The sequence below is a fragment of the Caulobacter segnis genome, from assembly GCF_029543125.1.
Taxonomy (GTDB): Bacteria; Pseudomonadota; Alphaproteobacteria; order Caulobacterales; family Caulobacteraceae; genus Caulobacter; species Caulobacter segnis_D.
Genome location: NZ_JARQWW010000006.1, coordinates 169,313 through 226,983, shown reverse-complemented (window position 1 = coordinate 226,983; position 57,671 = coordinate 169,313). Strand labels below are relative to the sequence as shown.

General features: G+C 67.2%; 45 protein-coding genes (2 of these 45 running past the window's edge). 27 read left to right on the top strand and 18 right to left on the bottom strand.

Annotated elements, in window-relative coordinates; all coding sequences use genetic code 11:
• The 5 genes from P7B02_RS18110 to P7B02_RS18090 all read left to right on the top strand — a co-directional run.
• Positions 1-1,724 carry the 3' portion of a 3-hydroxyacyl-CoA dehydrogenase NAD-binding domain-containing protein gene (locus P7B02_RS18110; RefSeq protein ID WP_277787757.1) on the top strand. It extends 352 nt beyond the left edge of the window, so the window shows 1,724 of its 2,076 coding nt (coding positions 353-2,076); the start codon falls outside the window, past its left edge; the stop codon is at positions 1,722-1,724.
• A 74-nt stretch (positions 1,725-1,798) separates the two neighbouring features.
• Positions 1,799-3,331: a class I adenylate-forming enzyme family protein gene (locus P7B02_RS18105; protein WP_277787771.1), complete on the top strand. Its 1,533-nt coding sequence runs from the start codon at positions 1,799-1,801 to the stop codon at positions 3,329-3,331.
• 209 nt (positions 3,332-3,540) lie between these two features.
• A complete protein-coding gene (locus P7B02_RS18100) occupies positions 3,541-6,336 on the top strand; it encodes a TonB-dependent receptor (protein WP_277787756.1) in 2,796 nt (931 codons plus the stop codon).
• Positions 6,337-6,544: 208 nt separating this feature from the next.
• Entirely contained in the window at positions 6,545-9,490 is a 2,946-nt protein-coding gene (locus tag P7B02_RS18095) for a TonB-dependent receptor (protein ID WP_277787755.1), read from the top strand.
• Between the two features lie 57 nt (positions 9,491-9,547).
• Entirely contained in the window at positions 9,548-10,639 is a 1,092-nt protein-coding gene (locus P7B02_RS18090) for a pectinesterase family protein (RefSeq protein ID WP_277787754.1), read from the top strand.
• On the opposite strand, the gene P7B02_RS18085 is transcribed toward P7B02_RS18090, so the two are convergent.
• Entirely contained in the window at positions 10,636-11,658 is a 1,023-nt protein-coding gene (locus P7B02_RS18085) for an adenosine deaminase (protein WP_277787753.1), read from the bottom strand. The two genes, P7B02_RS18090 and P7B02_RS18085, sit on opposite strands and share 4 nt — an antisense overlap.
• A gap of 121 nt (positions 11,659-11,779) precedes the next feature.
• Here P7B02_RS18085 and P7B02_RS18080 point away from each other — a divergent pair, with 121 nt between their 5' ends.
• From P7B02_RS18080 to P7B02_RS18065, 4 genes are all read left to right on the top strand, one after another.
• Positions 11,780-12,235, top strand: a complete 456-nt coding sequence (locus tag P7B02_RS18080) for a (2Fe-2S)-binding protein (protein ID WP_277787752.1) — start codon at positions 11,780-11,782, stop codon at positions 12,233-12,235.
• Positions 12,236-12,237: 2 nt separating this feature from the next.
• On the top strand, positions 12,238-14,451 hold the full coding sequence (locus tag P7B02_RS18075) for a xanthine dehydrogenase family protein molybdopterin-binding subunit (RefSeq protein WP_277787751.1): 2,214 nt from the start codon (positions 12,238-12,240) through the stop codon (positions 14,449-14,451).
• A gap of 4 nt (positions 14,452-14,455) precedes the next feature.
• Entirely contained in the window at positions 14,456-14,824 is a 369-nt protein-coding gene (locus P7B02_RS18070) for a c-type cytochrome (protein ID WP_277787750.1), read from the top strand.
• Positions 14,825-15,051: 227 nt separating this feature from the next.
• Complete coding sequence (locus P7B02_RS18065; RefSeq protein WP_277787749.1) at positions 15,052-17,808, top strand: TonB-dependent receptor; 2,757 nt, start codon at positions 15,052-15,054, stop codon at positions 17,806-17,808.
• Positions 17,809-17,981: 173 nt separating this feature from the next.
• Here the strand turns inward: P7B02_RS18065 and hutH are convergent, their stop codons facing one another.
• Genes hutH through P7B02_RS18050 form a run of 3 tightly spaced genes read right to left on the bottom strand, consistent with a single transcriptional unit; the run spans position 17,982 to position 22,576 of the window.
• Positions 17,982-19,520 (bottom strand): histidine ammonia-lyase, encoded by a 1,539-nt coding sequence (hutH, locus tag P7B02_RS18060; RefSeq protein ID WP_277787748.1) that lies wholly within the window; start codon positions 19,518-19,520, stop codon positions 17,982-17,984.
• Positions 19,517-21,193, bottom strand: a complete 1,677-nt coding sequence (hutU, locus tag P7B02_RS18055; protein ID WP_277787747.1) for a urocanate hydratase — start codon at positions 21,191-21,193, stop codon at positions 19,517-19,519. Before hutU ends, hutH begins: the two co-directional genes overlap by 4 nt.
• Before the next feature lie 51 nt (positions 21,194-21,244).
• Complete coding sequence (locus P7B02_RS18050; RefSeq protein WP_277787746.1) at positions 21,245-22,576, bottom strand: formimidoylglutamate deiminase; 1,332 nt, start codon at positions 22,574-22,576, stop codon at positions 21,245-21,247.
• Between the two features lie 63 nt (positions 22,577-22,639).
• Between P7B02_RS18050 and hutI the strand changes: the two genes are divergently transcribed.
• Together hutI and P7B02_RS18040 are read left to right on the top strand one after the other, a co-directional pair.
• Complete coding sequence (gene hutI, locus P7B02_RS18045) at positions 22,640-23,851, top strand: imidazolonepropionase (protein ID WP_277787745.1); 1,212 nt, start codon at positions 22,640-22,642, stop codon at positions 23,849-23,851.
• Entirely contained in the window at positions 23,848-24,573 is a 726-nt protein-coding gene (locus P7B02_RS18040; RefSeq protein WP_277787744.1) for a UTRA domain-containing protein, read from the top strand. Before hutI ends, P7B02_RS18040 begins: the two co-directional genes overlap by 4 nt.
• A gap of 3 nt (positions 24,574-24,576) precedes the next feature.
• Here P7B02_RS18040 and P7B02_RS18035 read toward each other — a convergent pair whose 3' ends face one another.
• Genes P7B02_RS18035 through P7B02_RS18020 form a run of 4 tightly spaced genes read right to left on the bottom strand, consistent with a single transcriptional unit; the run spans position 24,577 to position 26,390 of the window.
• On the bottom strand, positions 24,577-25,179 hold the full coding sequence (locus P7B02_RS18035; RefSeq protein WP_277787743.1) for a hypothetical protein: 603 nt from the start codon (positions 25,177-25,179) through the stop codon (positions 24,577-24,579).
• Complete coding sequence (locus P7B02_RS18030) at positions 25,176-25,688, bottom strand: sigma-70 family RNA polymerase sigma factor (protein ID WP_277787742.1); 513 nt, start codon at positions 25,686-25,688, stop codon at positions 25,176-25,178. The genes P7B02_RS18035 and P7B02_RS18030 overlap by 4 nt, the downstream gene beginning before the upstream one ends.
• A 7-nt stretch (positions 25,689-25,695) precedes the next feature.
• A complete protein-coding gene (locus tag P7B02_RS18025; protein ID WP_277787741.1) occupies positions 25,696-25,938 on the bottom strand; it encodes a hypothetical protein in 243 nt (80 codons plus the stop codon).
• Between the two features lie 56 nt (positions 25,939-25,994).
• Positions 25,995-26,390 carry a helix-turn-helix domain-containing protein gene (locus P7B02_RS18020; RefSeq protein WP_277787740.1) on the bottom strand — a complete coding sequence of 132 codons (396 nt, stop codon included), beginning with the start codon at positions 26,388-26,390 and terminating at the stop codon, positions 25,995-25,997.
• A gap of 162 nt (positions 26,391-26,552) precedes the next feature.
• Here P7B02_RS18020 and glpK point away from each other — a divergent pair, with 162 nt between their 5' ends.
• Positions 26,553-28,034, top strand: a complete 1,482-nt coding sequence (gene glpK, locus P7B02_RS18015) for a glycerol kinase GlpK (protein ID WP_277787739.1) — start codon at positions 26,553-26,555, stop codon at positions 28,032-28,034.
• Here the strand turns inward: glpK and glpD are convergent.
• Entirely contained in the window at positions 28,031-29,491 is a 1,461-nt protein-coding gene (gene glpD, locus P7B02_RS18010) for a glycerol-3-phosphate dehydrogenase (RefSeq protein ID WP_277787738.1), read from the bottom strand. The two genes, glpK and glpD, sit on opposite strands and share 4 nt — an antisense overlap.
• 107 nt (positions 29,492-29,598) lie before the next feature.
• Here glpD and P7B02_RS18005 point away from each other — a divergent pair, with 107 nt between their 5' ends.
• The 7 genes from P7B02_RS18005 (at position 29,599) to P7B02_RS17975 (ending at position 37,905) form a co-directional block, all read left to right on the top strand.
• The gene (locus P7B02_RS18005; protein ID WP_277787737.1) at positions 29,599-30,318 is read left to right on the top strand and encodes a LuxR family transcriptional regulator; all 720 of its coding nucleotides are present in this window, start codon (positions 29,599-29,601) and stop codon (positions 30,316-30,318) included.
• Between the two features lie 101 nt (positions 30,319-30,419).
• Positions 30,420-31,106: an acyl-homoserine-lactone synthase gene (locus P7B02_RS18000; RefSeq protein ID WP_277787736.1), complete on the top strand. Its 687-nt coding sequence runs from the start codon at positions 30,420-30,422 to the stop codon at positions 31,104-31,106.
• Positions 31,106-31,363 carry a hypothetical protein gene (locus P7B02_RS17995; RefSeq protein WP_277787735.1) on the top strand — a complete coding sequence of 86 codons (258 nt, stop codon included), beginning with the start codon at positions 31,106-31,108 and terminating at the stop codon, positions 31,361-31,363. The genes P7B02_RS18000 and P7B02_RS17995 overlap by 1 nt, the downstream gene beginning before the upstream one ends.
• Before the next feature lie 439 nt (positions 31,364-31,802).
• On the top strand, positions 31,803-32,810 hold the full coding sequence (glk, locus tag P7B02_RS17990) for a glucokinase (protein WP_277787734.1): 1,008 nt from the start codon (positions 31,803-31,805) through the stop codon (positions 32,808-32,810).
• Positions 32,811-32,887: 77 nt separating this feature from the next.
• Positions 32,888-33,907: a LacI family DNA-binding transcriptional regulator gene (locus tag P7B02_RS17985; protein ID WP_277787733.1), complete on the top strand. Its 1,020-nt coding sequence runs from the start codon at positions 32,888-32,890 to the stop codon at positions 33,905-33,907.
• A gap of 116 nt (positions 33,908-34,023) precedes the next feature.
• Positions 34,024-36,552 carry a glycoside hydrolase family 3 protein gene (locus tag P7B02_RS17980; RefSeq protein ID WP_277787732.1) on the top strand — a complete coding sequence of 843 codons (2,529 nt, stop codon included), beginning with the start codon at positions 34,024-34,026 and terminating at the stop codon, positions 36,550-36,552.
• Positions 36,553-36,660: 108 nt separating this feature from the next.
• A complete protein-coding gene (locus P7B02_RS17975; protein WP_277787731.1) occupies positions 36,661-37,905 on the top strand; it encodes a dicarboxylate/amino acid:cation symporter in 1,245 nt (414 codons plus the stop codon).
• 28 nt (positions 37,906-37,933) lie between these two features.
• Here the strand turns inward: P7B02_RS17975 and P7B02_RS17970 are convergent, their stop codons facing one another.
• The 3 genes from P7B02_RS17970 to P7B02_RS17960 all read right to left on the bottom strand — a co-directional run bounded on the left by P7B02_RS17970 (position 37,934) and on the right by P7B02_RS17960 (position 41,628).
• Positions 37,934-38,116, bottom strand: coding sequence for a CsbD family protein (locus P7B02_RS17970; protein WP_277787730.1), 183 nt, complete (start codon positions 38,114-38,116; stop codon positions 37,934-37,936).
• Positions 38,117-38,182: 66 nt separating this feature from the next.
• The gene (locus P7B02_RS17965) at positions 38,183-39,286 is read right to left on the bottom strand and encodes an alkaline phosphatase D family protein (protein ID WP_277787729.1); all 1,104 of its coding nucleotides are present in this window, start codon (positions 39,284-39,286) and stop codon (positions 38,183-38,185) included.
• A 65-nt stretch (positions 39,287-39,351) separates the two neighbouring features.
• The gene (locus P7B02_RS17960) at positions 39,352-41,628 is read right to left on the bottom strand and encodes a TonB-dependent receptor (RefSeq protein ID WP_277787728.1); all 2,277 of its coding nucleotides are present in this window, start codon (positions 41,626-41,628) and stop codon (positions 39,352-39,354) included.
• Positions 41,629-41,849: 221 nt separating this feature from the next.
• On the opposite strand from P7B02_RS17960, the gene ettA reads away from it, so the two are divergent.
• Both ettA and P7B02_RS17950 read left to right on the top strand, forming a co-directional pair.
• Complete coding sequence (gene ettA / locus P7B02_RS17955; protein ID WP_277787727.1) at positions 41,850-43,517, top strand: energy-dependent translational throttle protein EttA; 1,668 nt, start codon at positions 41,850-41,852, stop codon at positions 43,515-43,517.
• 158 nt (positions 43,518-43,675) lie between these two features.
• Positions 43,676-45,721 (top strand): hypothetical protein, encoded by a 2,046-nt coding sequence (locus P7B02_RS17950; protein WP_277787726.1) that lies wholly within the window; start codon positions 43,676-43,678, stop codon positions 45,719-45,721.
• Here P7B02_RS17950 and P7B02_RS17945 read toward each other — a convergent pair.
• On the bottom strand, positions 45,718-46,794 hold the full coding sequence (locus P7B02_RS17945; RefSeq protein WP_277787725.1) for a mechanosensitive ion channel family protein: 1,077 nt from the start codon (positions 46,792-46,794) through the stop codon (positions 45,718-45,720). The genes P7B02_RS17950 and P7B02_RS17945 overlap by 4 nt on opposite strands.
• Before the next feature lie 149 nt (positions 46,795-46,943).
• Between P7B02_RS17945 and P7B02_RS17940 the strand changes: the two genes are divergently transcribed.
• On the top strand, positions 46,944-48,638 hold the full coding sequence (locus P7B02_RS17940) for a M20/M25/M40 family metallo-hydrolase (RefSeq protein ID WP_277787724.1): 1,695 nt from the start codon (positions 46,944-46,946) through the stop codon (positions 48,636-48,638).
• 131 nt (positions 48,639-48,769) lie between these two features.
• On the opposite strand, the gene P7B02_RS17935 is transcribed toward P7B02_RS17940, so the two are convergent.
• Positions 48,770-48,994: a flagellar basal body rod C-terminal domain-containing protein gene (locus P7B02_RS17935; protein ID WP_277787723.1), complete on the bottom strand. Its 225-nt coding sequence runs from the start codon at positions 48,992-48,994 to the stop codon at positions 48,770-48,772.
• A gap of 202 nt (positions 48,995-49,196) precedes the next feature.
• On the opposite strand from P7B02_RS17935, the gene P7B02_RS17930 reads away from it, so the two are divergent.
• Positions 49,197-49,805, top strand: coding sequence for a DUF998 domain-containing protein (locus P7B02_RS17930; protein ID WP_277787770.1), 609 nt, complete (start codon positions 49,197-49,199; stop codon positions 49,803-49,805).
• Here P7B02_RS17930 and P7B02_RS17925 read toward each other — a convergent pair.
• Positions 49,786-50,406, bottom strand: a complete 621-nt coding sequence (locus P7B02_RS17925) for a TIGR02466 family protein (protein ID WP_277787722.1) — start codon at positions 50,404-50,406, stop codon at positions 49,786-49,788. The genes P7B02_RS17930 and P7B02_RS17925 overlap by 20 nt on opposite strands.
• A gap of 243 nt (positions 50,407-50,649) precedes the next feature.
• Here P7B02_RS17925 and uvrC point away from each other — a divergent pair, with 243 nt between their 5' ends.
• A complete protein-coding gene (gene uvrC, locus P7B02_RS17920) occupies positions 50,650-52,527 on the top strand; it encodes an excinuclease ABC subunit UvrC (protein ID WP_431355831.1) in 1,878 nt (625 codons plus the stop codon).
• Between the two features lie 176 nt (positions 52,528-52,703).
• On the opposite strand, the gene P7B02_RS17915 is transcribed toward uvrC, so the two are convergent.
• Together P7B02_RS17915 and P7B02_RS17910 are read right to left on the bottom strand one after the other, a co-directional pair.
• Positions 52,704-54,131: a S41 family peptidase gene (locus P7B02_RS17915; protein WP_277787721.1), complete on the bottom strand. Its 1,428-nt coding sequence runs from the start codon at positions 54,129-54,131 to the stop codon at positions 52,704-52,706.
• Positions 54,132-54,270: 139 nt separating this feature from the next.
• A complete protein-coding gene (locus P7B02_RS17910; protein ID WP_277787720.1) occupies positions 54,271-55,170 on the bottom strand; it encodes a hypothetical protein in 900 nt (299 codons plus the stop codon).
• 131 nt (positions 55,171-55,301) lie between these two features.
• Between P7B02_RS17910 and P7B02_RS17905 the strand changes: the two genes are divergently transcribed.
• Genes P7B02_RS17905 through P7B02_RS17895 form a run of 3 tightly spaced genes read left to right on the top strand, consistent with a single transcriptional unit; the run spans position 55,302 to position 57,413 of the window.
• Positions 55,302-56,267, top strand: a complete 966-nt coding sequence (locus tag P7B02_RS17905) for a glycosyltransferase family 2 protein (protein ID WP_277787719.1) — start codon at positions 55,302-55,304, stop codon at positions 56,265-56,267.
• A gap of 1 nt (position 56,268) precedes the next feature.
• Positions 56,269-57,003, top strand: a complete 735-nt coding sequence (locus P7B02_RS17900; protein ID WP_277787718.1) for a class I SAM-dependent methyltransferase — start codon at positions 56,269-56,271, stop codon at positions 57,001-57,003.
• Positions 57,000-57,413, top strand: a complete 414-nt coding sequence (locus P7B02_RS17895; RefSeq protein WP_277787717.1) for a GtrA family protein — start codon at positions 57,000-57,002, stop codon at positions 57,411-57,413. The genes P7B02_RS17900 and P7B02_RS17895 overlap by 4 nt, the downstream gene beginning before the upstream one ends.
• Before the next feature lie 4 nt (positions 57,414-57,417).
• Here P7B02_RS17895 and P7B02_RS17890 read toward each other — a convergent pair whose 3' ends face one another.
• Positions 57,418-57,671: the end of a DUF6311 domain-containing protein gene (locus tag P7B02_RS17890; protein ID WP_277787716.1), read on the bottom strand. Its footprint extends 1,933 nt past the window's final position; 254 of the gene's 2,187 nt are visible here — the last part of the coding sequence; its start codon lies beyond the right edge, outside the window; it ends in the stop codon at positions 57,418-57,420.

The following is a 57,671-nucleotide window of genomic DNA, read 5'->3' as shown; positions in this document are numbered from 1 at the left end:
CGGTTCCGACCGCGAAGGCGGGCTTGCCGGAGGTGAACATCGGCCTGCTGCCGGGGGCCGGCGGCACCCAGCGCCTGCCGCGCATCGTCGGGGTCGAAAAGGCGCTGGAGATGGTCACCAGCGGCCAGCATGTGCCCGCCAAGGCCGCCCACGCCATGGGCCTGTTCGATGAGCTGATCGACGGCGACCTGCGCGCCGGCGCCATCGCCTTCGCCCGCAAGGTGGTCGCCGAGGGCAAGCCCCTGCGCAAGATCCGCGACCAGAACGAGAAGGTCGAGGCGGCCCGCGGCAAGCCCGAAATCTTCGCCGAGTTCCGCAAGGCTAACGCCCGCAAGTTCCGCGGCTTCTTGGCGCCGGAATACAACATCCGCACCATCGAGGCGGCGGTGAACGAGCCCTTCGACCAGGGCCTGAAGACCGAGCGCGGCCTGTTCATGGAGCTGATGACCGGCCCGCAGTCGGCCGCCCAGCGCTATGTCTTCTTCGCCGAGCGCCAGGCCGCCAAGATTCCCGATGTGCCGGAGGACACCGAGGTCCTGCCGATCAAGAAGGTCGGGGTGATCGGGGCCGGCACCATGGGCGGCGGCATCTCGATGAACTTCCTCAACGCCGGCATTCCGGTGACGATCATCGAGGCCAAGCCGGAGAACTTGGAGCGCGGCGTCGGGATCATCCGCAAGAACTACGAGAACACCGCCAAGAAGGGCCGCCTGAAACCCGAGGACGTGGAGACCCGCATGGGCCTCCTGACCCCGTCCATGAACCTTGAGGATCTGGCTGACTGCGACCTGATCATCGAGGCAGTGTTCGAGCTGATGGAGATCAAGAAGGAGGTCTTCGCCAAGCTGGACAAGATCGCCAAGCCGGGCGCGATCCTGGCGTCGAACACCTCGTATCTGAACCTGGACGAGATCGCCTCGGCCACCAGCCGGCCGGAAAGCGTCATCGGCCTACACTTCTTCTCGCCGGCTAATGTCATGCGCCTGCTGGAGATCGTGCGCGGCGAGAAGACCGCCAAGCCGGTGATCGCCACGGCGATGAAGCTGTCCAAGACCATCGGCAAGGTCGGCGTGCTGGTCGGCAACTGCTTCGGCTTCGTGGGCAACCGCATGCTGGCCCAGCGCCAGCGCGAGGCGCAGAAGCTGATCCTCGAAGGGGCCATGCCCTGGGACGTGGACCGCGTGCTGTATGACTTCGGCCTGCCCATGGGGCCGTTCGCCATGAGCGATCTGGCGGGTCTGGACATCGGCTGGGACCCGGCCAAGACCAGCTCGTCCACGGTGCGCGAGGTGCTGTGCGAGATGGACCGTCGGGGCCAGAAGACCGGCGCCGGCTTCTACGACTACGACGAGAGCCGCACCGCCAAACCGTCCCCGGTGACCGAGCAGGTGATCCGCGACTTCGCCGCCAAGAAGGGCGTCAACCAGCGCGACGTCAGCGACCAGGAAATCCTGGAGCGCACCCTCTATCCGATGGTCAACGAGGGGGCGAAAATCCTGGAGGAGGGCAAGGCCATCCGCGCCTCCGACATCGATATCGTCTGGATCAACGGCTATGGCTGGCCGGTCTATCGCGGCGGCCCGATGCACTGGGCCGACAGCGTGGGCCTGGACAAGATCCTGGCCCGCATGAAGCAGTTCCACGACGAGATGGGCGACGACTTCAAACCGTCGGCCCTGCTTGAGAAGCTCGTGGCCGAAGGCAAGGGCTTCAAGGACCTGTAAGGTCCGCCATGGGCGAGTCTGAGCTGTAAAGACCGAGTTCGGAGAGACGACGCGTGACCCAGACCCTCGACGCCATGATCGCGGCGGACTTCGGGACCATCGGCGACATCCTGCGCCAACGGGCTCTGGAGACGCCGAGCCGGCCGGCGGTGGTGATGGAGAGCGGGGAGGCGGTCGACTACGCCGGCCTCGACCTGCTCATGGATCGCATCGCCGCCGCCTTGCAGCGCGGCGAGATCGCAAGGGGCGAGGCGGTGGCCGTCTGCGGCACCGCCTCGATCCCCTATGCGGCGCTGTTCCTGGGCGCGTTGCGGGCTGGGGTGGCGGTGGCGCCGATCGCGCCGTCCTCCTCGCCGGAGCAGATCGCGGTCATGGTCGCCGACTGCGGCGCCAAGCTGTTCTTCCTGGACGAGGGCGTGGCGTCGGCCTTGGGCGCCGTGCTGGACGGCCTGGACGTTCCGCGCGTGGCTCTGGACGGCTCCGGCGCGGGGGAGGCCTTCGACGGCTGGCTGGCGGATGAAGGCGCCCGCCCGGCCGAGGTGGAGATCGCCAGCGGTGATCCCTTCAACATCATCTACTCGTCAGGGACCACCGGCGCGCCCAAGGGCATCGTGCAGTCGCACGGCATGCGCTGGCGGCACATCGCCCTGCAGGGCGGCGTGGGCTTCAGCCCGGCGCCGATTAGCCTGCTGTCGACGCCGCTCTATTCGAACACCACCCTGGTCTGCTTCTTCCCGACCCTGGCGGGCGGCGGCACGGTGGTGCTGATGAAGAAGTTCGACGCCGGCAAGTTCCTGGCCCTGTCGGAGCAACACCGCGTCACCCACGCCATGCTGGTGCCGGTGCAGTATCGCCGCATCCTGGAGCATGCGGACTTCGACAAGACCGACCTGAGCAGCTTCCAGATCAAGTTCTGCACCAGCGCGCCGTTCTCGGCGGAGCTGAAGCGGCAGGTGCTGGACCGCTGGCCCGGCGGGCTGGTGGAGTACTTCGGCATGACCGAGGGCGGCGGCACCTGCATCCTCATGTGCCACGCCTTCCCGGACAAGCTGCATACCGTGGGCGTGCCGGCGCCGGGTTGCGACATCCGCCTGATCGACGAGGAGGGGAATGAGGTTCCTGCCGGCGAGATCGGCGAGATCGTCGGCCGCTCCGCCGCGACCATGAACGGCTATCACGGCCGTCAGGACAAGACGGACGAGGCCACCTGGATCAGCCCGGACGGCGAGCGCTTCATCCGTACCGGCGACGTCGGCCGCTTCGACGCCGAGGGTTTCCTGACGCTCATGGACCGCAAGAAGGACATGATCATCTCGGGCGGCTTCAACATCTATCCCAGCGACCTGGAGGCGGTGATCGTCGAACACCCAGCCGTGGCCGAGGTCGCCGTCATCGCGGCCCCCTCCGATCAATGGGGCGAGACACCGGTGGCCTTCGTGGCCCTGAAGTCCGGCGCCTCGGCGAAAGCCGAGGATTTGAAGGCCTTCGCCAATGACCGCCTGGGCAAGATGCAGCGCGTGGCGGACGTGCGCATCGTTGACGCCCTGCCGCGTAGCCACATCGGCAAGGTGCTCAAGCGCGAGCTGCGCGACGCCTACGTCAGCTGAAAGTTTTAGGCGCTTCTAAGCGCCGCGTTGGACGATCGTAACCGATCCGCTCTTGGTCGCGGGCGATTGTTGCCTGCCGTGCATCAATCAATGCCGCCTTAGGATTGGTCGTCGGAAGGCTTCCGCCGATAGGCTCACCCAAAATCACGGTTCTTCTTCGAGCCGATCAAAAGCGCCTGCCGCAAGCGGGCACACCAGGGGTGAAACGAATGTCTTCCAGGAATCTCCACAGCCGCATTCTGTCCGGCGTCTCCGTCGCAGCGATGGCTTTCGCCCTGGCTGGCGTGGCCCATGCCCAGGAGCCGGCCGCGCCGGCGGCCGAACCGGCGGCTGAAGCTGAAGTGGACGAGATCGTCGTCACCGGCTTCCGCGCCTCGCTGCAGAACGCCCTGAACATCAAGCGCAACGAGAACGGCGTGGTCGACGCCATCTCGGCTGAAGACATCGCTGACTTCCCTGACCTGAACCTCGCTGAATCCCTGCAGCGCATCCCCGGCGTGGCGATCTCCCGCCGCTCGGGTGAAGGCCGCCAGATCTCGGTCCGCGGTCTCGGCTCCGACTACACCCGCGTCCGTGTCAACGGCATGGAAGCCATCGCCACCTCGTCGGGCACGTCCAACTCTGGCGGGACCAACCGCGGCCGTGGTTTCGACTTCAACATCTTCTCGTCGGACCTGTTCTCGAACCTGATCGTCCGCAAGACGGCCTCCGCCGAGGTGGATGAAGGCTCGCTGGGCGCCACCGTCGACCTGAACGCCTCCAAGCCGTTCGACTCCTCGGGCCGCCGCCTCGTCCTGTCGGCCCAGGGCAGCTACAACGACCTGGCCAAGAAGGTGACGCCGGGCTTCTCGGTGCTCGCTTCGGACCGTTTCTTCGACGACAAGCTGGGCGTGCTGGTTTCGGCCTCGTATGACGAGCGCCACCTGATCGAAGAAGGCGCCAACATCACGCGCTGGACCTTCGGCGGCTCGAACGGCGGCTGGAACCCGGCCTCGACGGTCGCGGGCAAGACGATCGGTCAGATCAACCAGAACGTCACCGGCTACGACAACGCCGAAGCCGGCCTCTTCCACCCGCGCATCCCGGCCTATGCCAGCTACGACACCTCGTCCAAGCGCCTGGGCCTGTCGAGCGCGATCCAGTTCCGCCCCGTGGAATCGACCCTGTTCACGGTCGAGGGGCTCTATTCGAAGTTCGAAGGCCTGCGCGTTGAATCGCAGCTACAGGCCCTTGGCCTGAGCCGTCCGGGCACGGGCAAGCCGCAGTCGATCATCCGGTCGGGCATCGTCGAGGGCAACAATCTCGTCCAGGCCAATATCGATCGGGTCGACCTGCGCACCCAGTCCAGCCGCAACGAGCTGAACACCGAGTTCAAGCAGATCACCGCCTCGGTCGAGCACGACTTCAACGACCGCTTCAGCATCAAGGCCATGGTCGGCCGCTCGGAGTCCGAATACAGCGACCCGGTGGCGACGACGGTGACCTTCGAGCGCCTCGACTCCAACAACTTCAGCTACGATTTCCGCCCGCGGATGATGGCCATGAACCTGGGCTTCGACGCCCGGGATCCGAACGCCTGGGCCATGGTGCCGGGCACCTCGGAAGTGCGTCTGACGCCGGAGTGGGTGGACAACAGCTTCACCACCTACAAGCTCAACGGCCAGTACATCCTGAACGGCCACATGACCCTGAAGGCTGGCGTCGACTACAAGAAGTTCGAGTACGCCTCTTTCGCCCAGCAGCGCGCCAACACGGCCGACGTGCCGACCATCGCCGGCGGCGCGGCGCTCGCGGCCCTTTCGCGCAACTTCGACTTCGACGAAGGCCTGGGCCTGTCGGAAGGTTCGCTGAAGACCTGGCTGGCGCCGGATCTGGCGAAGTTCGCCAGCCAGTACGGCATCTACAGCGGCACGGGTCAGTGGGCCCTGCGTGAGAACACCGGCTCCGCCGCGAAGATCACCGAAGAGACCACTGGCGCCTACCTGCAGCTCGACTACCAGTTCGACGCCTTCGGTTTGCCGGTCCGCGGCGACGTCGGCTACCGCTACTTCCAGACCGAGCTGGCCTCGGGCGGTTACGCCAACGCCACCTCCGGCACCCGCTTCGTCACGGTCGACCACAAGTACGACATGTGGCTGCCGTCGGCGAACCTGTCGGTGGACATCACCCCGCAGCTGATCGGCCGCATCAGCGCTGCCGAGACCATCGCCCGTCCGGGCATCGGCAGCCTGTCGCCGGGCGGCTCGGTGACCGTGCAGGGCGCCAACCGCAACTACTCCTCGGGCAACCCCTTCCTGGAGCCGACCCGCTCCAAGAACCTGGACCTGTCGCTGGAATGGTATCCGGCCAGCGGCTCGATCGTGGCGCTGGGCCTGTTCTACAAGGACATCGACACCTTCGTTCAAAGCCTGCGCCGCGAGGCGGTCTACAGCACCCTGGGCCTGCCCAACTCGCTGCTGGACGGCACCGTCGCCACGCCGGACATGGTCTTTGCGGTGACCCAGCCGGTGAACTCGCCGGGGGGCAAGCTGAAGGGTCTGGAAGTCAACCTGCAGCAGCCGTTCACCTTCCTGCCGGGCTTCTGGTCGGACTTCGGCCTGCTGGCCAACTACACCTACGTCAATTCCGAGATCGACTACCTGACCTCGACGGCGCCGGGCGCCCCGCTGGTCAACGCCACCCTGATCGGCCTGTCCAAGAATGCCTGGAACGTCACGCTGTACTACGAGAACAGCAAGTTCTCGGCCCGCGTTTCGGCCGCCTACCGCGACAAGTATCTGACCGGTGTCCCGGGCAGCGACTTCAACGACGTGATGGGCACGAACTCGACGACCAATATCGACGCCCAGGTCTCCTACAACATCAAGGATAACCTGCGCGTCAGCCTCGAGGGCCTGAACCTGACCGACGAGTACAACGATCTCTACGTCGACAGCGACAACCGCCTGAACGCCTACACCCACACGGGCCGGCAGTTTGTGATGGGCCTGCGCTACACTTTCTAGACTTCCCTGACGGCTTTTCTTCCCCGCCGTTTCAACTCGAGCGCCGGACTCCCCTGGGTCCGGCGCTTCTTTCATTTGGGGCTTTGAAGCCACTCCGCGCATGCAACTTCTGCGTGCCGCGCGAAAACATTTGCCAAGAACGGCAAAATCCCGAACTCTCGATGATACCGGTGTCACCCAAAGAACGCCGGATGAGGGAGGGACCAAGATGCAATCAACCAACACTCGGACTCTGCGCACCCGTTTGGCGACGGGCACGGCTCTGATCGCCTTGTCAGCAGCCGGCGGCGCATATGCCCAGACCGCCTCCGATCCTGCCGACGTGGCGGTGGAGGAGGTCATTGTCACCGGCTTCCGCAACAGCCTTGAGAAGGCGCTGAACATCAAGCGTGAGTCGGCGGCCGCGGTGGACGCGATCTACGCCGAGGACATGGCCAAGTTCCCGGACCTCAACCTGTCTGAATCCATCCAGCGGATTCCAGGCGTGGCCATCACCCGCGACGCCGGCGAAGGCCGTCAGATCTCGGTACGCGGTCTCGGCGCCCAGTTCACCCGCGTCCGCATCAACGGCATGGAGGCGCTGACGACCTCGGGCGGCACCGACGCCTCGGGCGGCACCAACCGCAGCCGCTCGTTCGACTTCAACGTCTTCGCCTCCGACCTCTTCAACCGGATCACGGTGCAGAAGACCGCCTCGGCCGAGACGGAAGAAGGCTCGCTGGGCGCCACCGTTGATCTGCAGACCGCCCATCCGTTCGACAAGCCGGGCTTCAATTTCGCCGTCTCGGGCAAGTACGGCTACAACGACATCAGCGAGAAGGCCCGTCCGCGTGTGGCGGCCCTGATCTCCAACACCTGGCGCGACGACACCTTCGGCGCGCTGCTGTCGGTGGCCTATTCGGAACGCTACCTGCTCGACCAGGGCGCCAGCACCGTGCGCTGGCAGACCGGCACGGCCACCTCGCCGGGCTTCCGCAGCGTGCGGGGCGCGACCTGCGCCACCAACGCCGCCGCCTGCGCCGAGGCCAACGCCGCCGTCCACCCGCGCATCCCGCGCTTTGACTGGTACAAGACCCAGCAGGAGCGCCTGGGCGCCACCGGCGCGCTGCAATGGCAGCCGAACGACCGGACCCTGGTGACCTTCGACGCCCTCTACGCCAACTTCCAGGGCGAGCGGAACGAGTCCTTCCTGGAGACCTTCACGCCCCAGACCGCTGGCGCCTGCACGCCGACCTCGCCGGTCACCTGCGGCATCAACCAGGTGGACGTCCTCGACTACACCATCGCCACGCCGCGCGCGGGCTTCCCGGTGATGACCACGGGCCGGTTCAACAACATCGATCTGAAGAGCGAGCAGCGCTACGACAAGCTGAAGACCGAGTTCCGCCAGTTCACCCTGGTGGGCGAGCACGAGGTCACCGACCGCCTCAAGGTGAAGGGTGTTCTGGGTCTGTCGAAATCGACCTTCGCCAACCCGATCCAGAACACGGTCCAGTGGGACCAGTACAACGTCCAGGGCTACACCTGGGACTATACCGGCTCGAACTATCCGGTGATCACGTACGGCACCGGCAACGTCACGGCGCCGGACTCCTGGACCCTGGCGGAGATCCGCATGGTCCAGGGCTTCGTGGACAACAACTACAAGACCGCCCAGTTCGACGCCGTCTATGACTGGAGCGACAACCTGAAGATCAAGGCGGGCCTGGTCTACAAGGCCTATGGCACCGAAAGCGCCGCCTTCGCCCGCTCCAACGGCACGACCGCCAACGTCAATCCGGTGGCGGCCACCAACCCGCTGACCGCCGTGCCGCGCTCCAGCTACGGCCAGCTCGTCACCCTGCAGGGGCTCAGCCTGCCGTCGGGCAATGTCTCGTCCTGGATCACGCCGGACATCAAGCGGGCGATGACCGCCCTCAACATGACCGATCCCAACTTCGGCAAGGTCATCACCACGACCCCGGGGACGGTCTGGTCCAGCCCGTTCGGCAATGAGTGCTTCACCACCGGCTGCGGCATCTATCGCCTGGGTCGCGAGCCCAGCCTGGGCAGCAACTATGAGGTCGATGAGTGGGGGCAGACCGCCTACCTGCAAGGCGACTTCAACTTCGAGGCGCTCGGCATGCCGGTGCGGGGCGATGTGGGCGTCCGCTATGTGAAGACGCGCCAGAAGTCGCTCGGCTACGGCGTGGTGCCGTCCACCGTGAACGGTGTGAACCTTCAAACCATCTCGGTCACCACAGCGACCCGCAGTTATGACGATGTCCTGCCGGCCCTGAACCTGGTGATCGAGCCGCGCGAGGACTTCCTGATCCGCTTCGGCGCGGCCAAGGTCATGGCCCGCCCGAACCTGGGCAACCTGACGCCGGGCGTGAACATCGGCACGGGCAGCAACAAGACCGTCACCTCGGGCAACCCGTTCCTGGAGCCGTTCCGCGCCAAGACCGTGGATCTGTCGCTGGAATGGTACTTCCAGCAGGGCGCGCTGGTTTCGGCGGCGTTCTTCTACAAGGACATCTCCACCTTCGTGCAGAGCTTCACCTCGCCGCTGTCGACCTTCGACCAGAACCCGTTCGGCCTGCCGGACAGCGCGGCGGTGGCGGCTTGCGGCACCACGCCGGGCTGCTCGCCCAGCCTGCCGGTCTGGCAGTTCAGCACCTCGATCAACACGCCCGGCGGTCCGCTCAAGGGCTTCGAGCTGAACTACCAGCAGCCCTTCACCTTCCTGCCGGGGCCGTTCGACGACTTCGGCTTCCTGGGCAACTTCACCTATGTGGATTCCGAGGTGACCTATCTCAGCTCGACCGGGGCGGTCACCGCCATCGGCCAGCTGACCAACCTGTCCAAGACCTCGTACAACGCGACCCTGTACTACGAGAATTCGAAGTTCAGCAGCCGCGTCTCGGCGGCCTACCGCAGCAAGTACCTGACGCAGATTCCGGGCCGCAATGGTTCGGACGTGGAAGGCACGGCCTCGACCCTGAACATCGACGCCTCGGCCACCTGGAACTTCAACGACCAGCTCGCCTTCACCTTCGAAGCGGTCAACCTGACCAACGAGGTGCAGGACCAGTACTACGACAGCAGCCGCCTGCTGTCGTTCTACCACGAGACCGGCCGCGAGTTCTTCGTGGGCTTCCGCTACACCTTCTAGACCGAAGAGACGGCGTCGCCCTTCCGGCGGCGCCGTCGTCCGCTCGGAGGCGGCTCAATGACTCTCGCTCCTCATCGCCGCGCGGTGCTCCTGGCGGGCGCCGCCGGCGTGGCTTCGGCGGCTTTTCCGGCCTTGGCGGCGGAGCGATTCGACGCGGTGGTCACGACCGCCGCGACCGATGCGCGAGGACCGGCCTATCGCAGCCTTGCGGCCGCCGCCGCCGCCGCGCCGGCCTCGGGTGGAAGGCCGTTCCGCATCCTGGTCACGGCCGGGACCTGGCGCGGGCAGGCGGTCATCGACAGGCCCGACGTCCATCTGATCGGCGAGGGGCGTGATCGCAGCATCATCGTCTTCAACCAGCATGCCGCCGCCCGGAAGGAAGGCGAGCTCGCCACCGTCACCGTCTATGCGCCCGGCTTCCGCGCCGAGCATCTGACCCTGGCCAACGACTTCGACTATCCCGGCAACATGCCGGCCGAGGTGGCCTGGGACCGCACCGGCGCCAGCGGCGCCCAGGCCCTGGCCCTGCGGCTGGCGCCGGGTTCGGACCGGGCCTTCTTCAACGATGTGGCTCTGACCGGCTGGCAGGACACCCTCTACGCCGAGGCCGGGCGCAGCCTGTTCCGCGGCTGCTACATCAGCGGTTGCGTGGACTTCATCTACGGCGCCGGGACGGCGGTGTTCGAGCGTTGCGAGATCCGCTCGCGCACCCGGCCGGGCAAGGACTTCCACGGCTTCATCGCCGCGCCCAATACGGATCGCGCCGAGCCATATGGCTTGATCTTCCTGGATTGCCGCCTGACCCGTGACCGGGACATGCCGGACCACACCATGGCGCTGGGCCGCCCTTGGCGCGCGACCAAGAGTTTTCCCGACGGCCGCTATGGCAATCCTGACGCGGTGGGGCACGCGGCCTTCATCCGCTGCTGGATGGACAGCCATATCGTGCCCGAGGGCTGGTACCCCATGCACTACAATCTTAAGAGCGGCCGGCGGACGATGTACCAGCCGGAGGACGCGCGGCTGTTCGAATACGCCAGCCGTGGGCCGGGCGCCGCGCGAGCATCAAAGGTGCGGCGGATGCTGACCGCGAAGGAGGCGGCGCTCTATACGCCCCGCCGCCTGCTGTCCGGCTGGTCGCCGAGCTAGGCCGGGTTCGCGGCCACGTAGGCGTCGATCTCCGCCAGGCGCTTGTCCACTTCGCTCTCGGCCAGGAAAGAGCCGGTGAAGCTGTTCTTCGCCAAGGTGATCAGGTCTTCGCGGGTCAGGCGCGTGGCCGCGGCAACCGCCGTCCAGTTGTCGTTCAGATAGCCGCCGAAATAGGCCGGGTCATCGGAGTTCACCGTCGCCTTCAGGCCCAGGTCGAGCATCCGCTTCATGGGGTGATCGACCAGATCATCCACCACGCACAGCTTCAGGTTCGACAGCGGGCAGACGGTCAGGGTCTTGCCTTCCGCCACCAGTCGCCGGGTCAGCGCCTCGTCCTCCAGGGCGCGGTTGCCATGATCGATGCGGTCGACGGCCAGCAGGTCCAGCGCCTCCCAGACATACTCCGGCGGGCCTTCCTCGCCGGCGTGGGCGACGATCTTCAGGCCCTTGCCGGCGGCGGCCTTGAACACCCGCGCGAACTTGGACGGCGGGTGCCCGACCTCGGAAGAATCCAGGCCCACCCCGGCGATGCGGTCCAGATAGGGTTCGGCCTGGGCCAGGGTCTCGAACGCGGCTTCCTCCGACAGATGGCGCAGGAAGCAGAGGATCAGCTTGGAGGTGATCCCGAGCGTCTTCTCCGCCTCGTCCATGGCGGACAGCAGGCCGTCGGCGACCACGCTGAACGGCACGCCTCGGTCGGTGTGGGTCTGGGGGTCGAAGAAGATCTCGGCGTGCTTGCCGCCGTCCGCCGCCAGCCGCCGGAAATAGGCCATGGCCAGGTCGTGGAAGTCGGCCTTCTTCAGCAGGACGCTGGCTCCGGCGTAGTAGATGTCGAGGAAGTCCTGCAGGTTCGAAAAGGCGTAGGCCGCCTTCACCGCCTCGATCGAATCAAAAGGCAGGGTGACGCCGTTGCGCTTGGCGAACTCGAACATCTGCTCGGGCTCCAGGCTGCCCTCGATGTGCAGATGCAGTTCAGCCTTGGGCAGGCCGGCGATGAAGGTGTTCAGGTCCTGGGTCATGACCGTACGTTTTCTGTGGCTATGGCGCGCGGTCAAGCACGACTGGCGTTGCGGGCCGCATATTCGCCACTAAGCTTGGGATGCTGTCAGCAAGCTCGGCCAGGCTTGCGAGGGGGAAACAATGCCGATCAATCTGACGATCAATGGAAGCCGCAAGACGGTGGACGTGGACGGCGACACGCCGCTGCTGTGGGTGCTGCGCGACAAGCTCGACATGGTCGGCACCAAGTTCGGTTGCGGGATCGGCCAGTGCGGCGCATGCACGGTCCACATCGACGGCCAGCCGGTACGCGCCTGCCTGACCCCGGTGGAGAGCGTGGGCGACTCCAAGGTCACCACCATCGAGGCCATCGGCGCCGTCGAGATCGGCAAGAAGCTGCAGCAGGCCTGGATCGAGCACGACGTGCCCCAGTGCGGCTACTGCCAGGCCGGCCAGATCATGAGCGCCGCCGCCCTGCTGGAGGCGACGCCCAAACCCACGGACGACGACATCGACGCGGCCATGAACGGCAACCTGTGCCGCTGCGCCACCTACATCCGCATCAAGGCGGCCATCAAGCAAGCGGCGGGGGTCTGATCATGGCCGACGGAAACATGCCAGCGCCCTCGCGCCGCGCCTTCCTAATCGCTGGTCTGGCGGCCGGCGGCGGCCTGCTGCTGAACCTGAAGCTGCCGGCCTCGGCCGTGGCGGCCGGCGGCGTGCTCAACGTCTTTGTCGAGATCATGCCCGACGAGACAGTGGTGATCCGCGCCAAGAACCCTGAGGTGGGGCAGGGCGTGAAGACCTCCCTGCCGCAGATCATCGCGGAGGAGCTGGACGCCGACTGGTCCAAGGTCCGGATCGAGATGGCGCGCGTGGACACCGCCGCCTTCGGCCGGCAATCGGCGGGGGGCAGCACCTCCACCCCCATGAACTGGGACCCGCATCGCCGCATGGGCGCGGCGGCCCGGTCCATGCTGGTCGCCGCGGCGGCCAAGGACTGGGGCGTCTCGCCGACCGACTGCGTCACCGAGCCCGGTGTGGTGGTCCACAAGGCTAGCGGGCGCAAGGCGACCTACGGCTCGCTGGCCGCCAAGGCCGCCGCGATCACCGTGCCGGACCTGTCGACCCTGCCGCTGAAGGACGCCAAGACCTATCGCATCGTCGGCCAACCCATCGGCGGTGTCGACAACCCGAAGATTGTCACCGGCCAGCCCCTGTTCGGCATCGACACCCGTCTGCCGGGGATGCTGTACGCGACCTTCGAGAAGTGCCCGGTGTTCGGCGGCACGGTGAAAAGCGCCGACCTGGACGCCGCCAAGGCGGTGAAGGGCGTGAAGCACGCCTTCATCGTTGAGCCCAACAGCGCGCCGGACGGCTTGGCCGGCGGCGTCGCCGTTGTGGCCGACAGCTGGTGGGCCGCCCGCAAGGGGCGCGAGCAGTTGAACATCGTCTGGGACGAGGGCAAGTGGGCGGACCAGAGCACTGACGGCTTCGCGGCCAAGGCCAAGGAATTCTGGACGCAGGCCCCGCACAAGACCGAGCGTTCGGACGGCGATTTCGACACCGCCATCAAGGGCGCGGCCAAGGTGGTGGAGGCGGAGTACAGCTACCCCTTCCTGGCCCATACCCCGCTGGAGCCGCAGAACTGCACGGCTCACTTCAAGGACGGCAAGGTCGAGATATGGGCGCCGACCCAATTGCCTGACCCCGGCCGTCAACTGACCGCCCGCGTGCTGGGCCTGCCGCCCGAAGCGGTGACCGTCCACATGATCCGCGGCGGCGGCGGTTTCGGCCGACGCCTGATGAACGACTACATGGTCGAGGCCGCCTGGATCGCGAAGGTGGTCGGCGTGCCGGTCCAGCTGATCTGGACCCGCGAGGATGACGTCCGCCACGACTTCTACCGTCCCGGCGGCTTCCACAAGTTCACCGGCGGCGTGGACAAGGCGGGCAAGCTGATCGCCTGGCGCGACCACTTCGTCACCTTCGGGGAAGGCGAGGGCTACTCGCGCAGCGCCGCCATGGAGCCGGCGCAGTTCCCGGCCGACTGTGCGCCGAACTACAAGATCGACGTGTCGAAGGTGCCGCTCGGCATGCCCACCGGCTGGCTGCGGGCGCCGAGCAGCAACGCCCTGGGCTTCGTGATCCAGGGCTTCATGGACGAGATGGCGCAGGCCGCGGGCAAGGACCCGCTGCAGTTCCGACTCGATGTCCTGGCGTCGCGCGTTCCCCCGCCGCCGCCTCCCGCGCCGGCCAATCCGCCGCCGCCCGGCGCCTTCCAGCCGCCCGCCTACAACAACGCGCGCACCATCGCCGTGCTGAAGCGCGTGGCGGAGCGCGCGAAGTGGGGCCGCAAGACGCCCAAGGGCACGGGTCTGGGCATCGCCTTCTACTTCAGCCACATGGGTTACTTCGCGCACGTGGTGGAGGCGTCCGTCGCCGACGACGGCGCGGTGAAGGTCCACAAGGTCTGGGCAGTCGGCGATGTCGGCCGCCAGATCGTCAACCCCAGCGGCGCCCGCAACCAGGTCGAAGGCTCGATCCTCGATGGCCTGGCCCAGGCGCTCTACCAGAAGATCACGCTGGAGAACGGCCGCGTGGTGCAGGGCAATTTCGACGAGTTCCCCCTGATGCGCATGGCCGACATCCCAGAGATCGATGTCGAGTTCCTGATCACCGACAATCACCCCACGGGTCTTGGGGAGCCCGCATTGCCGCCGGTCATCCCGGCCCTGTGCGGGGCGATCTTCGCCGCCACGGGCAAGCGCGTGCGCAGCCTGCCCATCGACACCGAACTGCTGAAGGCCTGATCCGATGATCCATCCGCGCATCACCGCCGCCCTCGTGGCGGCGGCCCTTTCGGCTGTCGCCGTTCCGGCTCTGGCCGCCGGCGACGCCGCCCGGGGCAAGACGCTCTTCAGCCGCTGTGTGACCTGTCACAAGCCGGCGTCCGGGCCGATGGGGCCGTCGCTCAACGGCGTCCTCGGGCGCAAGGCGGGGACGGCGACGGGCTTCCGCTATTCCAAGGCGCTGACCGCCTCAGGCAAGACCTGGTCGGAGACGGAGTTGGACGCCTTCCTCGCCGCGCCGGGCAAGGCCGTGCCGGGGACCTCGATGTTCATCAATGTGGCCAATCCGAAGGATCGGGCGGACGTCATCGCCTACCTGGCCACGGTGAAGTAGGGCATTTCACCAAGCAGAGATTTTTGACTTAAAAGTACAAAACAAGCATCGATTCATACGGGATGTAGATCAAAGCTTGCGAAAATCGAAAAACCTGCCAATAACGCCCCTGTTTGCCGGATAAAAAAATGACACCGGTATCATTAGGAAGCGCCTACCTGCTGAAAGCCGCGATCTAAGACGGCTGCGACCTTTCTTTGGGTCGGCGCAGAACCTTGGAGGGGAAGATGAACAAAGCTGCTCGCAGCTTGCGCTTTGGCGCGTCCGTTGCGGCTCTGACCATGGCGATGATCGCCGGCCAGGCCCAAGCTCAAGACACCACCACCGACGGCGAAGAAGTCGAGGCTGTCGTTGTCACCGGCTTCCGCAGCAGCCTGGACAAGGCGCTGAACGTGAAGCGGTCCGAAGCCGCCGCCGTGGACTCGATCCTGGCGGAAGACATCGGCAAGTTCCCGGACCTGAACCTGTCGGAATCCATCCAGCGCATCCCGGGTGTGGCGATTACGCGCGATGGCGGTGAAGGTCGTCAGATCTCGGTGCGCGGTCTTGGCCCGCAGTTCACCCGCGTCCGCATCAACGGCATGGAAGCCCTGACCACGGGCGGCTCGGCCGACAGCTCGGGCGGCACCAACCGCGGCCGTTCGTTCGACTTCAATGTCTTCGCGTCCGACCTCTTCAACTCGATCACCGTCCGCAAGACGGCCGAGGCCTCGACCGAAGAAGGCTCGTTGGGCGCCACCGTCGATCTGCGCACGGCTCGCCCGTTCGACTACAACGGCTTCGCCATGGCCGCCTCGGCCCTGGCCGGCTACAACGACCTGTCCGAGAAGGTCAGCCCGCGCGGCGCCTTCATGATCTCCAACACCTGGGCGGACGACACCTTCGGCGCCCTTCTGTCGGTGGCCTACAACAAGCGTCAGGTGGTCGAAGAGGGCGCCAGCACCGTCCGCTGGATGAACGGCCTGGCCGCCAACACCGGCTTCCAGTCGTCGACCGCGCCGGGCATCAGTCTGGCCCAGGCCAACGGGGCGTTCCGCCCGCGCTTCCCGCGTTTCGACCGCTTCTACAGCGAGAACGAACGCCTGGGCGTCACCGGATCGCTGCAATGGCGCCCGACCGAGCGCACCGTGATCAGCCTGGACGGCCTCTATGCCGACCTCGATCAGACGCGTGAGGAACAATACCTGGAAGCTCCGGTGTTCAGCACGAACGGTGCTCAGGGCATCGGCGACGTGGACCTGATCGGCGGCGTCATCAACGGTCAGAACACCCTGGTTTCTGGCACGTTCAACGACGTCGATCTGCGGACCGAAAACCGCTACGACGTCCTGAAGACCAAGTTCAGCCAGTTCACCCTGTCGGGCGAACACGAGCTGACCGACAAGATCAAGCTGACCGGCGTGCTCGGCCACTCTGTCTCGGATCACAAGAACCCGATCCAGACCACGGTCATCTTCGACCAGCTGAACGTCGACGGTTTCTCGTACGACTTCACCAAGCGCATGCCGACCCTCGGCTTCGGCACCGCCAATCTGACATCGCCGGACGCCTGGACCCTGACCCAGCTGCGCCTGCGCCCGCAGACGTCCAAGAATACCTACGACACCGCACAGTTCGAAGTGGGCTACGCCCTGAGCGACACGCTCAAGTTCAGCGCCGGCTTCAACTGGAAGAAGTACGAGTTCGAGACCACCGAGAAGCGCCGCTCCAACGGCACGGCCAACAACCTCGAAGCCTCGATCCCGGCTTCGCTGGCGGCCCTGTCGCGCTCGGGCTTCAGCAAGACGGTCAACCTCGGCGGCGTGAACACCATCATCCCCGACTACTTCGCCGCCGTGACGGCTCTGTCGCTGAACGATCCGGCGCTGTTCCGTCTCGGCTCCGAGCCGTCGCTGGGCAACAACCGCGCCGTGGCCGAAGAGTCCATGGGCGGCTTCGTCCAGGCCGACTTCGAGACCCTGGTCGCCAACATGCCGCTGCGCGGCAACTTCGGCGTCCGCTATGTGGAGACCCAGCAGGAGTCGCAGGGCTATTCGTTCCTCAGCGGCGCCCCCGTCCTGGTCCGCTCCGAGCAGAAGTACGACGACACCCTGCCGTCGATGAACGTGGTGCTGGAGCCGCGTGAGAACTTCCTGATCCGCTTCGGCGCCGCCAAGGTCATGGCCCGCTCGGATCTGGGCAGCCTGACGCCGGGCGCCACGGTCAGCGTCTCGGGCGCCAACCGCTCGGTCAACGCCGGCAACCCGGCCCTGCAGCCGTTCCGCGCCAAGGCCTACGACCTGTCCTTCGAATACTACTTCCAGCGCGGCGCCCTGCTGTCGCTGGCGCTGTTCAAGAAAGACATCGACACGCTGGTCCAGACCCAGCAGCAACTGGTGCCGTTCACCGGCAATCCGTTCGGCATCCCCGACAGCGTCGCCACGGCGGCCTGCGGCGCCCTGCCGGTTTCGGAATGCAATCCGTCTCTGAACTGGGTGTTCACCACCCCGGTCAACACCGACGGCGCAAGCCTGAAGGGCCTGGAGATCAATTACCAGCAGCCCTTCACCTTCCTGCCGGGACCGTTCAACAAGATGGGTGCGCTTCTGAACTACACCTATGTGAAGTCGGAAGTGGACTATGTGAACGCCTCCGGCGTGGTGGTGGCGACCAACGACCTGACCGGTCTGTCGCGCAACAGCTACAACGCGACGCTGTACTATGAAGACAGCAAGATCAGCGCCCGCGTTTCGGCTGCCTATCGTGATCGCTATCTGACCCGCGTTCCGGGCCAAGAAGCCGGCACCTCGTTCGACGGCACCAACGAGACCCTGAACGTCGACGCCTCGATCCAGTACACCCTGAACGACCGCGTGAAGTTCAGCCTGGAGGGCGTGAACCTGACCGACGAGTATGCCGATCAGTTCAACGACTCGACCAACCGGATGTCGGTCTATCACCACACCGGCCGCGAGATCCTGTTCGGGGTGCGCTACACCTACTGACCAGGCCGCGAGGTTTGAAAAACGAAGGGCGCCGGAGTGATCCGGCGCCCTTTTTCATTTGTGCTGTGCGTGCTTCGACTGGTCGCTGCGCTCCCGCTCAGCATGACGAAGTTTGTTGCACTGAATACGTCATCCTGAGCCGCTTGAAGTGCGAGGCGAAGGACGCAAGGCCTTCACTTCAAGCAATCCAGCGGGGCCGGCCAGTCGATGTCCGGCAGCAGGGCGCCGGAGCGGACCAGGTTGGCGCCTCGCTCCAGATCGTCGGCCCAGTAGCGGTCCTGGTCGTAGTGCGCGACCTTCTCGCGGACGGCGGCGTGAGCCATCTCCAGCGGCGCCGACGACTTCAGCGGGCGGTGGAAGTCGAGCCCCTGGGCGGCGGCCAGCACCTCGATCCCGACGATGTTGGCGGTGTTCCAGGCCATGTCCGACAGGCGGCGCGCGCCGTGGGCGGCCATGCTGACATGGTCTTCCTGGTTGGCGCTGGTGGGGATGGTGTCGACGCTGGCGGGATGGGCCAGGCCCTTGTTCTCTGAGGCGAGGGCGGCGGCCGTCACCTGCGGGATCATGAAGCCGCTGTTCAGGCCGCCGTCCTTGACCAGGAAGGCGGGCAGGCCGCCGCTCATCTTCGGGTCCACCAGGATCGACAGACGGCGTTCGGACAGGTTGCCGATCTCGCACAGGACCATGGCCAGCAGGTCGGCGGCGAAGGCCACCGGCTCGGCGTGGAAGTTGCCGCCGGACAGAGCCTCGGCTGGATCACTGAACACCAGCGGGTTGTCGGTGACGGCGTTGGCCTCGGTGGTCAGGGTCTGGGCGGCGAAGCGGATGGCGTCCAGCGCCGCGCCCATCACCTGCGGCTGGCAGCGCAGGGAGTAGGGGTCCTGCACCCGGCTGCAGTCCACGTGGCTGTTGCGAATGTCGCTGCCGGCGGTCAACTGGCGCAGCACGCCGGCCACGTCCTTCTGGCCCGCATGACCGCGCACGGCATGGATGCGGGGATCGAACGGCGTGTCGCTGCCCTTCAGCGCATCGACACTCATGCCGCCGGCCACCAGGGCCGCGCCGAACACGCGCAGGGTCTTGAACAGGCCCGACAGCGCCATGGCGGTGGACGCCTGGGTGCCGTTGATCAGGGCTAGCCCTTCCTTGGGCGCCAGCTCCACCGGCGGCAGGCCGGCCAGACTGAGACCCTCGGCGGCGGTCATGATGTGGCCGCCGCGACGAACCTCGCCCACGCCCATCAGGACGGCGCTCATATGCGCCAGCGGCGCCAGGTCGCCGGACGCGCCGACCGAACCTTTCGCCGGGACGCAGGGATAGATCTCGTGCGCCAGCAGGCCGAGCAGGGTGTCGATCACCTCCAGCCGCACGCCCGAGACGCCGGCCGACAGGCTCATCACCTTCAGCGCCATCATCAGGCGCACCCACTCGTCAGGCATGAACTCGCCGACGCCCGAGCAGTGCGACAGGATCAGGTTCTTCTGAAGCTGCGCCAGCTCGCCATCGCCGATGCGTTCGGAGGCGAGCAGGCCAAAGCCCGTGTTGATGCCGTAGACGGTCTTGCCGCTGGCCACGATCGCCTCGACCGTCGCCGCGCTGGCGGCGATCCGCTGGCGCGCGGCCGCGTCGAGGGTCAGGCGCACCGGGCCGTCGTGGATGGCGCGCAGATCGGCCAGGCTGAACCCGGCCTCAGAGATGGTGAGTTCGATCATCGGGTCAGCATCGGCAGGTGAAGGTTGTTCTCGCGGGCGCAGTCCAGCGCTTCCGAATAGCCGGCGTCGGCGTGGCGCATGACGCCGGTGGCGGGGTCGTTCCACAGGACGCGGCCGATGCGCTGGGCGGCGGCTTCTGTGCCGTCACAGACGATGACCACGCCGGAGTGCTGGGAATAGCCCATGCCGACGCCGCCGCCGTGGTGCAGCGACACCCAGGTCGCCCCGCCGGCCACGTTCAGCATGGCGTTCAGCAGCGGCCAGTCGGACACCGCGTCGGAGCCGTCCTTCATGCCTTCGGTCTCGCGGTTCGGGCTGGCGACCGAGCCGCTGTCCAGGTGGTCGCGGCCGATGACTACGGGGGCCGACAGCTCGCCGTTCGCCACCATCTCGTTGAAGGCCAGGCCCAGCTTGTCGCGCAGGCCCAGGCCCACCCAGCAGATGCGGGCCGGCAGACCCTGGAACTGGATCTTCTCGCCGGCCATGTCGAGCCAGCGGTGCAGGTGCGGATCGTCGGGGATCAGCTCCTTCACCTTGGCGTCGGTCTTGCGGATGTCTTCCGGATCGCCGGACAGGGCGGCCCAGCGGAACGGCCCGACGCCGCGGCAGAACAGCGGGCGGATGTAGGCGGGCACGAAGCCGGGGAAGTCGAAGGCGTTTTCGACGCCGGCGTCCTTGGCCTCCTGCCGGATGTTGTTGCCGTAGTCGAAGGTGGGCACGCCCATCTCGTGGAAGGCCAGCATGGCCTTCACGTGCTGCGCCATGCTGGCGCGGGCGGCGGTGCGCACACCGGCCGGATCGCTGACCTTGCGCTGGGCCCATTGCTCCAGCGTCCAGCCGGCGGGGAGGTAGCCGTTCAGCGGGTCGTGAGCGCTGGTCTGGTCGGTGACGGCGTCGGGACGCACGCCCCGGCGCAGCAGCTCCGGCAGGATCTCGGCGGCGTTGCCCAGCAGGCCGACGGACACCGCCTCGCCCTTGGCGGTCGCCTCGTTGATGATCGCCAGGGCCTCATCCAGCGTGTCGGCCGCGCGGTCGAGATAGCCCGTCTCCAGGCGCTTTTCGATGCGGCTGGGCTGGCATTCGATGGCCAGGATCGACGCGCCGGCCATGGTCGCGGCGAGGGTCTGGGCGCCGCCCATGCCGCCCAGGCCGGCGGTGAGGATCCAGCGGCCAGTCAGGTCGCCGCCGAAATGCTGGCGGCCCATCTCGACGAAGGTCTCGTAGGTGCCCTGAACGATGCCCTGGCTGCCGATGTAGATCCACGAGCCGGCCGTCATCTGGCCGTACATCATCAGACCCTTGCGATCGAGCTCGCCGAAATGCTCCCAGTTCGCCCACTTGGGAACGAGGTTGGAGTTGGCCAGCAGCACGCGCGGGGCGTCGGCGTGGGTGCGGAACACGCCCACCGGCTTGCCCGACTGGATCAGCAGGGTCTCGTTGTCTTCCAGGGTCTTCAGGGTCTCGACGATGCGGTCGAAGCTGTCCCAGTCGCGCGCGGCGCGGCCGATGCCGCCATAGACCACCAGCTCGTCCGGGTTCTCGGCCACTTCCGGGTCGAGGTTGTTCATCAGCATCCGAAGCGGCGCCTCGGTCAGCCAGGATTTCGTGTTCAGCTCAGTGCCTCGGGGCGCGGTCACCCGGCGGGCGTTGGCGAAGCGGGTGGGCGCGTTCATCGGAATCTCCCTCGGTGCGACGCTGAAAGCTAGAAATGTATATACAACCTGTCAAACGGTCTTCAGGCGGCTGATCGCCGCGCGGTAGGCGGCGGCGACAGCGTCCTCGTCCGGGTGCCGGCCGTCGCGGACCCGCCAGGCCCCGCCGACCATCACGTCCTTCACCGGATTGGCGAAGCCGCCGAATATCCAGGCGTCCATCAGGTGGCCGTCCTCGCGGCCGAACAGGGCGGGGGCTTGGTCGTCCAGCACCACGATGTCGGCGCGCATGCCCGGGGCGATGACGCCGGTCGCCCGGCCGCTCGACCTGGCGCCGCCGAGGGCCGCCGCGTTGTGCAGGTGCACGCCCGTATGGGGCTCCCGCATGCCGGCCAGAACATTGCGCTCACCGGTGATCAACCGTTGTCCGTATTCGAGGAGGCGCAGCTCTTCGGCCAGATAAACGCTCACATGGCTGTCCGAGCCGATGGAGATCGAGCCGCCCTCGGCCAGGAAGCTTTCAGCGGGGAAGATGCCGTCGCCCAGGTTCGCCTCGGTGGTGGGGCACAGCACGACGGTTGCCCCCGCCGCGCGGACGCCCGCCATCTCGGCCTCCGTCACATGGGTGGCGTGAACCAGGTTCCAGCGTTGATCGACCGCGGCGTTGGCCAGCAGCCACTCCACCGGCCGGGCGCCGGTCACTTCCAGGCAGCGCTCCACCTCCTTGCGCTGCTCGGCGATGTGGATGTGGATCGGACTGTCGGCCTCCAGCCCCGCCAGCAGTTCGGCCAGGGCCGGCGGCGGCACGGCACGCAGGCTGTGGATCGCCGTGCCCATGACCATGCCGTCCGTCCGCAGATCGCCGCGCAGGCGCAGGAAATCCTCGACGGAATGGACGAACCGCTTCTGTCCTTCATTGGGCGCGGCGCCGCCGAAGTCGGAGGTCATGTAAAGGGTCGGCAGCAGGGTCAGGTCGAGACCCGTCCGCGCCGCCGCGTCGATCACCGCCTGGCCCATGGCGCGGCCGCCCACCGGCGCCTGGTGCAGATAGTGGAACTCGCAGACGGCGGTGTAGCCGGCCTTCAACATCTCCACATAGAGCTGGGCGGCGATGGCGTTCAGGACGTCCGGCGTCACGGCGGCGGCCAGCCGGTACATGGCGTCGCGCCAGGTCCAGAAGCTGTCGCGTGTCTCGCCCCGATGCTCAGTCAGGCCGACTAGGGCGCGCTGGAACGCGTGGCTGTGGGCGTTGGCGATTCCGGGGATGGCCACTCCCCTGATGCGTTCGCCGACGCCAGGGCGGTCAGGCGCCACTTCCGTGAGCACGCCATCGGCTCCGACGGTCACCGCCACGTCGTGTCGCCAGCCTTGGGCGGTCAGCGCCCGTTCGTAGTTCCACCGCATGGACGACCCGTCTGAACCCTGCTTGTATAGACAGGATGATGGCGCAGGACGGGTGCGGCGGCAATGCAGGGTGATTTCGACGCGGTCTGGACCGGCGGCCATCTGGCGACGATGGCGGACGAGGCCGGCTACGGCGTGATCGAGAACGGCGCCGTGGCGGTGAAGAACGGCCTGATCGCCTGGGTCGGCCGCGCCGCCGACATGCCGGGGCGTGCGGCCGAGACCCACGACCTGCGCGGCCGCTGGCTGACCCCCGGCCTGATCGACTGCCACACCCACCTTGTCTATGCCGGCAGCCGCGTCCGCGAGTTCGAGATGCGGCTGGAGGGCGCGACCTACGAAGAGATCGCCCGCGCCGGCGGCGGCATCCTGTCGACCATGCGCGCCACCCGCGAGGCGACCCAGGATGAGTTGCTAGACCTCGCCCACGCCCGGGCGGAGAAGCTGATCGCCGGCGGCGTCACTACGGTGGAGATCAAGTCCGGCTACGGTCTGGACCTGGACAGCGAGCTGAAGATGCTGCGCGTCGCCCGCACCCTGAGCGAGGAGCGGGGGATCGAGGTGGTGACCACCTTCCTCGGCGCCCACGCCGTGCCGCCGGAACACAAGGACGATCGCGACGCCTATGTGCGCCTGATCATCGACCAGATGCTGCCGGCCGTGGCCGCCGAAGGCCTGGCCGACGCCGTGGACGCGTTCTGCGAGAGCATCGCCTTCACTCCGGCCGAGACGCGGCGGATCTTCAAGGCGGCGACGAAGCTGGGCCTCCGGGTGAAGCTGCACGCCGACCAGCTCGGCGACCTGGGCGGCGGCGCCTTGGCGGCGGAGCTGGGCGCCCTGTCGGCGGACCATCTGGAACATGCGTCGGAGGAGTCCATCGCCGCCATGGGCCGCGCGGGGGTGACGGCGGTTCTGCTGCCGGGGGCCTTCTACTTCCTGCGCGAGACCGTGGCGCCGCCCATCGAACTCATGCGCAAGCACGGGGTCCGCATGGCTCTGGCCACGGACTGCAACGCCGGCACCTCGCCGATCACGTCCATGCCGCTGATCCTCAACATGGCCTGCACCCTGTTCCGCATGACCCCGACCGAGGCCCTGGCGGGCGTCACACGTCACGGCGCAGCGGCCCTAGGCCTGCTGGACACCCACGGCACGCTGGAGGTCGGCAAGGTCGCCGACTTCGCGGTCTGGGAGGTGGAGAGCCCGGCGGAGATCGCCTACGCCCCCGGCGACAATCGCTGCCTGGCGACGATCAAGGGCGGGCAGCCGCTTTGAGCGCCGGCGACGACAGCCTGAAGGCCCGCATCCGCCGTCATATCCTGGAGCGGATCAGCAGCGGCGTCTGGGCGGCGGGAGACCGTATCCCGTCCGAACACGAACTGGCCGAGGAATTCGGCGCCAGCCGCATGACCGTGCATCACGCCGTGCGCGACCTGCAGGGCGACGGCTATCTGACCCGCGCCAAGGGCAAGGGCACCTTCGTCGCTCCGGCCCGCGCCCACGTCATGGCCGTGAAGCTGCTGGACATCGCCGACGAGATCGCCGCGCGCGGCGGCAGGCACGAGGCGCGGCTGATCATCGGCGAGACACGCCCCGCCACCATGGCCGAGACGGCGTTGTTCGGCGCCGCTGCCGGCCTGGCGCTGTTTCATGCGGTGGTGCTGCACAGCGAGGGCGGCGCGCCGATCCAGCTCGAGGATCGGCTCGTCAATCCGGCTCTGGCCCCGGGTGTGGGCGAAGCGGACCTGGATCGCGAAACCTACTTCGCCCACCTGATGGCGCGCTTCCCCTATCCCGAAGGCGCGGCCGTCATCCGCGCCGCCGCGCCGGACGCCCGCACTCGTGAGCTGCTGGCGATGGGTGACGGCGAGCCCTGCATCGAGATCGAGCGCTTGACGCGGGTGGACGGCCAGGTGGTCACCGCCGCCCGCCTGATCTGCCCGGCCTCGCGTTACGCCCTGACCGGCGAGATTTTGCGTCCGACGGCGCTGGGCTGAGGCTCAGTCCTCTTCGTTCTCGGACGTCTCCAGCTCCGCCAGCATCTTCTCCAGCCGCGCCAGCTTCTGGCTGTGCCGCCGGTCGGTCCAGATTCCCCAGGCCAGGGAGGCGACGACCACCGACAGGCTAAGCATCACGGAGAACTTAGCGTCTCCATCATCAACCGCGTTCAGGTCCGCACGCAGGACAAAGATGGTCAGGGTGATGAAGGCGATCGCCCCGGCGGCCAGGTAGTAGCCGGACCGGGCGCGGCGGATGGCGCTGCGGGTCTGGATGATCTCCGACCGCAGGGCGGCGTCCACGGTCTCCGCCCGGGTCTCCCACGGGGCGCGCGCCACCCACAGGGCCACCGTCATGCCGAACAGGACGAAGGCCAGGCCGCCCAGGCCCATGACCACGCCGGTCGGCGTCCCCCGCGCCATGGCCGAGATGGCGATGCCGCCGACCATCAGGCACAGGATGATGTCCGCCGCCGCCTTAAGCCGGGCGATCAGGGCGCGGGTCTTCAGCCGCCGCCGCATGCGGGGCAGGTCGAAGGTTTCGGTGGTTTCAGGTTCATCGCGCCAGGCGTCGGCCAGGGCGTTCCATTCGGGATCGGTCGTCATGGCCGCTCCTGTTGCTGCATCGCCTCGCGCAGGGCCGCCTTGGCCCGGGTGAGGCGGATCGAGACCGCGTTGGCGCCGACGCCCAGGACGTCGGCGATCTCGCTAGGGGAGAAGTCTTCCAGGGTCAGCACCGTCACCTGGCGGAGCGGCAGGGGCAGGGCGCGCACCGCCCGCATCAGCCGCTCCCGCTGCTGGTTGCGCTCGACCACATCCTGGGCGGACGGGGCGTCCAGCGGCAGGCCTTCGTCCAACTCCACCGTGCGCGGCGCCTTGGCGTGGCGGGCCACGTGATCGACCCCGCGATTGTGCGCCACGCGGGCGGCGAAGGTGCGCACCGACGCCTCGCCCCGCCAGGAGGGCAGGGCCCGCCAGACCGCCATCAGGATGTCCTGCTGCAGTTCGCGGCGGACTTCCGGATCGGCCTCATAGCTGGCGGCGATGCGGCGGATCATCGGCCCATGCAGGCTCGCGACCTCGTCGAACAGCGCCTCTGTATCGGGGGACTTCAAGACAGGCTCAGGCGGCGCCGCGGAAGGGCGCGGTGAGCTTGGCCCAGATTTGCTTGCGGGCCTGCACGACGCTGACGCCCAGCACGGCGGCGACCGACCAGAACAGGGCTTCGGTGGCGAAGGCGGCGATCACCACCAGGACAACGCGCACCGGCTTGTCCACGCCCATCGCCAGACCGGCGCCGAGGGCGATCCACGAGGCCAGGCAGACAGCGCCCGCGACCCCAAGAACGATCTTTTTCCAGTTCATCTGCTTCACTCCCGACCATCGTCTGATCAGATAGTCGGGAGCGATGCGGATTTCTTTCAGGCCGCGTCTTCGTTTTCGGCGGCCATGGCGCGGGCCAGGCGGACGAGAGCGTTGCGGGCGCGGGGCGACTTCAGTTCGGAGAAGCTCTGAAGCAGCTCCATGGCGCCGGCTTCGCCGAGGATCGACCACTGGTCGCCGCCAGCCACGCCGTTCTCCTCCTCGCCCACCAGCCAGGCGACGCTGGTGCCCAGCAGGCCGGCGATCTGCACCAGCTTGGAAGCCGACACGCGGTTCACGCCGCGCTCGTACTTCTGGATCTGTTGGAAGGTCAGGCCGAGCTGTTGGGCCACATGGCTCTGGCTGAAGCCTTGAACCTTGCGGCGAGCGCGGATTCGGGCGCCGACGGCGACATCGATCGGGTCGGGACCAAGCAATTCTTCAGAAACGGGCACGCACAACTCCAGACGTCAGAATTCGGGGGAGGGACGCTAAACGCGTGTTCAATCCGTATGCCAGCGCTAGCGCTCTAAAGCGAGCCCCGTAAAACTACGTGACCTTGTGTCGCTCCCCCGCGTTGGGTCCTAATCAAGGCAAGGAAGATCAAGGAGAATCCGATGACGGACGACACGCTGCTGGCCATCGACCAGGGCACAAGCTCCAGCCGCGGCATCGTTTTTTCCGTTTCAGGTGAAATCATTTCCGTCGGCCAGCAGCCGTTCGAACAGATCTATCCGGCCTCCGGATGGGTGGAGCATGACGCCGAAGTGATCTGGGCCACCACCCTGTCCACCGCCCGTCAGGCCCTGCGCAAGGCCGGCTCGGCGCGGGCGCCCAAGGCCATTGGAATCACCAACCAGCGCGAGACCACCGTTGTGTGGGACCGTCGCACCGGCGCGCCGATTCACAACGCCATCGTCTGGCAAGACCGCCGCACCGCCCAGATCTGCCGCGATCTTGAGGCCAAGGGGCATGAGGCCATCGTCGCCGAGCGCTCGGGTCTGCGCCTCGATCCCTATTTCTCGGCCACCAAGCTGGCCTGGATTCTTGATCACGTGGACGGCGCGCGGGCGGCGGCCGAGGCCGGCGATCTGGCCTTCGGCACGGTGGACAGCTTCCTGATCTGGCGGCTGACCGGCGGCAAGGTCCACGCCACGGACGCCACCAACGCCAGCCGCACCGCCCTGTACGATATCCGCAAGGGCCGCTGGGACGAGGACCTTTGCGCCCTGTTCGGCGTGCCCATGGGCGTGCTGCCCGAGGTGCGCGACAGCGCTGGCGACTTCGGCGTGACGGATGCGAGCGTGCTGGGCGTCGAGCTGCCCATCCGGGGCGTGGCGGGCGACCAGCAGGCCGCGCTCGTGGGCCAGGCCTGCTTCGCCGCGGGTGACGTGAAGAGCACCTACGGCACCGGCGCATTCCTGGTGCTGAATACGGGTGAGGAGCTGGTGCGGTCCCAGAACCGCCTGCTGACCACCATCGCCTATCAGGTGGGCGGCAAGGCGACCTATGCGCTCGAAGGTTCGATCCTGTCGGCCGGTTCGACCATCCAGTGGCTGCGCGACGGCCTGGGCCTGTTCTCCCGCGCGCCGGAGGTGGAGTCCCTGGCGCGGTCGGTCAGCGACGCGGGCGGCGTCTATCTGCTGCCGGCCTTCACCGGCCTCGGCGCGCCCTACTGGGACCCGGACGCGCGGGGCGCCATCGTCGGCCTGACCCGCGCCAGCGGCCGGGCCGAGATCGCCCGCGCGGGCCTCGACAGCGCCGTCTATCAGACCCGTGACCTGCTCGACGCCATGGCCGCCGACGGCGTGGCGCCGGCTCGCCTGCGGGTGGACGGCGGCATGGCCGAGAACGGCTTCTTCCTGCAGCGCCTGGCCGACATCCTGGACCTCACCGTCATCCGGCCGAAGGTCACCGAGACCACCGCCTTCGGCGCGGCGGCCCTGGCCGGTCTGGGCGCGGGTCTGTTCAGTTCGCTCGACGACATCGCCGGCCTCTGGAAGGCGGACGTGGAGTGCGGCCCGAAGATGAAGGCCGAGGCGCGAGACGCCGAAATCGCCGGCTGGCGAGAGGCTTTGGCGCGGGTGCGGACGAGCTAGCGCCCGAACCACCCCGTCACCGCCGCCCGCTCGGCCTCGTTCAGGTGGAGGCCCAGCTTCGACCGCCGCCACAGAGCGTCCTCGCCGGTTCGCGCCCATTCGTGGTCGCGCATGTGGCGCAGCTCCGCCTCGAAGACGCCCGGCGCGATCTCGCGGCCGGGCCCGTCCGCCAGGATCGGGTCGATCTTCGTCCCATAGGCGCGGCACAGGCGGCGGACGACCCGCTCCGGCAGGCTGCTGTGCTTACGCACCTGAGCATCGGCGAAGGCGTCGAAGTCGGGAATGTCGCCGCCGGGCAGGATGGCTTTCGCCGTCCAGGGTTCGCCCTTGAAGTCCATCAGCGGCTGCAGCTTCTCCAGCGCGTGTTCGGCCAGCTTGCGGTGGGTGGTCAGCTTGCCGCCGAAGATCGACAGCATCGGCGCCTCGCCGTCCGGCGCGTCGATGTCGAAGACGTAGTCGCGGGTGACGGTGGAGGCGCTGACGCCCCCGTCGTCATACAGCGGCCGCACCCCCGAATAGCGCCAGACCACGTCGGTCGGGGTGATCGGCGTCTTCAGATATTCCGACACCAGCTCGCAAAGATAGGCGACCTCATCGTCATCCGCATGAACCGCCGCCGGATCGCCGCCATAGGGGATGTCGGTGGTGCCGATCAGGGTGAAGTCGTGCTCGTACGGAATGACGAAGGCGATGCGGCCATCGTCGTTCTGGAAGGTGAAGGCCTGGTCGCCGTCATGCAGGCGACGGACCACGATGTGACTGCCCTTCACCAGGCGCGGCGCGTGATCGGCGCGGGCGCCGGACAGCTTCAAGGCCTCGCCCACCCATGGGCCGGCGGCGTTGACCACGCCCCGCGCGCGGACCTGCCGCGTCTCGCCGGCGTCGGAGCGCAGGTCGACGATCCAGGCGCCGCCGTCGCGCTGGGCGGCGGTCGCCTCCCAACCCACCAGGATCTCGGCGCCCCGGTCGGCGGCGTCGCGGGCGCACAGGGCGGTGAGGCGCGCGTCGTCCGCCCAGCAGTCGGAATATTCGAAGCCCAGGCGATAGCTGTCCTGCAGCGGGTCGAGCCGCTTCGACGACGTCCGCCGGACGGTCTTCGTCCCCGGCAGGCTGCGCCGTCCGCCGATGTGGTCGTACAGGAACAGGCCGATGCGCAGCATCCACGGCGGGCGCAGGCCCTTGTGGACCGGCAGGACGAAACGCAGGGGCCAGATCACATGCGGCGCGGCGGCCAGCAGCACTTCGCGCTCGGCCAGGCTCTCATGCACCAGCCGGAACTCGTACTGCTCCAGATAGCGAAGGCCGCCATGCACCAGCTTCGACGAGGCGGACGACGTGGCTCCCGCGAGGTCGTGGCGCTCGCACAGGAGGACGCTCAGGCCGCGCCCCGCGGCGTCCCGCGCGATGCCCGCGCCGTTGACGCCGCCGCCGATGATCAGGAGATCGATTTCGCTCATGCAATCCCTTTATGGGCTTGGAAACTGTACTGTCGAGCGCTGTGACAATAGGCTGTCTTCCCCGGTGGTGTTTTGCGGTCTAGCGTCGCTTGGGTTGTGAGGGTGGCATGAGCCGGGTTGAAGAAGCGCTCGCCCAGATCGGGGTCCTGACGCGCGCCCAGACGGTGAGCGCGGCCATCGGCGCATTTGAACGCGCGATCGAGCCCTTCGGCGCCCGCACCTACTCCACCTGGGTCCTGGCCAATCCCGAGCGGATGGACCCGCGCCTGGGCATGGTCTCCAACTGGGCGGACGAGTGGACCGAGTACTATCTCGCCAAGGAGCAGTACCTGATCGACCCGGTGGTGCAGCGCGCCCTGACCCAGCCGGGCGGCTTCACCTGGGCCGACATCTCGCGCACCACGTCCCAGGCCAGTTCGGAGCTGTTTCGCGACGCGCGGCAATTCGGACTGGCTGACGGCTTCACCCAGCCGGTGGGCACCGGCGGCCTGCTCAATGCGGCGGTGGTCAACGTGTCCGGCCCGACCATCCACTGGAACGACATGGACCAGGGGGTGATGTCCTTCGTGGCCAGCACCTTCATGCAGCGCCTGCTGCACCTGCGCGAAGTGCGGCTGCAGCCGGCGGTGAAGACCCTGTCGCCCCAGGAGCGGCGCATCCTGAACCTCGCGGCCCTCGGCCAGTCGGACAAGATGATCGCCCTGGAGCTGGGCATCTCGCCCGAAACCGTGCGTACGCACTGGAAGCGCGTCTTCCTCAAGCTCCAGTCCGAGGACCGCGCCCAGTCCGTGGCCGTCGGCATCTGGTCGGGCCAGATCGCGCCTTAGCAACTTCAGGGTGCGGTTGTCCCCGTTCTCGGGGACTGCCGCCGGGGAAGGGGGCGTCTCATCCTGCATCTCGTCGGAATTCGACCGAACGGGAGCAGGCCATGGCCATCGTCATTCGCGCACATCATCGCACGGCCCTCAGCGGCCTCATGGACGAGGCTTTCCGGCTCCGCCGCCGCATCTTCATCGAAACCCTGGGCTGGGAGCTGCCGGATCTGGCCGGCGACGGCGAGCGTGAGATCGACCAGTTCGACTTCACCCCGGCGGCGCATCACCTCGTGGCTCTCAACGACGCCGGCCGGGTCGTCGGGACCTGCCGCCTGACGCCGTCGGACGCCCCCAATGTCACCTGCGACGTGCTGCAGGCCCAGATCGGAACGCCGCTGCCGCGCTCTTCGACCATCGTGGAAAGCTCGCGCTTCTGCGTGGACCTGTCCCTGTCACGGGAGGAGCGCACGGCGGCCATGGGCGACCTCTACATCTCGCACGGCGAACTAGCGGCCCGGATGGGTTGGACCCAGACCCTGGGCGTCTACTACCAGTCGTCGCTGGAGGCGCTCATCCGTCAGGGCATCGCTGTCGACGCTCTCGGCGCGCCGATCCGCTTCGCCCCGGGGGACCCCTTCTCCTACCCCTATGTGATGACCGCTTCGGACGAGGGGCTGGAGCGCATGAAGGCCGCCTATGGCGCGCCCAAGGGCAAGCTGCAGGACCCCCAGGTCGACGCCGGCCTGCTGCCAGGCCTGCGTGAGCCGGCTCGAAGCTTCGAGCTGATGGAGGCCCGCTGATGGCTGTCCGCGGCTCCTATTCCGGCATGGCCATGACCCGTCTGGCCGCCAACGCCTTCAACCACCCGGAAGCGATCAGCAGCGCCGAGCTGCGCGCCCTGGCCGAGTACCATGCCCATCTCAGCCGCCGCGAACGTGCGGTGTTGCTGAACATCACCCGCCGCCTGGTCGAGATCGAACGGCGCGAAGGCGCCGAGGCCGTCGAGCGCCGGCTGCGCGAAGTCTGCGCCGTGATGGGACCTTCAGGAAACGCGTGATGACCCGGTTGAGTACGCTTTGGTCGAATCTGGCCCCGAAGTCCGAGGCCTCGAAGGCCCGCTCGCCGCAGGCGTCGCTTGCGGATGTCGGGCAGCGAAGCCGCTCGATTCTGCTTCGCGAGGCGCCTGCGCCTTCGAAAGGGGCGCCGCTCTCCTGACGGAGAGGCTGTCCCGCTGGCCTTCCCCACGCCCCATTGGGCTTCTATGGTCAATGTGAGCGCGCCGTCCGTATGGGCGGCGCGTTGATCATGTTGGTCGGTGAAACTTTTGCTGGCCTAGCCAGTGCGCCCCGGTTATGGGTGACAGCGCTGTCATAATCACGATAAGACGCGACAGCGGGAAACGTGTCCATGATGAAGGCAAAGACTGTGTTTGTGAGCTCCCTCGAAAGCCGAGTCTCGGTGCGACGCCTCGCCGACCAGTTTTGATGCCCGCCGCCATGCTTGATCGCGTTCGTGAGACCCTGGCCGACCTCGCCCCGGAGAACCTGGCTCTGGTGGGCGACATCGGCGGCACCAACGCCCGCTATGGTCTCGTCGACCTCAGCGCCGAGAAGCCCGAGATCCTCGACGCCCACGGCTATCTGACCAGCGACTATCCGCGCTCCTACGACTCCGTCGCCGCCTATCTGGAGCGCGTGGGGCTGAAGCGCCCGCCGCATCTGGCGGTGATCGCCGTGGCCGGCCCCATCGTCGATGGCGCCATCCGCTTCACCAATCTGGATTGGGAACTGTCCGAGGCCGCCCTGGTGGGCATGGGCTTCGACGGCGCCCGCCTGCTGAACGACTACGCCGCCCTGGCGCTGGCCGCGCCGCTGCTCGAGGCGGGTGACACGCACCAGATCGGCGGTCCCTCCTTCGTCTCCAACCAGAAGACCATCGCGGTGCTTGGCCCTGGCACGGGCTTCGGTGTCTCGGCGCTGGCGCGCGACGGCACGGGCCATGCGGCCATGGCCACCGAGGGCGGCCATGTGGCCTTCGCCCCGGTGGACGAGGTGGAGATCGAAATCCTCCGCATCCTCACCCGCAAGTACGGCCGGGTGTCGACCGAACGCATCCTGTCCGGTCCGGGCATGTGCGACCTGCACGACGCCCTGTGCGAGATCGACGGCAAGGGCGCGGTGCATCGTGATCCGGCCGAGATCACCCGCCGCGCGGTGGAGGGCGACGCCTCGGCCCTGCGCACGGTGAACCGTTTCTGCGGCATTCTCGGTTCAGTGGCCGGCGATCTGGCCCTGACCTTCGGCGCCCAGGGCGGGGTCTATATCGGCGGCGGCATCGCGCCCCGGATCCTGGACATTCTCGACGCCAGCCCCTTCCGCGCTCGGTTTGAAGAGAAGGGCCGTTTCCGCGGCTATCTGGAGGCCATCCCGGTTCGCGTGATCCTGCGCCCCTACGCTGCGTTGCTGGGCGCCGCCCATGCGCCCCGTCTGCTGGCCCTAGGCTAAGCTTGGCCGGGGCCGATTGACGGCGAGGGCCGACCTCCATAGCTTCGCGCGGCTAAGTTAAGGGGCGTTTGGAAGCGGTGCGATCGATCACCATCAATGACGTGGCGGCCAAGGCTGGCGTCTCGATCAAGACCGTCTCGCGGGTTCTGAACCGCGAGCCGAACGTAAAGGACGACACGCGCGAGCGGGTTCTCGCCGCCGTCCAGGAGCTCAACTACAAGCCCAACGTCTCGGCCCGCAGCCTGGCGGGGTCGCGCTCCTATCTGATCGGCGTGTTCTTCGACAACCCGAGCCCGGCCTACAACGCCGACGTCCACATGGGCGCGGTCCTGCGTTGCCGCGAGGCCGGCTACCACCTGCTGGTCGAGCCGCTGGACTCCACCGCCGCCGACTTCGCTTCGCAGCTGATCCCCATGCTGGCGACCCTGCGGGTGGACGGCGTGCTGCTGACTCCGCCGGTCTGCGACAGCCCGGTGCTGCTGGACGCGCTCGACGCGGCGCAGGTGCCCTATGTCCGCGTCGCGCCGGACGGCCAGCTCGACCGCGCCGCCTATGTCCACATGGACGACCGCCGCGCCGCCGCCGAGATGACCAGCCATCTGATCGGCCTGGGTCATCGCGACATCGGCTTCATCAAGGGGCACCCGGACCACGGCGCCTCGCACCTGCGCGAGGAGGGCTTCCGCGAGGCCATGAAGGCCCACGGCGTCGCCGTCCGCGAGGACTGGGTGGTGCAGGGCTGGTTCTCGTTCCAGTCGGGCTTCGAGGCGGCAAAGACCCTGCTGGCGGCCAAGGATCGGCCTACCGCCGTCTTCGCTTCCAACGACGACATGGCCTTGGGTGTCATCGCCGCCGCGCATCAGCTTCGCCTGACGGTGCCGGACGATCTCTCCGTCGTGGGCTTCGACGACACGCCCAGCGCGCGCATGGTCTGGCCGCAACTGACCACCATCCGCCAGCCGATCGCCAACATGGCGGCGGCGGCCGCCGACCTGCTGATCAGCGGCGAGATGACCACCGAGGACGGCGCGCCGGCCAGCCGCCTGCTCGATTTCGAATTGGTCGTCCGCGATTCCACCAAGCCCCTGAAGGGCTGAGGCCTGCAAACAAGGCGAGAGCGTCAGTTCGCGTTGACAGCGTTGTCATGGCGCGGATAGCTTGGCGCTCACAATGAAAAAGCCGGGCCGCCGGCTGTCCCGTGGGAGAATAGTTCATGAAGCTCGCCCCCAGCCTCACGGCGATCGCGCTTGTCCTGGCCGCCGGCTCCACCGCCGTCGCCGCCGAGAAGCTGACCCCCTCGGGTCCGGCCACCGCCAATCCGGCCCTGTGGCCCAAGGCCCATAGCCCCGCCGCCATCACCGACGCCAAGACCGAAGCCTTCATCACCGACCTGATGTCGAAGATGAGCATCGAGGAGAAGGTGGGCCAGCTGGTCCAGGCCGACATCGGCTGGATCAAGCCGGAAGACCTTCGCAAGTATCCGCTGGGTTCGATCCTGGCCGGCGGCAACTCGGCCCCCGACGCCAACGAGCGCGCGACGCCGCAGCGCTGGATGGAGTTCCTGCGCGAGTTCCGCGCCGTGGCGCTGGAGAAGCGCGACGGCCACGTGCCGATCCCGCTGATGTTCGGCATCGACGCCGTCCACGGCCACAACAATGTGGTCGGCGCCACCGTGTTTCCCCACAATATCGGCCTGGGCGCCGCCCGTGATCCGGAACTGATCGGCCGCATCGGCAAGGCCACCGCCGAGGAAGTCGCCGTCACCGGCGCCGACTGGACGTTCGGTCCGACCCTGGCCGTGCCGCGCGACGACCGCTGGGGCCGCTCCTACGAGGGCTATGGCGAGAACCCGGAGATCGTCCGCTCCTACGCCGGTCCGATGACGCTGGGCCTGCAAGGCAAGCTGGTCGCTGGCCAGTCCCTGGCCAAGGGCCACATCCCCGGCTCGGCCAAGCACTTCCTGGCCGACGGCGGCACCAAGGAAGGCAAGGATCAGGGTGATTTCGTCGGCACGGAAGCCGAGCTGATCCGCGACCACGTGCAGGGCTACGTGCCCGCTATCAACGAGGGCGTGCTGACCGTGATGGTCTCGTTCTCGTCGTGGAACGGGGTCAAGCACACCGGCAACAAGAGTCTGCTGACCGACGTGCTGCAGAAGCAGATGGGCTTCGAGGGCTTCACCGTCGGCGACTGGAACGCCCACGGCCAGGTGGCCGGCTGCACCACCACCAACTGTCCGCAGGCGATCAACGCCGGCCTCGACATGTTCATGGCTCCGGACAGCTGGAAGGAGCTCTACGACAACACCCTGGCCCAGGCGAAGTCGGGCGAGATCGGCATGGCGCGCATCGACGACGCCGTTCGCCGCATCATCCGCGTGAAGGTGAAGTCGGGCCTGTTCGACGCCGGCCACTATGAAGAGGTCGAGGGCAAGTTCGACCGTCTCGCCGCGCCGGAGCACCGCGCCATCGCCCGCGAGGCGGTGCGCAAGTCGCTGGTCCTGCTGAAGAACAACGGCGGCGTGCTGCCACTGAAGGCCAACGCCAAGATCCTGGTGGCCGGCGACGGCGCCGACAACATCGGCAAGCAGTCGGGCGGCTGGACCATCGACTGGCAGGGTGCGGCCAACACCAATAGCGACTTCCCGCAGGGCCAGTCGATCTTCGGCGGCATCGCTGACGCGGCCAAGGCCGCCGGCGGTTCGGCCGAGCTGAGCGTCGACGGTTCGTTCAAGACCAAGCCCGACGTGGCCGTGGTGGTGTTCGGGGAGAACCCCTACGCTGAGTTCCAGGGCGACATCGGCACGCTCGACTATCAGCCGGGCGACGCCCGCGACCTCGCCCTGCTGAAGAAGCTGAAGGCCCAGGGGATTCCGGTGGTGTCCGTCTTCCTGTCGGGCCGTCCCCTGTGGACCAACCCGGAGATCAACGCCTCCGACGCCTTTGTCGCCGCCTGGCTGCCGGGCACCGAGGGCGGCGGTGTTGCCGATGTCCTGCTGCGCAAGCCGGACGGCTCGGTGAACCACGACTTCAAGGGCAAGCTGTCCTTCTCCTGGCCCAAGACCGCGGCCCAGATCCCGAACGTGGGCGAGCCCGGCTACGACCCGCAGTTCGCCTATGGCTACGGCCTGACCTACGCGTCGAAGACCAGCGTCGCCAAGCTGCCCGAGGTGTCGGGCGTGCCGGACGTGAAGATCAACACCGACGCCTATTTCGACGCCGGCCGGGTGATGACGCCCTGGATCATCCAGATCGGCGACCCGTCGGGCCTGGCCACCGCCAACGCCGTCGGCGCCACCAAGAGCCCGGGCGGCCTGTCCGAGATCAAGCCGGTGGACGGCGCGGCCCAGGAATCGGCGCGCGGCGTGACCTTCGAAGGTCCGGGCGAGGGGCGTCTGGTCGTGGCCGGCCCGCCGGTCGACCTGACCCGTCAAGCCAACGGCGACCTGGCCCTGGCCATCACCTGGCGACAGGACGCCAAGCCGGAGGGCAAGGTCGTGGTCGGCATGGGCTGCGGCGACAATTGCGGCGCCGGGTTCGACTTCACCGCCGCCGCCAAGGCCGCGCCGGTGGGCCAGTGGACCACCACGGCGATCAAGCTGTCCTGCTTCCGCGACATCGGCCTGGACGTGTCCAAGGTCTCGACTCCGCTGTTCGTGAACGCCGAAGGCAAGTTCGCCTTCTCGTTCTCCAAGATCGTCCTGGCGCCCAGCCCGGGCGGCGTCGCCTGCCCGGCGCGCTGAGCCTTTGGAGCGGCAAGCTGTGGGTTAACCAAGCTTGCCGCTTGCTTCCCGGTCAAAAGCGACTGCTACTGAACCCAGTGTAGCGCAGACGGTCGGGGGCCAAGACCGATGCTGAAGTGGTGGTTCGCGATTCCCTTGTGGAAGCGCATCCTCGGTTTTCTTGTCTTGGGCGTGGTGGTCGGGCTCGTGTTCCGCGAGCACGCCGTCCATGTGAAGGTGTTGGGCGACATCTTCGTGCGGCTGATCCGCATGGTGGTCGCGCCCTTGGTCTTCACCATCATCGCCGCGGGCGTCGCGTCCCTGGCGGACTCTCGAAAACTCGGCTCGCTGGGGATCAGGACCCTGACCCTGTTCGTCTGCACGGCCGCCGTGGCCGTGGCGGTCGGCATGGGCGTCGGCACGATCTTCGAGCCCGGCTTCGGAGCCAATATCTCAAGCGCCTCGCCGCAGCTCATCGACCCGGGCCGCACCATGGGCGAGCAGCTATTGGGCCTGATCCCGATCAATCCGATCAAGGCCCTGGCCGACGGCGACATGCTGGCGATCATCGTCTTCGCCATCTTCGTCGGGGCGGGCATCCTGGCCGCCGGCCCACGCGCCGCGCCGCTCGCCGCCATGCTGGACGCCGCCTCGGCGGTGATGCTGCACATCGTCAAATTCGTGATGGAGGTGGCGCCGTTCGGTGTCTTCGGCCTCGTCGCCACGGCTATCGGCGCCAACGGCCCGGCGGTCTTCCTGAACATCGGCCTGCTGGCGCTCTGCGTGATCATCGCCTCGGCGGTGCAGAGCCTGATCGTCCACGGTTTGTTGCTGCGCATCGTGGCGCGGCTGCCGGTCATGCCGTTCTATCTCAGCATCCTCGACGCCATCGTCGTGGCCTTTTCCACGGCGTCCAGCTCGGCCACCTTGCCGGTCGCCATGCAGGTCGCCGAGCGGAACCTGAAACTGGGCAAGCCGATCATCTCCACGGTCCTGCCCCTGGGCGCCAGCATCGGCCGCGACGGCACGGCGCTCTATGTGGGCCTGCTGGCCATGTTCTCGGCCCAGGTCCTCGGCGTGCAGCTGGGGCCGGTGCAGTACGTGATGATCCTGATCACCGCGACCCTGGTAGCCCTGGGTACGGCCCCGGTGCCGAGCGCCTCGCTGTTCATGCTGGCGGCGGTGCTGTCGACCCTGGGCATTCCGGACGAGCGCACGGCGCTGATCGTCGGGTTCATCCTGCCGTTCGACAGGCTGCTCGACATGATCCGCACCATCCCCAACGCCACCTGCAATCTGGCGGTGGCGACCACGGTGGCGCGGTTCGAGAAGGAGATCGACGTGGAGGCCTATCGCAAGGCCCCGCACGAATGAAAAGGGCCCCTTTCGGGGCCCTTGACGTCTAGTGCTTGAGGGCGTCCCTGACGCCTTCCTTGATGGAGCCGACGCCCTTCTGGACCTTGCCCTTGGCTTGGTCGCCAAGGCCCTCGGCCTCGAGACGCTCATTGCCGGTCACCTTGCCGGCGGCTTCCTTGACCTTACCCTTGGCGTCGTTGGCGGCGCCCTTCACTTCGTCCTTGTGCATGACGGCATCTCCTTGTGGAAACTCGGAGATTCAAACGATCCCGGGCCGGGGCCGTTCCCCGAAAGTTCAAGCGATGCGCAGGGCCGCGGCGTCGATCATGGTCGTCAGGCGGGCCGCTCCGGTCACGTCGCGCACCTCGATCCGCACCTTGGGCGCAGGCGTCGACCAGTCGATTTCGATCAGCCCGAAGTTCTGTTCCTGCAGCACCCCGCTGCGGCGAAGGGCGTTGGGCGGCGTTACTGGCCAGGTCTCAGTCAGGCCCGACGAGGTGACGTCCCAGATGGGGTAAGGGACGTTCACGTCCAGGCGTGAAATCTCGGCGTAGTGGGTGTCGCCGCTGATGCAGAAGAGCCCCTCGGCCCGCGTCCGGCGGATAGCCTCGAACAGCCGCTGGTGGTCGCGCGCGTAGTTCATCCAGCTTTCCCAGCCGGCGAAGTCGGCCAGCACCTGCAGGCTGGAGCCAAAGATGCGCAGGTCGGCCGGTCGCGCCAGCTCCTCCTCCAGCCACCGCCATTGCGGCTCGCCGATCATGGTGGCGGCCTGGTCGGGATTGCGGGCGTAGGGGCCGGGGACGTGCGAGCCCGCATCGGCCTTCTTCTTCGCCCAACCCTCGTACTCCGCGCCGGCCAGATCCAGCTTCTCGATCGGGGTCCGGTTCCAGCGCAGGTCAGGCAGGATCACCTGCACGCGCCGTCCCGTGGGGCCGAAGATCGCAGCGGTGTAGATGCCGTCGCGGGTGCGGCGGGGGGAGGTCGCCGCTTCACCCCAGAAGTCGCAGAACTGCCGCCGCGACTCGTCCTTCATCGGATACTCGCCGCCAGCGTCGTTCTCGCCGTAGTCGTGATCGTCCCAGATCGCCATCAGCGGCGTGGACGCCTTCAGCTTCTCGAAGCCCGGCTTGGCGGCCAGCGTCGCGTACTTGGCCGCCATCACCGCCGGGTCGCGGGTGTCGGCATAGATGTTGTCGCCCAGGAAGATGAACAGGTCCGGCTTCGCCGCCAGCACCGCGTCCCAGATCGGCTGCTCTTTGTCCTGCTTGGCGCACGAGCCGAAGGCGATACGGGTCAGCAGGCGGCCATCGGTGCGGTCGGCGGCGCGGGCTGGCGCGCTGACGACGGCCGCTGCGGCGGCGCCCAGGCCCAGGGCGGCGCGGCGATTGATTTGGGACATTGGTGCTCCTTCAAAGCAAAAGGCCGGGGAGCGAACTCCCCGGCCTTCGTTCTGATCGCGGTGGATCAGAAGCTCTTCTTGATGGTGATGAAGCCCTGGCGCGGCGGAGCCGGCAGCAGGGTCATGGTCGAGCCGGTCGTGTCGCGGTTCACGAAGCCGCCCGAACCCACCGTCGAGATGTAGTCCTTGTCGAAGAGGTTGGTGACGTTGGCCTGCACTTCCAGGCCTTCCAGGATCGGGCCGCCCGAGAAGCGGTAACCGAACACCAGGTCGGCCACGAGCGCGCCGTCGACCTTCCCGCCGATGTTCTCGTAGGTGTAGTAGCGCTCGTCCGTATAGACGCCCGACAGCTTCGCGTAGAAGCCGCCGTTGTCATAGGACAGCTCGGCCTTCACGCTGTTGCGCGGGGTGTTGACGACGGTCTTGCCCTCGGTGGCCGAGGCGATCGTGCCGTTCGCGTTGATGACGTTGTCCTGATACTTCGAGGAGTTCAGGCTGTAGGCGCCGTACAGGCTCCATTCGTCGGTGATGCGGAATTCGCCGGCGACTTCGATGCCCTTGGTCTCCACCGAACCCACGTTCGACAGCACCGCCGGCAGGCCGAGGATCGGCGAGGCCGTTTGGGCGCTGACCAGGCGGTCGTTGAAGTCCACCATGTAGGCGGCGACCACGCCCTGGAAGCGGTCGTTGCGATAACGCAGGCCGCCTTCGAAGGTCTTGGAGGTTTCCGGGTTCAGGTTCTCGGCGATGTAGTTCACCGCCGCCTGGTTCTGCGAGCCGAACGGACCCGAGGTCGCGGCCGACACGAAGGCGGCCATGTTTTCGGTGTAGCCGCCGAACGCTTCCAGGTCAGGGGTGAACTTATAGACGGCGCCGATCTGCGGCAGGAAGCTGTCCTTGGACTCGATCTTCCCGGCCAGCGGCGAGCCGACGATGGTCGCGACCTCGTTCTCGACCTTCACGGCCTTGAAGCCGAAATTGACCTTCAGGGCGTCGTTCACGGTCCAGACGTCCTGGATGTAGCCCTGGGTGGTCGTGGTCTCGAACTTGTACTGCCACTGGGTGGCGAACGGATTGGACTGGAAGTCCAGGGCGTCGCGCGACGGGGCCGAGATGGTCTCGGCGTAGAAGCGGCGAGCCTGATTGAAGTCGTTCTTCTCGTACCAGGCGCCGCCGCTGATCTCGTGGCCGCCGATGCGCCAGGTCAGGCCGCCGATGAAGCCCTTGCGGTCGATGTCGTATTCGGTGGTGCGGATCGACAGCGGGGCGGCGTTGGAGCCCGGCGTGCCGAAGTCCGGCGACACCAGGTACGGCGTGTACCACAGGCCTTGACCTTCGTTGGTGTGGCCGTAGCCCTGCAGATGCAGGTCGAGGCTTTCGCCCAGCGGGGTGTCGTAGCTGACGCTGTAGAGGTTGTCGTCACGGATGCCGGCGCCGGCGTAGTAGGCGTCGTCGATGGCGCCGAACGGCGCGGGCAGCGGGCGGCCGGTGTTGTAGGCGGTGGCCGCCGCGATCGCGAGGCCCCAGTTCGGGACGGTGTTGTCCCAGTCGCGGCCCAGGCGGCGGATCATGTCGTAGGACATGTCCTGGTAGTCCTGCTCACGGCGCTCAGAACGGGTGTAGAAGGCGCTCAGCTCGCCCTGGCCGATCGGCAGCACGGCCTTGATGTCATACTGGCGCTGCTTCTGCTCGGAGCCGCCCTTCCACTTGTCGGTCTTCTGGTCGACTACGGAGGCGTAGGCGCGCAGACCGCCCAGCGCGTCGATGGCGCCGCTTTCCAGGCGCAGGAACACGCGGTGCATGTTCTCGGAGCCGTAGGTGCCGTTGGCCTGAGCGCCGAAGGTCTCCGACGGATCGCGCGAGAAGAACTGCAGCGTGCCGCCAAGGTTCGAGGTCGAGGCCGTCGCCAGCGAGCCGGCGCCCTGGGCCAGTTCGACCCGGCCGACGTTCTCGTTGGTGATGGCGCGGCTGATATGCAGGCCGTTGTGGTTGCCGTAGCTCATGTCGCCCAGCGGCACGCCATCCAGGGTGAAGCCCAGCTGATTCTGGTTGAAACCGCGGATCGAGATGCCGGTCGACCACTCATAGGCGCCGAAGGCGTCAGCCGACTGCACGTTCACGCCGGGCAGCTTCTCCAGCACCTTCAGCGGGCTGGTGCCGGCGGCTTCCAGGGCCATTTCCTCTTGCTTGACGGTCTGGACCTGGCGGGACTGGCCCTGGCCCAGAACGACGACGGCGTCGACCTCACCCGCCGCGTCGGCGGCTTCGGCGGCATAGGCGCCGACGGCGGTGAAGCTCAGCAGGGCGCCGACGGCGGCGCTGGCGATCAGATGGTTCTTCATGGAATCCCCGATTTTCAGGACGGCGCAGGGAGGCGCGTCCATCGAGGGGTTGAGCTATCAATGGTCCATGACGCTGCGGCTTAGCTTTTGCGACACATAGGTTGCGTTGAAGAGACGGTTCGCGGATGTGGCCAAAGCGCCGCATCCGTTGCGCTCGCGGCTCCGCACGGCTATCTGAGCGCAACTCCGAAAATCATTCTGAAAGCGAGCGCGGCGCCCTCATGGCCCAGCAGTACATTTTCCAGATGCAGGGCCTGACCAAGGCCTACCCCGGCGGCAAGAAGGTGTTCGAGAACATCTGGCTGTCGTTCTACTCCGACGCCAAGATCGGCGTCGTCGGCGTCAACGGCTCGGGTAAGTCCACCCTGCTGAAGGTGATGGCCGGCCTGGACAAGGAATTCCAGGGCGAAGCCAAGGCCGCCGACGGGGTCAAGCGCGGCTACCTGCCTCAAGAACCGGTGCTGGACCCGACCAAGGACGTCTGGGGCAACGTCATCGCGGACTGCGAGGACAAGCACGTCTTCGACAAGTACAACGAGCTGGCCGCCAAGCTCGGCGAGGAATACTCCGACGAGCTCATGGAGGAGATGACCAAGCTCCAGGAGATCATCGACGCCAAGGATCTGTGGGACATCGATTCCAAGATCGAGATGGCCATCGACGCCCTGCGCTGCCCGCCGAACGACGCCAACATCGAAAGCCTGTCGGGCGGTGAAAAGCGCCGCATCGCGCTCGCCCGCCTGCTGCTGTCGAAGCCCGACATGCTGCTGCTCGACGAACCGACCAACCACCTGGACGCCGAGTCCGTGGCCTGGCTGCAGCATCACCTGGAAGAGTTCCCGGGCTGCGTCATCCTCGTGACCCACGACCGCTACTTCCTCGACCAGGTCACCAAGTGGACGCTCGAGCTCGATCGCGGCAAGGGCGTGCCCTACGAGGGCAACTACTCCGGCTGGCTGGAGCAGAAGCAGAAGCGCGTCGTCCAGGAGCAGTCGGAATCGGAAGCCCGCCAGCGCGCGCTCACCCGCGAACTGGAATGGGTCCGCTCCTCGCCCAAGGCCCGTCAGTCCAAGTCGAAAGCCCGTCTGGCGTCGTACGAGGAAATGGTCGCCGCGCAGGAGAACGCCCGCGCCGCCCAGACACAGGCCCACATCCAGATCCCGCCTGGCCCGCGCCTCGGCAACGTGGTGCTGGAAGTCAGCGGCCTGGAGAAGGAGTACGGCGACAAGGTCCTGTTCAAGGACCTGAACTTCAAGCTGCCGCCCAACGGCATCGTCGGCGTCATCGGCCCGAACGGCGCCGGCAAGTCGACCCTGTTCAAGCTGATCACGGGCCGCGAAACGCCCGACGCCGGCACGGTGAAGGTCGGCGAGACCGTGAAGCTGTCCTATGTCGACCAGTCGCGCGACGCCCTCGACCCCAACAAGACCATCTGGGAAGAGGTGTCCGGCGGCACCGACATCATGGTCGTCGGCAAGCGCGAGATTAACTCCCGCGCCTATGTCGGCAGCTTCAACTTCAAGGGCGCCGACCAGCAGAAGAAGGTCGGCCTGCTGTCGGGCGGTGAGCGCAACCGCGTCCACCTGGCCAAGACCCTGGCCACCGGCGGCAACCTGATCCTGCTCGATGAGCCGACCAACGACCTAGACATCGAAACCCTGCAGGCTCTGGAAGAGGCGCTCGAAGAGTTCGCCGGCTGCGCCGTGGTCATCAGCCACGATCGCTGGTTCCTCGACCGTCTGGCCACCCACATCCTCGCCTTCGAAGGCGACAGCCATGTGGAGTGGTTCGAAGGCAACTTCGAAATGTACGAGGAAGACAAGAAGCGCCGCCTCGGCGCCGACAGCCTGATCCCCAAGCGGATCAAGTTCCAGAAGTTCGCCCGCTAACAGCGGCGTATCCCTGTCTCAAGAAGGCGGCGGTGATCTCACCGCCGCCTTTTCTTATGGGTCTGATAGGGCTTCATCTTCGGCGGATAGGCGGGCGTTAACCTTCGTTCACCATGGTTGTTCCAGCGGTTGCGGTCGGTGGCGTGACGGGGGTTGTGGTGAGCGACGAAAACCTGGCGGTGTTGTTGTCGGGCAGCCTTGCTGCGGTTTCCGAGCCCGCCCTCATCATCGAAGGCACCACCGGCGCCGACACCTTGGAAGGGACCGCTGCGGGCGAACTGCTGCGCGGCGGCACGGGAAACGACACGCTCAAGGGGGCGGCCGGCGACGATCAGCTGGACGGCGGAGCCGGTAACGACACGCTCGACGGCGGCGCCGGCAACGACTTCGCGGTCTTCTACTCCGCCATCGCCCCGGTGAAGGTCGATCTCGCGGTCACCACGGCTCAAAACACCGGCCAGGGCATGGACACCTTGGTCAATATCGAAGGCTTGGTCGGGTCGCTGTTTGGCGACATCCTGCAGGGCGACGCCAAGGCCAACAGTCTGCATGGGGACGGCGGCGACGATGAGCTGAACGGCCGCGCCGGCAACGACCTGCTGTACGGCGACGCCGGCAATGACACGCTCTACGGCGGCGACGGAAACGACACGCTCGAAGGCGGGACCGGCAACGACATCCTCTATGGCGAGGCTGGCGACGACATCCTGCGCGGCGGCGATGGCGGCGACACCCTGCATGGGGAAGCGGGCAAGGACACGCTCGATGGCGGGGCCGGCAACGACAGCCTGTTCGGCGGGGCGGGCGATGACCTGTTCCTCGTTTCTGGGGGCGCTGACCGCTACGAAGGCGGCGAGGGCGTCGACACGATCAGCTTCGCGAGCCTCACCGGGCGGGTGCAGGTGTCCATGGGCGTCTCCAACGCCCAGCAGATCACCGACAGCATCACCGTCACCCTGATCGGGATTGAGAATCTGATCGGCGGTTCTGGAAACGACTCGCTGCGCGGCGATGACGCCGCGAACAAGATCGAGGGCGGCGCCCGCGACGACTTTCTCAGCGGCGGGTTGGGGGCGGACACCCTTGATGGGGGCGAGGGGACCGACACGGTCGATTTCTCGCGCACGGCCAATGCGGTGACGGTCGATCTGTCCAAGACCGGCGCACAGAATACGGGTGAAGGCAGCGACACCCTCAAGTCGATCGAGAACGTCGTCGGCAGCGACTTCGCCGACACCCTGATCGGCTCCAGCGGCGTCAACAGCCTGCAAGGCGGCGCGGGCGACGACATTCTTCAGGGCCTTGGCGGGAATGACATCCTGTCGGGCGGGGCCGGCGTGGACACCGCGCGGTATGCCGGAATCGCGCGGAACTACAGCTGGACGCTTGGCGTCAACGGCTGGACCGTGCGGGACATCAAGACCAGCGACGGGGAAGACAGCCTCATCAGCGTCGAGCGGCTGCAGTTCAACGACCGCACGGTGGTGATCGACGTGGGGCTGAGCAACACTGTCCAACGCGCCTTCGACAATATCCTGCGGGCGGATTCCTGGACGGACGGAAGCGCCGCGCTGACCTTCGCCCGCGATATGTCCGGCAAGCTCGCCGGCGGCTTGTCCACCGACGCGGCCATCGCTGAGCTTGTCGCCAAGGCGCGCGAGACCACCTCGGTGGCCAGCATGAGCTACCAGTTCTTCACCGGAAAAGTTCCCGGGGCTGACGGGCTGGACTATCTGGTCGCCTCGGACGGGCCCAACCCCAACAACCTCAACAGCGCCTACTTCCAGAACTTCGGGCTCGAGAACCGCTACATCAACTTCGCTGTGAACCTTGGCCGGGACGGCGAAGGCAAGGCGGCGTTCCAGACGACCTATGGCGCGCTCAGCCTGTTCGACGCGACGCGGGAAGCCTACCGCACGATCTTCGGCGCGGCGCCGAAGGACGAGAAGATCCACGCCCTGATCGATACGCGCGTGGACTATTTCAAGGCTTATGGCGGCAGCAAGGACGCCGACGCCATCGGCACCAAGGCCGCCATGGTCGGCTGGCTGCTGGCCGAGGCCGTGAAGGCGGACATTGGAGTCATGGCCAAGTCGAACGCCGCCTGGTTGACCGATCTGGCGGACGGCAGCGCCAGCTACGGCGTCAACCTCGTCAGCGTCCTAGACGGCTACGCGAAGCCTGAGTTCATCTACGGCGGCTAGGCCTCCGCCAACGGCATCTCCAGCCGCGTGCGGGGCAGGGCGCCCGGGTGCTCGGCGTGCAGGAAGGCCATCATCTTCTCACGCACCTCGCAGCGCAGGTCGAAGGCCTTGCCCGCGTCGCTGGCGCTGACCAGGCAGCGGATCTGCATCACACGCTCCTGCACGTCGGTGACGGCGAGGTTGACCACCTGGCCGTCCCACAGGGGCGACGCCTTGGCGACGTCCTCCAGCTTGGCGCGCAGCACATCCACCGGGGCGGCGTAGTCCACGTAAAGCATGGCCGTGCCGATCAGGCTGGCGCTTTCCCGCGTCCAGTTCTGGAACGGGGTCTGGATGAAGTAGCTGAGCGGCAGGACCATGCGCCGCCAGTCCCACAGCTTCACCACCACATAGGTGCCGGTGATCTCCTCCACCCGGCCCCACTCGCCCTCGACGATCACGGCGTCGTCGATGCGGATCGGCTGGGTCATGGCGATCTGCAGGCCGGCGATCAGGTTGGTCAGCAGCGGCTGCAAGGCCAGGCCGACGATGATGCCCGCCGCGCCCCCGGCGGCCAGCAGGCTGACGCCCCACTGGCGCACGCTGCTGATGGTCATCAGGGCGAGGGCCAGGGTCAGGACGACGATCAGGGTGGCGCAGGCCCGTTGCAGGATACGCACCTGGGTCAGGTGCTTGCGGGCGATCAGGTTGTCCGCTTCGTCGATGCGGAACTGACGCATGTAGAGGCTGGCGGCGATGTCGAGGGCGGTGAGCGCCGCCCATCCCAGGAAGGCGATGAAGGCGATCAGCAGGCTGTGGCCGAGCAGGTCCTTCTGGCCAGGGCTCAGCGGCGCCAGTCCGGCCCCGATGCCCAGGAAGACGATCAGGAACGCCAGGCGGCTCGGCTTGGCCACCCGCGCGACCAGAGAACGCCAGAATTCGTCGCGGCCGCGCACGACCCGGGTCGTCACCGCCGTCGCCATCGTGTGCGCCGTCAGGCCGGCGACGGCCGCGAGGCTCAGGACGATCAGGCTGACGGCCCACGGCGGGGCCCAGGCCAGGGTGCGCAAGGACGCGTCGACGAACTCCATCATGGAGGTCCTCCGGTGTGCTGCTGATTTTGGATGTCCCCAACCTAACGCCCGAGGCGCTCAGGTCGACCCCAAACCGACGTACCCGCGCTTGACGGAATGGTGACGGCGCGGGCCTAGTGCCGGCTCGTTCTTGTCTGGGGAGTCGCCGCGTGGCGCTGAAATTCCTGAAGGCCTCCGCCCTGTGCGGCGGCGCGCTGGTGCTGTCCGCCTGCGTCTCGATCACCACCGCCAAAGCGCCGCTTCCGCCCTCCGATCCGCTGCCGCCGCTTCCGCCGCCGCCCGCCCCGGCCTTCGAGCCCTCCGCCGAGGCGGTGAAGGCGCACATGACGTTCCTGGCCAGCGACCTGCTGGAAGGCCGCGAGGCCGGCACGCGCGGCTATGACATCGCCGCCTCCTACGTGGCGGGACGCTTCGAGGAACTGGGCCTGAAGCCGGCCGGCGACTATGCCTCCTATCTGCAGAAGACGCCGCTGGTGTCCTACGCCTCCGCGACCAAGGGCAAGCTGGCCCTGCGGAGCGGCGGGCCCAAGGCCAAGCCCGTCGCCCTGGTCTTCGGGACCGACTACCTGCCCGGCGCACAGCCGAACGCCGCCAAGGTGTCCGTCAACGCGCCCATGGTCTTCGCCGGCTACGGCATCGTCGCGCCGGAGCGCGGCCGCGACGACTACGCCGGTCTCGATGTCCAGGGGAAGGTGGTCGTCGTCCTGACCGGCGCCCCCAGCAGCTTCCAGACCGAGGAGCGCGCCCACTACGCCGGCGGCAAGACAAAGCGGATCGAGGCCGCCAAGCGCGGGGCGCTGGGCGTCATCACCCTGCAGACGCCCATGCGCGAAAAGGTCCGTCCCTTCGCCCGAGGGCTCAATACCTGGCAGGGCAGCTCCATGAGCTGGCGCGACAAGTCGGGGGCGGTGTTCTTCCCCGGCGCCTCGGCCCCGCCCATCGCCACCCTCAGCCTGGACGGCGCCAAGAAGCTGCTGCTCGGCGCGCCCTATGGCTATGAGGACATCATGCGCATGGCCGCCGATCCGGAAGGCCGCACGCCCACCTTCGCCCTGCCGAAGCAGGTCGTGGCGACCGTCGATTCCAAGATCGAGAACGTGCAGAGCGCCAACGTCGCCGGCGTGATCGAGGGAACCGACCCGAGCCTGCGCGACCAGGTGATCGTCCTGTCCGCCCACCTCGACCACGAGGGGATCGGCGAGAAGCCCGACAAGAACGGCGACAAGATCTACAACGGCGCCATGGACAACGCGTCCGGCATCGCCACTATGCTGGAGGTCGCCCGCGGCTTCATGGAAAGCCCGGAGGCGCCGCGCCGTTCGGTGCTCTTCCTCGCCGTCACCGCCGAGGAGAAGGGCCTGGTCGGCGCCGACTACTTCGCCAACAACCCCACCGTGCCCAAGGGCTCGGTGGCGGCGAACGTCAACCTCGACATGCCGATCCTGACCTACCCGTTCCAGGATGTGGTGGCCTTCGGCGCCGAGCGTTCGAACCTCGGCCCGGCGGTCCGCCGCGCGGCGGAAGGCATGGGCGTGAAGCTGTCGGCCGACCCGCTGCCGGAAGAGGGCCTGTTCACCCGCAGTGACCACTACCGCTTCGTGGAGCAGGGCGTGCCGTCGGTGTTCCTGATGACCGGTTTCGAAGGCCCGGGCCGCGAGGCTTTCACCAAGTTCCTGACCGAGCGCTACCACAAGCAGAACGATGACCTGGACCAGGGCATCGACTACGCGGCCGGCGCCAAGTTCGCCAAGCTGAACTACGAGATCGCCCGCGAACTCGCCGACATGGACGAGCGTCCTCAGTGGAACGAGGGCGACTTCTTCGGGAACCTGTTTGGCAAGTAAAACGAGAACCCTCTCCCTTGATGGGAGAGGGCAGGGTGAGGGTGACTTCTGAGTGGAAGGCCGTGTGTGGCGTCAGACGCCGCATCACCCTCATCCCCGGCCCTTCTCCCATCGAGGGAGAAGGGAGGGTGCTAGACCTTAATGTCCAGCAGCGCGCCCATCATCTTGTCGGCGGTCTTCACCACGGCGGCGTTGGCGGCCAGTTCGGTTTCGGCCTTGATCTGCTCGACGGTTTCTTCGGCCAGATCCACGTCCTCGCCATCGGGCGACGACCAGCGCACGACTCGCTGAGCGCTCGAATCGAGGCGCTTGAAAGCGTTCTGCATGCCTGAGGCGGCGACGGTATAAACGTCCATGATCTTCGGCTCCTGACGCACCGAATCTCACATCGCGGTTAAGGCATCGCGTAAAAGTCCGGTTAACGCGGGCGATTTGAGCTGTGGAAGATCCAGCGGCGGCGTCTCGCCCCATTGACCGCTGGTCGGGCTTTCGGGACTGTGCGCCGTCGTTTCAGAGGACGAGTGCGTGCTGACCACCAACCAGCTTCTCAAGATCGGGATGTTCGCGCCCGGCGTGCTGGTGGCCGACGTGCTGATCGCCCAGGCGCTCTTCCCGGGCTTCGACTCTGGCGCGCAGTTCATCAGCGAGCTAGGCGGCCCCAAGGCGCCTTATCCGCTGGTCTTCAACATCGGCATGTTGATCGGCGGCGTGGCGGGCATGTTCGCCGGCGGCGGCTTCGCCCACGCGCTGGAGGCGGCGGGCGGCCGTCGGGTGGTCTCGGCCTTCGCCGGCCTGTGGGTGGCGCTGACGGGTCTGGGCGCGGTGTTCGGCGGCCTGTTCCATTGGCCCGATCCCATGCACCGGGCCTGCGGCGTGGGGCTGGCCATTCAGTTCGCCCCGCTGTTCGCCGCCTGGGCCCTGTGGCGGCGGCCGGGCTATGGCCTGCTCACCGCCCTGTCGATCGTCTGGTTTTTCGGCCTGCTGCTGGTGCTGGCCCTGCTGATCGGGGTGTGGAACGTGCGCACCGGCTCCGACGTGGGCCTGTGGCAGCGGGCCCACGCCTTCCTCGGCATCCTGTGGCTGGGGATCGCCGCCTGGGCGTTGCACCGCCGGGCGGCCGCGCCGATCCCCGATTTCGTCGCCGAGCCTATCGCCAGCCGTAGTTGAAGCTGACGCTGATGCGCTCCTGCTTGGCCGCGTTGGCGGGCACCTCGTGGCGCAGCCAGCTTTCCCACATTAGAACCGTGCCCGGCTCCGGCTGGATATAGACGAAGGGCTGGCGATCTTCCGGCGCATCGGCCTCGCGCAGGGGCGCGGCCATCATCATGGCGTGGCGCGGGTCTTCCAGCTTAAGGGCCGAGGCGCCGGGCGGGGTCGAGACATAGATGGTTCCCGACAGCACGCTGTGCGGGTGGATGTGGCTGCTGTGGCCGCCGCCGGGCTTCAGGATGTTGATCCACAGGCTGTCGAGCCGCAGCTTCTTGCCGTCCAGGTCCAGCATCAGGTTGCGGGCGAAGGCGACGGCGTGCTTGTCGAGCTTCTTCTTCAGGTCCTCGAAAACCGTGGCCCGCGTCGGCAGGTCGTCCAGCGAGGCGTAGGAGGTGTAGCCCGGATAGCCCTTCTGCTTGGCCCAGGCGCGGCCCGCGCGGTCCTCGTCCGCGATCATGCGGCAGGCGTCCTCCAGCTCCTCGTTGAAGGCGTCGAAGCCTTTGTCGCTGGCGAGCGAGGCCTCGTAGAGGTGGGTGACGAAGAGCGGGCGCAGGGTCATGGGGGCATGTACCGGCCTTCTCCTCCCCCGTGCAACGGGGGAGGGGGACCGCGAAGCGGTGGAGGGGGCGTGACTGGGCATCTGACCCCCTCGGTGTGAACGAGGTGCTCTCCCACTAGCGGCTCTGCAGCGTTCGCCCCCTCCACCATGCTGCGCATGGTCCCCCTCCCCCGCTTCGCAGGGGAGGAGATGTCTCGACGCACCTAGCTGTCACAACGGCCGAACCGCCCTATATCTGCGCCCGTGACCGACACCACCGCACCACTGACCGGCGCCGCCCTGATCAAGGACGAGGTGAAGCGCCTGCCCGACGGGCCGGGCGTCTATCGCATGATCGGCGAGGACGAAGAGGTCCTCTATGTGGGCAAGGCCAAGAGCCTGAAGAAGCGTGTGGTGCAGTACGCCCAGGGCCGCTTCCACACCAACCGCATCGCCCACATGGTCGACGCAACGCGGTCCATGGAGTTCGTCACCACCCGGACCGAAGCCGACGCCCTGCTGCTCGAGATCAACTTGATCAAGCAGCTGAAGCCGCGCTTCAACGTCCTGCTGCGCGACGACAAGAGCTTTCCCGAGATCGTCATCCGCCGCGACCACGCCGCGCCGCAGCTGCGCAAGCATCGCGGGGCTCACACGATCAAGGGCGACTATTTCGGCCCCTTCGCCAGCGCCTGGGCGGTGAACCGCACCCTGAACACCCTGCAGAAGGCGTTCCTGCTGCGGTCATGTTCGGACAGCGTCTATGACAGCCGCACGCGGCCCTGCATGCTGCACCAGATCCGGCGTTGTTCTGCGCCCTGCACGGATCTGATCTCCAAGGCCGACTACAACCTGCTGGTGGACGAGGCCGAGGCCTTCCTGCGCGGCAAGAGTCGGGCGGTCATGGGCCGCATGTCGGCCGAGATGCAGGCCGCCTCCGATGACCTGGAGTTCGAGCGCGCCGCCCGCCTGCGCGACCGCATCCGCGCCCTGGCCAGCGTCGCCCAGGAAAGCCAGATCAATCCCGAGACGGTGGACGAGGCCGACGTCTTCGCCTTGCACGTGGAGGGCGGCCAGGCCTGTGTGCAGGTGTTCTTCTTCCGCGCCGGCCAGAACTGGGGGAACAAGGCCTACTTCCCTCGCGTCGCCAGCGCGGCGGAGGAGGAGGGCGTCAGCGAGGAGGCCCTGATCCTCGGCGCCTTCATGGGCCAGTTCTACGAGAACCAGCCGATCCCCCGGATGATGCTGACCAGCGTCGATCCCCACGAATGCGCCCTGTTGGCCGAGGCTTTCGCCATCAAGAGCGGCCACAAGGTGGAGATCAGCACCCCAAAGCGCGGCGAAAAGCGCGATCTGGTGCAGCACGCCCTGACCAACGCCTGCGAGGCCCTGGGCCGCAAGATGGCGGAAAGCTCGGCCCAGTCGAAGCTGCTGGCCGGAGTCTGCGAGGCGTTCCAGCTCGACGGCCAGCCGGAGCGGATCGAGGTCTACGACAACAGCCACATCCAGGGCACGAACGCCGTGGGCGGCATGATCGTGGCCGGCCCCGAGGGCTTCCAGAAGAGCCAGTACCGCAAGTTCAACATCAAGGGGACGGAGCTCACCCCCGGCGATGACTACGGCATGATGAAGGAGGTGCTGCGCCGCCGCTTCTCGCGCCTGGTCAAGGAAGAGGAGGAGGGCGAGAACGCCGTCCGCCCCGACCTCGTCCTCATCGACGGCGGCAAGGGTCAGCTCGACGCGGCGCTGGAGGTCATGGCCGACCTGGGCGTCGACGACATCGCCGTGGTCGGCGTGGCCAAGGGGCCGGACCGCGACGCCGGGCTTGAGCGGTTCTTCATCCCGGGCCGCGACCCCTTCATGCTCGAGCCGAAATCGCCGGTGCTCTACTACCTGCAGCGCCTGCGGGACGAGGCGCACCGCTTCGCCATCGGCAGCCACCGCACCCGCCGGTCCATGGACATCAAGAAGAACCCCCTCGACGAGATCGAGGGCGTCGGTCCCGGCCGCAAGAAGGCCCTGCTGCACGCCTTTGGCTCCGCCCGGGGCGTCAGCCGCGCCAGCGTCGAAGACCTGGTGAAGGTCGACGGCGTCAACCAGGCCCTGGCCGAACGCATCCACGGGTTTTTCCGGAAGGGGTGAAGCTTCTCCTCCCCTGCGAAACGGGGAGGGACAGATTCAAACTTTCAACCGCTCATCCCGGCGAAGGCCGGGATCCAGATTCATCTAGAGCGTCAGCAGGGCTTCACCTGGACCCCGGCCTTCGCCGAGGTGAGCGGCTTGTTCTGGGAGTAGGCAGAGCCTCCCCTCCCGCTTCGCTACAGGGGAGGAGATTTCAGCGACGCCGCCACCGCCGCCGGCAACTTTCCCGCCAGCCGTTGCGCCTTACGTCCCGCGCTGTCGCCGCGGCGGAAGCCGATCAGGATGTCGGGCTCGACGCCCATGATCTCGTTGGACCCGTCAGCGCGCAGGCGGGCGCAGTCGGGCAGGGACAGGAAGCCGCCGCTGTTCTTCAGCGGGATCGGCCCGGCCGAAGTCGAGTGGCCGCAACCGGCGCCGAAGGTGGGCGCGCCCAGGATCACGGCTGCGCGCGCGTCCTGCAGTTCGGCGGCCAGTTCTTCGGACGCCGATGCGGAGCCCGCGTCGACGAGGACGATCAGCGGTCCCGACCACAGGCCCGTCTCGTGCTTCATCTTGGCCGGGCTGTAGAGGTCTCCCGCCCAGGGGCGGTTCGCCAGAGCCGGATCGAGCTGATCCATCAGGCCGGTGGAGTAGCCACCCTCGACCAGCCAGGCGCAAGCCGAGGCTTCGCGCTTAAGGAACGGAGCGGAGTCGCAAGGACGCCGCGCTTCGGCCGCCGCCGTCCGCAGGTCGTCGGCCGCCTTCGACAGCAGCGTCTTGTCGCCGCCCTTGGCCTTGCGGGCATAGCCTTCCAGGTCGGCGGCGCGCTCCTCCAGCGCCTGGGCGGTGGTCTCCGCCCGCACCAGACCGACGCGGGCGCCCTTTACGGGCTTGGCGGTGACCATGCGGGCGACGACCTCGGCCCATTCGCGGCCCCCGCCATTGCTGGCGATGTCGATCATCAGCACCTCGGCGCCGGCCGCCTTCAGGTCGCGCAGGCGGCCCCCGAAACGGTCGGTCAGCAGCTGATAGGTCGCGCGGTCAACGGCGTCCCCGCAGGCCTGATCACACGGCTTGTCCAAGGGCAGGTTCAGCTTCGCCGCCGCGGCCTCGCAAACGGTTGGGTCGGCCATGAACAGGCTGATCTTCACCACGCCGATCTTCTTCCCGCCTGACTCGACGATCCCGGCCGGGAAGTCGGCGGCCGCCGGGCCGTCCACCGGCCGCCAGCCCGCAATCCGGGCGGCGACGGGCTGAGCCGGCGTGATCTTCCTCATGTCGCCACAGGGGCGGCCGGAGTCTCCAGCGTGCAGCGCCGTCCGATTGGCGCTCCACTTCACCTCCAGATGGCCGTCGCCCAGGTTCGCCAAGGTGCGTTCGAATTGAACCTTGGCTTCCGCCTCGCTGGTCGCGGCGGTCAGCTGTTGCTCGCCGCGTTCGAACACGGCGTCGAGGTTCGCCTCCCGCTCGCCGGTCAGCCATTCCAGATTGGCGTAGCGGTTGCTGGTCAGGAACGATTTCACCTGCCGCAGGTCTTCGATCCATGGCGCGGCGTCATAGGCCATGGCCGGCGCGGCGAAGGAAATGGCCGCGCCGAAGACGGCGAGGCGAAGCAGCTTGATCATCCAGACCCCCCGGTGTTGCCGCCACCTATTCGCGCAAGCGGGCGATCGGTTACGCGCAAGCTCGAGCATGCAGCGCGATCGCCGTTATGCTTATAGCGAACGGTGATCCGTGGGGCGTGTTAAAGCGGTGTAACCTCTCTCAGGCGGGCTGCCGCTTCGGGGCCGGGGACTTGGGATTCAGCTGCTTATCGATTTCACGCACCATGCCGCCGATCTGGGCGGACAGGCGCTGGCGGGGATCGACCGTATAGAGCGCCTTCAGATAGGCCTCGTCCCAGGCGGTCAGATCCTCGATCGGGGCGTTGGTCCGCCCTTCGCTGTTGAAGATCGACATGATGGTGTCGCGCCCGGTCTGATCCATATGTTGATTGGGTCGGGTCAGGGCGGACATGGCGATGTAACTGCCCAGGGTCTTGATCTTCAGGCCTTCGGCGAGACGCGCGTCCACCACCAGGATCATGCGATCCATGGTGTTGAAGGTCATGGGCCTCATGCGGGAGGGGTTCGAAGTGCTGAACTCGGGCGCTCCGCTGCCCACATCCGCCATCATGGCGCTGGCGGACACGCCTCGGGCCGGCGCCTCGGAGGTGAGGGTTATCAGCCGCACCGCTCTGTCCTGCTCGATGAAACGGTTGACCTTGCTGCGCTGGGTGGAGCCGTACAGGTTGATGCGCTTCTTACGCAGCTTGGTCAGCAGCACCTCCGGTTCGTTGGAGAACAGGACGATGACGTTCACGCGGCAGCCCTCGCCGCCGTACTTCAGCCCCGTCTGCTCCGCCAACTGACGGATGCGGGCTGAGACGTAAGTCGTTTTGTCGACGCCGAGGCCGAGCGTCAGCGGGCATATGGGTCGTACCCAGACGGGGAATTGGCCGCCGGGAACCTTCTCGCTGAAAGTGGTCACCCGTTCGCGCGGGGTCAGCGGCTTGTCGGGCGTGACGGTCACGCCCTCGATTTCGTTGACCGGTTCTTGAGCGGCCGCCGCGCCCGCGAGAGCAAGGCTGAAAGCCAAGGGAAGAGCGAACTTGGACAACCGCATGCGAAGCCTCTTGGGCGCTATGGGCTAATGTTGCCGTGCGAAGCGCAATTCGCGCAACCCCTGGCTGTGATCGCCTCTCGAATTCATCCGGGCTTTCCACAAGGCGCGTCGCCCGTTACGCAGGGCTGGTCATGACTTCTGTACCCGCCCAGACACGCTCCCGAGCCGGCAAGCGCCTGTCCATCATCGCGCCCTGCTACAATGAGCAGGAGGTGCTGGAGCTGTTCTTCGCCCGCATGGACCCTGTGCTGACGGCCATCGGCGTCGAGTACGAGATCATCTGCGTCAACGACGGCAGCCGCGACGCCACCCTGGCGGTCCTGCTGGCCGCCCAGCAGCGCGACGCCCGCATCAAGGTCATCGACCTGTCCCGCAACTTCGGCAAGGAGACGGCCCTGTCCGCCGGGCTCGACGCCGCCACCGGCGACATGGTCGTGCCCATCGACGTGGACCTGCAGGACCCGCCCGAATTGATCGCGGACTTCGTGGCCGAGTGGGAGAAGGGCGCCGACGTCGCCTATGGCGTCCGCGTCGACCGCAGCGCCGACAGCGCCGCCAAGCGGATGAGCGCCCAGGGCTTCTACCGCTTCTTCAACCGCATCTCCGACGTGCCGCTGCCCTACAACGCCGGCGACTTCCGCCTGATGGACCGCCGGGTGGTCGAGGTGCTGAAGCAGTTGCCGGAGCGCAACCGCTTCATGAAGGGCCTGTTCGCCTGGGTCGGCTTCAAGCAGGTGGGCGTGGACTATGTGCGGCCGGAACGGGCGGCGGGGTCCAGCAACTGGCGCTACTGGACGCTGTGGAACTTCGCCCTCGACGGCCTGACCTCGTTCAGCAGCGTGCCGATCCGCATCTGGAGCTATGTGGGCTTCGCGGCGGCGGTTCTGGCCTTCATCTTCGCGGCCACCATCGTTGGTCGCACTCTGCTGTTCGGCGCGGACGTGCCCGGCTATCCGTCGATCGTCGTGATCCTTCTGCTCAGCTTCGGCGTTCAGATGCTCGCGATCGGCACGCTCGGGGAATACGTCGCCCGCATCTATCAGGAAGTGAAGGGGCGTCCGCTCTACATCGTAGCCGGACGATACGGGTTCGACTGATATGGAACGCGCCATCTATGACCACCTTCGTGACCTGGATGGCGAGCATTGGTGGTTTGTGGCGCGGCGGCGGATTCTGGGCCGCCTGATCCAGACTCTGGGCCTGCCCGCCCAGCCCAGGATTCTTGAGATCGGCTGCGGCGCAGGCGGCAACATCCCCCTCCTGAAGCAGTTCGGCGACGTCCAGGCGGTGGAGCCGGACGAGGAAAGCCGCCTGTGCGCGGCGCAGCGGACAGGCGTTCCGGTCCACGGCGGTCTTCTGCCCGACGGCCTGCCTTTCCCGGCCGAGAGCTTCGATCTGGTCTGCGCCTTCGACGTGGTCGAGCATGTGGACGACGACAAGGGGGCGGTGCGGGCCCTGGCGACGCTGGCCAAGCCGGGGGCCTGGGTGCTGACCACGGTGCCCGCCTATCAGTGGCTGTGGAGCCGTCACGATGAGCTGCATCACCACAAGCGGCGTTATGTCCTGCCCGAGTATCGGAGGCTTATCGAAGGCGCGGGGTTGACGATCGAGAGGGCGACCTATTTCAACACGCTCCTCTTCCCCGCCGCGGTCGCACAGCGTCAGGTCAAACGCTGGCGAGGCGACGACAGCCCCGACGACGCCATGCCTTCCAAGCCCCTGAACCGACTGCTGCAGTCCATCTTCGCCCTGGAAGCGCCGTTCGTGGCGCACGCAGGCCTGCCCTTCGGCATGTCGATCGCCGTGGCGGCGCGGAAAGACGACCGCTCGTGAGCTTCCGGAATTTCGTCCGCGACGCCTTCCGCTACGGGCTGGTGGGGGTGGTCAACACGCTCGTCGGCTTCAGCATCATCATCGGCCTGGAGCAGGGCTTCGGGGTGAACCCCTATCTCGCCAACGCCGGCGGCTACGCCGCGGGGGTGATGGTCAGCTTCGTGCTCAAGCGCCGCTATGTGTTCGGCAAGGGCCGCTCGGTGCGCGAGGCGGGCCCGCGTTACCTGGCCTCGGTGCTGTTCAGCTTCGCCCTGAACCAGAGCGTGCTGTTCCTGGCCCACGCGGTGCTGCCGGAAGGCCAGCTGGCGGAGATCGCCGCCCAGCTGTCTGGCATGTGCGTCTACACCGTCGTGCTGTTCCTGCTCAGCCGCTATTGGGTTTTCCCGGCGGCGCGGGTCGCGGCGGTCTGAGCGGTCAGTAGAGCACCCGAAGCTGCTGGATCGCGACGCCGAGCACGCGCGGGTCAGCCGCCGACGCGCGCGCGTCGGGTAGATCGAGCGTCAGGACGACAGGTTGGCCGGCCTGGACATATTCCTGCGGCACACCGATGCGATGCGTCGTGAAGACGCCCGGCTCGACGGTCAGATCAGCGATCTTGCGGCCACCGACGCTGATGGCCACCGCCTGCGGGCGAAGCGGCGCGTCGGAGAAGCCGATAAGGGTCATCT

Coding starts and splice junctions, on each gene's coding strand:
- P7B02_RS18095 (WP_277787755.1), top strand. CDS start 6,545: ATGCAATCAACCAACACTCGGACTCTGCGCACCCGTTTGGCGACGGGC.
- P7B02_RS17930 (WP_277787770.1), top strand. CDS start 49,197: ATGTTCGCGCCCGGCGTGCTGGTGGCCGACGTGCTGATCGCCCAGGCG.
- P7B02_RS18085 (WP_277787753.1), bottom strand. CDS start 11,658: ATGACCCAGGACCTGAACACCTTCATCGCCGGCCTGCCCAAGGCTGAA.
- P7B02_RS18005 (WP_277787737.1), top strand. CDS start 29,599: ATGAGCCGGGTTGAAGAAGCGCTCGCCCAGATCGGGGTCCTGACGCGC.
- P7B02_RS18065 (WP_277787749.1), top strand. CDS start 15,052: ATGAACAAAGCTGCTCGCAGCTTGCGCTTTGGCGCGTCCGTTGCGGCT.
- hutU (WP_277787747.1), bottom strand. CDS start 21,193: ATGAACGCGCCCACCCGCTTCGCCAACGCCCGCCGGGTGACCGCGCCC.
- hutH (WP_277787748.1), bottom strand. CDS start 19,520: ATGATCGAACTCACCATCTCTGAGGCCGGGTTCAGCCTGGCCGATCTG.
- P7B02_RS18100 (WP_277787756.1), top strand. CDS start 3,541: ATGTCTTCCAGGAATCTCCACAGCCGCATTCTGTCCGGCGTCTCCGTC.
- P7B02_RS18105 (WP_277787771.1), top strand. CDS start 1,799: ATGATCGCGGCGGACTTCGGGACCATCGGCGACATCCTGCGCCAACGG.
- P7B02_RS17995 (WP_277787735.1), top strand. CDS start 31,106: ATGGCTGTCCGCGGCTCCTATTCCGGCATGGCCATGACCCGTCTGGCC.
- ettA (WP_277787727.1), top strand. CDS start 41,850: ATGGCCCAGCAGTACATTTTCCAGATGCAGGGCCTGACCAAGGCCTAC.
- P7B02_RS17975 (WP_277787731.1), top strand. CDS start 36,661: ATGCTGAAGTGGTGGTTCGCGATTCCCTTGTGGAAGCGCATCCTCGGT.
- glpD (WP_277787738.1), bottom strand. CDS start 29,491: ATGAGCGAAATCGATCTCCTGATCATCGGCGGCGGCGTCAACGGCGCG.
- P7B02_RS18050 (WP_277787746.1), bottom strand. CDS start 22,576: ATGCGGTGGAACTACGAACGGGCGCTGACCGCCCAAGGCTGGCGACAC.
- P7B02_RS18090 (WP_277787754.1), top strand. CDS start 9,548: ATGACTCTCGCTCCTCATCGCCGCGCGGTGCTCCTGGCGGGCGCCGCC.
- P7B02_RS17935 (WP_277787723.1), bottom strand. CDS start 48,994: ATGGACGTTTATACCGTCGCCGCCTCAGGCATGCAGAACGCTTTCAAG.
- P7B02_RS18035 (WP_277787743.1), bottom strand. CDS start 25,179: ATGACGACCGATCCCGAATGGAACGCCCTGGCCGACGCCTGGCGCGAT.
- P7B02_RS17945 (WP_277787725.1), bottom strand. CDS start 46,794: ATGATGGAGTTCGTCGACGCGTCCTTGCGCACCCTGGCCTGGGCCCCG.
- hutI (WP_277787745.1), top strand. CDS start 22,640: ATGCAGGGTGATTTCGACGCGGTCTGGACCGGCGGCCATCTGGCGACG.
- P7B02_RS18025 (WP_277787741.1), bottom strand. CDS start 25,938: ATGAACTGGAAAAAGATCGTTCTTGGGGTCGCGGGCGCTGTCTGCCTG.
- glpK (WP_277787739.1), top strand. CDS start 26,553: ATGACGGACGACACGCTGCTGGCCATCGACCAGGGCACAAGCTCCAGC.
- P7B02_RS17900 (WP_277787718.1), top strand. CDS start 56,269: ATGGAACGCGCCATCTATGACCACCTTCGTGACCTGGATGGCGAGCAT.
- P7B02_RS17925 (WP_277787722.1), bottom strand. CDS start 50,406: ATGACCCTGCGCCCGCTCTTCGTCACCCACCTCTACGAGGCCTCGCTC.
- P7B02_RS17915 (WP_277787721.1), bottom strand. CDS start 54,131: ATGATCAAGCTGCTTCGCCTCGCCGTCTTCGGCGCGGCCATTTCCTTC.
- P7B02_RS18070 (WP_277787750.1), top strand. CDS start 14,456: ATGATCCATCCGCGCATCACCGCCGCCCTCGTGGCGGCGGCCCTTTCG.
- P7B02_RS17905 (WP_277787719.1), top strand. CDS start 55,302: ATGACTTCTGTACCCGCCCAGACACGCTCCCGAGCCGGCAAGCGCCTG.
- P7B02_RS18075 (WP_277787751.1), top strand. CDS start 12,238: ATGGCCGACGGAAACATGCCAGCGCCCTCGCGCCGCGCCTTCCTAATC.
- P7B02_RS17965 (WP_277787729.1), bottom strand. CDS start 39,286: ATGTCCCAAATCAATCGCCGCGCCGCCCTGGGCCTGGGCGCCGCCGCA.
- P7B02_RS17980 (WP_277787732.1), top strand. CDS start 34,024: ATGAAGCTCGCCCCCAGCCTCACGGCGATCGCGCTTGTCCTGGCCGCC.
- P7B02_RS18000 (WP_277787736.1), top strand. CDS start 30,420: ATGGCCATCGTCATTCGCGCACATCATCGCACGGCCCTCAGCGGCCTC.
- P7B02_RS17970 (WP_277787730.1), bottom strand. CDS start 38,116: ATGCACAAGGACGAAGTGAAGGGCGCCGCCAACGACGCCAAGGGTAAG.
- P7B02_RS18080 (WP_277787752.1), top strand. CDS start 11,780: ATGCCGATCAATCTGACGATCAATGGAAGCCGCAAGACGGTGGACGTG.
- glk (WP_277787734.1), top strand. CDS start 31,803: ATGCTTGATCGCGTTCGTGAGACCCTGGCCGACCTCGCCCCGGAGAAC.
- P7B02_RS17910 (WP_277787720.1), bottom strand. CDS start 55,170: ATGCGGTTGTCCAAGTTCGCTCTTCCCTTGGCTTTCAGCCTTGCTCTC.
- P7B02_RS17960 (WP_277787728.1), bottom strand. CDS start 41,628: ATGAAGAACCATCTGATCGCCAGCGCCGCCGTCGGCGCCCTGCTGAGC.